This window comes from Serratia ficaria (genome assembly GCF_900187015.1).
Classification (GTDB): domain Bacteria; phylum Pseudomonadota; class Gammaproteobacteria; order Enterobacterales; family Enterobacteriaceae; genus Serratia; species Serratia ficaria.
This window is the reverse complement of record NZ_LT906479.1, coordinates 2,779,388-2,835,991: the sequence shown is the minus strand read 5'-3', so window position 1 is coordinate 2,835,991 and position 56,604 is coordinate 2,779,388. Positions and strand designations below refer to the sequence as shown.

Annotated in this window: 51 protein-coding genes (2 of these 51 only partly in view); 26 read left to right on the top strand and 25 right to left on the bottom strand. The window is 61.9% G+C overall.

Features of this window, described 5'->3' with window-relative positions; genetic code table 11:
- Both CKW09_RS13390 and CKW09_RS13385 read left to right on the top strand, forming a co-directional pair.
- On the top strand, positions 1-1,034 hold the 3' portion of the coding sequence (locus CKW09_RS13390; protein ID WP_061795119.1) for a M20 aminoacylase family protein. It extends 130 nt beyond the left edge of the window; only the last 1,034 of its 1,164 coding nucleotides appear in the window; its start codon lies off the left edge, out of view; the stop codon is at positions 1,032-1,034.
- A 28-nt stretch (positions 1,035-1,062) separates the two neighbouring features.
- A complete protein-coding gene (locus CKW09_RS13385; RefSeq protein WP_061795120.1) occupies positions 1,063-2,376 on the top strand; it encodes an MFS transporter in 1,314 nt (437 codons plus the stop codon).
- Positions 2,377-2,452: 76 nt separating this feature from the next.
- Here CKW09_RS13385 and CKW09_RS13380 read toward each other — a convergent pair whose 3' ends face one another.
- The gene (locus CKW09_RS13380) at positions 2,453-4,387 is read right to left on the bottom strand and encodes an exoribonuclease II (protein WP_061795121.1); all 1,935 of its coding nucleotides are present in this window, start codon (positions 4,385-4,387) and stop codon (positions 2,453-2,455) included.
- A 185-nt stretch (positions 4,388-4,572) separates the two neighbouring features.
- A complete protein-coding gene (gene gloA, locus CKW09_RS13375) occupies positions 4,573-5,100 on the bottom strand; it encodes a lactoylglutathione lyase (protein ID WP_095097754.1) in 528 nt (175 codons plus the stop codon).
- Positions 5,101-5,200: 100 nt separating this feature from the next.
- Between gloA and CKW09_RS13370 the strand changes: the two genes are divergently transcribed.
- Complete coding sequence (locus tag CKW09_RS13370) at positions 5,201-6,055, top strand: LysR family transcriptional regulator (RefSeq protein ID WP_095097751.1); 855 nt, start codon at positions 5,201-5,203, stop codon at positions 6,053-6,055.
- A 15-nt stretch (positions 6,056-6,070) separates the two neighbouring features.
- Here the strand turns inward: CKW09_RS13370 and CKW09_RS13365 are convergent, their stop codons facing one another.
- The gene (locus CKW09_RS13365; RefSeq protein ID WP_095097748.1) at positions 6,071-8,377 is read right to left on the bottom strand and encodes an FdhF/YdeP family oxidoreductase; all 2,307 of its coding nucleotides are present in this window, start codon (positions 8,375-8,377) and stop codon (positions 6,071-6,073) included.
- Positions 8,378-8,662: 285 nt separating this feature from the next.
- Between CKW09_RS13365 and dacD the strand changes: the two genes are divergently transcribed.
- Both dacD and CKW09_RS13355 read left to right on the top strand, forming a co-directional pair.
- Positions 8,663-9,832: a serine-type D-Ala-D-Ala carboxypeptidase DacD gene (gene dacD, locus CKW09_RS13360; protein WP_061795125.1), complete on the top strand. Its 1,170-nt coding sequence runs from the start codon at positions 8,663-8,665 to the stop codon at positions 9,830-9,832.
- 64 nt (positions 9,833-9,896) lie between these two features.
- Entirely contained in the window at positions 9,897-10,814 is a 918-nt protein-coding gene (locus CKW09_RS13355; protein WP_061795126.1) for a LysR family transcriptional regulator, read from the top strand.
- 52 nt (positions 10,815-10,866) lie between these two features.
- On the opposite strand, the gene CKW09_RS13350 is transcribed toward CKW09_RS13355, so the two are convergent.
- The 6 genes from CKW09_RS13350 to sapA form a co-directional block, all read right to left on the bottom strand.
- Positions 10,867-12,051 carry a CMD domain-containing protein gene (locus tag CKW09_RS13350; RefSeq protein WP_061795127.1) on the bottom strand — a complete coding sequence of 395 codons (1,185 nt, stop codon included), beginning with the start codon at positions 12,049-12,051 and terminating at the stop codon, positions 10,867-10,869.
- A 421-nt stretch (positions 12,052-12,472) separates the two neighbouring features.
- The gene (sapF, locus tag CKW09_RS13340) at positions 12,473-13,285 is read right to left on the bottom strand and encodes a putrescine export ABC transporter ATP-binding protein SapF (RefSeq protein ID WP_061795128.1); all 813 of its coding nucleotides are present in this window, start codon (positions 13,283-13,285) and stop codon (positions 12,473-12,475) included.
- A 1-nt stretch (position 13,286) separates the two neighbouring features.
- Positions 13,287-14,279, bottom strand: coding sequence for a putrescine export ABC transporter ATP-binding protein SapD (sapD, locus tag CKW09_RS13335; protein WP_061795129.1), 993 nt, complete (start codon positions 14,277-14,279; stop codon positions 13,287-13,289).
- Positions 14,279-15,169, bottom strand: a complete 891-nt coding sequence (gene sapC, locus CKW09_RS13330) for a putrescine export ABC transporter permease SapC (protein ID WP_061795130.1) — start codon at positions 15,167-15,169, stop codon at positions 14,279-14,281. Before sapC ends, sapD begins: the two co-directional genes overlap by 1 nt.
- Positions 15,156-16,121 carry a putrescine export ABC transporter permease SapB gene (sapB, locus tag CKW09_RS13325; protein WP_061795131.1) on the bottom strand — a complete coding sequence of 322 codons (966 nt, stop codon included), beginning with the start codon at positions 16,119-16,121 and terminating at the stop codon, positions 15,156-15,158. The genes sapC and sapB overlap by 14 nt, the downstream gene beginning before the upstream one ends.
- Positions 16,118-17,767: an ABC transporter substrate-binding protein SapA gene (gene sapA, locus CKW09_RS13320; protein ID WP_061795132.1), complete on the bottom strand. Its 1,650-nt coding sequence runs from the start codon at positions 17,765-17,767 to the stop codon at positions 16,118-16,120. The genes sapB and sapA overlap by 4 nt, the downstream gene beginning before the upstream one ends.
- A 206-nt stretch (positions 17,768-17,973) precedes the next feature.
- Here sapA and folE2 point away from each other — a divergent pair, with 206 nt between their 5' ends.
- The 3 genes from folE2 to zigA are packed head-to-tail and all read left to right on the top strand — an operon-like array spanning position 17,974 to position 20,650.
- Complete coding sequence (gene folE2 / locus CKW09_RS13315) at positions 17,974-18,900, top strand: GTP cyclohydrolase FolE2 (RefSeq protein ID WP_061795133.1); 927 nt, start codon at positions 17,974-17,976, stop codon at positions 18,898-18,900.
- A complete protein-coding gene (locus tag CKW09_RS13310) occupies positions 18,890-19,450 on the top strand; it encodes an LbetaH domain-containing protein (protein WP_061795134.1) in 561 nt (186 codons plus the stop codon). Before folE2 ends, CKW09_RS13310 begins: the two co-directional genes overlap by 11 nt.
- A 12-nt stretch (positions 19,451-19,462) precedes the next feature.
- Positions 19,463-20,650, top strand: coding sequence for a zinc metallochaperone GTPase ZigA (gene zigA, locus CKW09_RS13305; protein WP_061795135.1), 1,188 nt, complete (start codon positions 19,463-19,465; stop codon positions 20,648-20,650).
- Between the two features lie 193 nt (positions 20,651-20,843).
- On the opposite strand, the gene pspF is transcribed toward zigA, so the two are convergent.
- Positions 20,844-21,848 (bottom strand): phage shock protein operon transcriptional activator, encoded by a 1,005-nt coding sequence (gene pspF, locus CKW09_RS13295; protein WP_061795136.1) that lies wholly within the window; start codon positions 21,846-21,848, stop codon positions 20,844-20,846.
- 184 nt (positions 21,849-22,032) lie between these two features.
- Between pspF and pspA the strand changes: the two genes are divergently transcribed.
- The 7 genes from pspA (at position 22,033) to tyrR (ending at position 28,037) form a co-directional block, all read left to right on the top strand.
- Positions 22,033-22,698, top strand: a complete 666-nt coding sequence (gene pspA / locus CKW09_RS13290) for a phage shock protein PspA (protein ID WP_061795137.1) — start codon at positions 22,033-22,035, stop codon at positions 22,696-22,698.
- Positions 22,699-22,758: 60 nt separating this feature from the next.
- A complete protein-coding gene (gene pspB, locus CKW09_RS13285) occupies positions 22,759-22,986 on the top strand; it encodes an envelope stress response membrane protein PspB (protein WP_061795138.1) in 228 nt (75 codons plus the stop codon).
- A complete protein-coding gene (pspC, locus tag CKW09_RS13280) occupies positions 22,986-23,345 on the top strand; it encodes an envelope stress response membrane protein PspC (RefSeq protein ID WP_061795139.1) in 360 nt (119 codons plus the stop codon). The genes pspB and pspC overlap by 1 nt, the downstream gene beginning before the upstream one ends.
- A 102-nt stretch (positions 23,346-23,447) precedes the next feature.
- On the top strand, positions 23,448-23,714 hold the full coding sequence (pspD, locus tag CKW09_RS13275) for a phage shock protein PspD (protein ID WP_073970230.1): 267 nt from the start codon (positions 23,448-23,450) through the stop codon (positions 23,712-23,714).
- The gene (locus CKW09_RS13270) at positions 23,695-25,092 is read left to right on the top strand and encodes a YcjX family GTP-binding protein (protein ID WP_061795141.1); all 1,398 of its coding nucleotides are present in this window, start codon (positions 23,695-23,697) and stop codon (positions 25,090-25,092) included. The genes pspD and CKW09_RS13270 overlap by 20 nt, the downstream gene beginning before the upstream one ends.
- Positions 25,089-26,150 carry a YcjF family protein gene (locus tag CKW09_RS13265; RefSeq protein ID WP_061795142.1) on the top strand — a complete coding sequence of 354 codons (1,062 nt, stop codon included), beginning with the start codon at positions 25,089-25,091 and terminating at the stop codon, positions 26,148-26,150. The genes CKW09_RS13270 and CKW09_RS13265 overlap by 4 nt, the downstream gene beginning before the upstream one ends.
- Positions 26,151-26,465: 315 nt before the next feature.
- The gene (tyrR, locus tag CKW09_RS13260; protein WP_061795143.1) at positions 26,466-28,037 is read left to right on the top strand and encodes a transcriptional regulator TyrR; all 1,572 of its coding nucleotides are present in this window, start codon (positions 26,466-26,468) and stop codon (positions 28,035-28,037) included.
- Between the two features lie 59 nt (positions 28,038-28,096).
- Here tyrR and tpx read toward each other — a convergent pair whose 3' ends face one another.
- Positions 28,097-28,600, bottom strand: a complete 504-nt coding sequence (tpx, locus tag CKW09_RS13255) for a thiol peroxidase (RefSeq protein ID WP_095097744.1) — start codon at positions 28,598-28,600, stop codon at positions 28,097-28,099.
- A 223-nt stretch (positions 28,601-28,823) separates the two neighbouring features.
- On the opposite strand from tpx, the gene ycjG reads away from it, so the two are divergent.
- Complete coding sequence (gene ycjG / locus CKW09_RS13250; RefSeq protein WP_095097741.1) at positions 28,824-29,804, top strand: L-Ala-D/L-Glu epimerase; 981 nt, start codon at positions 28,824-28,826, stop codon at positions 29,802-29,804.
- On the opposite strand, the gene mpaA is transcribed toward ycjG, so the two are convergent.
- Positions 29,801-30,508, bottom strand: coding sequence for a murein tripeptide amidase MpaA (mpaA, locus tag CKW09_RS13245; protein WP_061795146.1), 708 nt, complete (start codon positions 30,506-30,508; stop codon positions 29,801-29,803). The two genes, ycjG and mpaA, sit on opposite strands and share 4 nt — an antisense overlap.
- Before the next feature lie 208 nt (positions 30,509-30,716).
- Between mpaA and CKW09_RS13240 the strand changes: the two genes are divergently transcribed.
- Both CKW09_RS13240 and CKW09_RS13235 read left to right on the top strand, forming a co-directional pair.
- Positions 30,717-31,067, top strand: coding sequence for a hypothetical protein (locus CKW09_RS13240; RefSeq protein ID WP_061795147.1), 351 nt, complete (start codon positions 30,717-30,719; stop codon positions 31,065-31,067).
- 158 nt (positions 31,068-31,225) lie between these two features.
- Positions 31,226-32,860, top strand: a complete 1,635-nt coding sequence (locus CKW09_RS13235) for a peptide ABC transporter substrate-binding protein (RefSeq protein ID WP_061795148.1) — start codon at positions 31,226-31,228, stop codon at positions 32,858-32,860.
- A gap of 156 nt (positions 32,861-33,016) precedes the next feature.
- On the opposite strand, the gene CKW09_RS13230 is transcribed toward CKW09_RS13235, so the two are convergent.
- Positions 33,017-33,265: a hypothetical protein gene (locus CKW09_RS13230; protein ID WP_061795149.1), complete on the bottom strand. Its 249-nt coding sequence runs from the start codon at positions 33,263-33,265 to the stop codon at positions 33,017-33,019.
- Positions 33,266-33,459: 194 nt separating this feature from the next.
- Positions 33,460-34,527 carry a hypothetical protein gene (locus CKW09_RS13225; RefSeq protein ID WP_095097738.1) on the bottom strand — a complete coding sequence of 356 codons (1,068 nt, stop codon included), beginning with the start codon at positions 34,525-34,527 and terminating at the stop codon, positions 33,460-33,462.
- Positions 34,528-34,664: 137 nt separating this feature from the next.
- Here CKW09_RS13225 and zntB point away from each other — a divergent pair, with 137 nt between their 5' ends.
- Positions 34,665-35,648 (top strand): zinc transporter ZntB, encoded by a 984-nt coding sequence (gene zntB / locus CKW09_RS13220; protein WP_095097735.1) that lies wholly within the window; start codon positions 34,665-34,667, stop codon positions 35,646-35,648.
- A 211-nt stretch (positions 35,649-35,859) separates the two neighbouring features.
- Here the strand turns inward: zntB and CKW09_RS13215 are convergent, their stop codons facing one another.
- From CKW09_RS13215 to nifJ, 3 genes are all read right to left on the bottom strand, one after another.
- On the bottom strand, positions 35,860-36,258 hold the full coding sequence (locus tag CKW09_RS13215; RefSeq protein ID WP_061795152.1) for a VOC family protein: 399 nt from the start codon (positions 36,256-36,258) through the stop codon (positions 35,860-35,862).
- 141 nt (positions 36,259-36,399) lie between these two features.
- Positions 36,400-37,338 carry a tRNA 2-thiocytidine(32) synthetase TtcA gene (gene ttcA / locus CKW09_RS13210; RefSeq protein WP_095097731.1) on the bottom strand — a complete coding sequence of 313 codons (939 nt, stop codon included), beginning with the start codon at positions 37,336-37,338 and terminating at the stop codon, positions 36,400-36,402.
- 264 nt (positions 37,339-37,602) lie between these two features.
- Entirely contained in the window at positions 37,603-41,136 is a 3,534-nt protein-coding gene (nifJ, locus tag CKW09_RS13205) for a pyruvate:ferredoxin (flavodoxin) oxidoreductase (RefSeq protein ID WP_095097728.1), read from the bottom strand.
- Between the two features lie 249 nt (positions 41,137-41,385).
- Here nifJ and ssmE point away from each other — a divergent pair, with 249 nt between their 5' ends.
- Positions 41,386-41,718 carry a multidrug efflux SMR transporter SsmE gene (gene ssmE / locus CKW09_RS13200; protein WP_061795155.1) on the top strand — a complete coding sequence of 111 codons (333 nt, stop codon included), beginning with the start codon at positions 41,386-41,388 and terminating at the stop codon, positions 41,716-41,718.
- A gap of 160 nt (positions 41,719-41,878) precedes the next feature.
- On the opposite strand, the gene CKW09_RS13195 is transcribed toward ssmE, so the two are convergent.
- Entirely contained in the window at positions 41,879-42,535 is a 657-nt protein-coding gene (locus tag CKW09_RS13195; RefSeq protein WP_095097725.1) for an MgtC/SapB family protein, read from the bottom strand.
- Positions 42,536-42,740: 205 nt separating this feature from the next.
- Here CKW09_RS13195 and CKW09_RS13190 point away from each other — a divergent pair, with 205 nt between their 5' ends.
- Complete coding sequence (locus tag CKW09_RS13190; protein ID WP_061795157.1) at positions 42,741-43,001, top strand: putative hemolysin; 261 nt, start codon at positions 42,741-42,743, stop codon at positions 42,999-43,001.
- Between the two features lie 39 nt (positions 43,002-43,040).
- On the opposite strand, the gene hslJ is transcribed toward CKW09_RS13190, so the two are convergent.
- The gene (hslJ, locus tag CKW09_RS13185; protein ID WP_061795158.1) at positions 43,041-43,469 is read right to left on the bottom strand and encodes a heat shock protein HslJ; all 429 of its coding nucleotides are present in this window, start codon (positions 43,467-43,469) and stop codon (positions 43,041-43,043) included.
- A gap of 48 nt (positions 43,470-43,517) precedes the next feature.
- The gene (locus CKW09_RS13180; protein WP_061795159.1) at positions 43,518-44,510 is read right to left on the bottom strand and encodes a 2-hydroxyacid dehydrogenase; all 993 of its coding nucleotides are present in this window, start codon (positions 44,508-44,510) and stop codon (positions 43,518-43,520) included.
- A gap of 466 nt (positions 44,511-44,976) precedes the next feature.
- Between CKW09_RS13180 and CKW09_RS13175 the strand changes: the two genes are divergently transcribed.
- The 3 genes from CKW09_RS13175 to CKW09_RS13165 are packed head-to-tail and all read left to right on the top strand — an operon-like array spanning position 44,977 to position 48,115.
- Complete coding sequence (locus tag CKW09_RS13175) at positions 44,977-47,589, top strand: YdbH family protein (RefSeq protein WP_061795160.1); 2,613 nt, start codon at positions 44,977-44,979, stop codon at positions 47,587-47,589.
- Positions 47,586-47,783 (top strand): YnbE family lipoprotein, encoded by a 198-nt coding sequence (locus CKW09_RS13170; protein WP_061795161.1) that lies wholly within the window; start codon positions 47,586-47,588, stop codon positions 47,781-47,783. Before CKW09_RS13175 ends, CKW09_RS13170 begins: the two co-directional genes overlap by 4 nt.
- A gap of 8 nt (positions 47,784-47,791) precedes the next feature.
- Positions 47,792-48,115, top strand: a complete 324-nt coding sequence (locus tag CKW09_RS13165; RefSeq protein ID WP_061795162.1) for a YdbL family protein — start codon at positions 47,792-47,794, stop codon at positions 48,113-48,115.
- 118 nt (positions 48,116-48,233) lie between these two features.
- Here CKW09_RS13165 and azoR read toward each other — a convergent pair whose 3' ends face one another.
- Entirely contained in the window at positions 48,234-48,839 is a 606-nt protein-coding gene (gene azoR / locus CKW09_RS13160; RefSeq protein ID WP_061795163.1) for an FMN-dependent NADH-azoreductase, read from the bottom strand.
- Positions 48,840-49,153: 314 nt separating this feature from the next.
- Here azoR and hrpA point away from each other — a divergent pair, with 314 nt between their 5' ends.
- A complete protein-coding gene (gene hrpA, locus CKW09_RS13155) occupies positions 49,154-52,996 on the top strand; it encodes an ATP-dependent RNA helicase HrpA (RefSeq protein WP_408640539.1) in 3,843 nt (1,280 codons plus the stop codon).
- Between the two features lie 66 nt (positions 52,997-53,062).
- On the opposite strand, the gene CKW09_RS13150 is transcribed toward hrpA, so the two are convergent.
- The 3 genes from CKW09_RS13150 to asr all read right to left on the bottom strand — a co-directional run bounded on the left by CKW09_RS13150 (position 53,063) and on the right by asr (position 54,481).
- Positions 53,063-53,893, bottom strand: a complete 831-nt coding sequence (locus CKW09_RS13150; protein ID WP_095097719.1) for a trypsin-like serine peptidase — start codon at positions 53,891-53,893, stop codon at positions 53,063-53,065.
- A 128-nt stretch (positions 53,894-54,021) separates the two neighbouring features.
- Positions 54,022-54,129, bottom strand: coding sequence for a small membrane protein YdgU (gene ydgU, locus CKW09_RS25030; RefSeq protein WP_455431124.1), 108 nt, complete (start codon positions 54,127-54,129; stop codon positions 54,022-54,024).
- Positions 54,130-54,196: 67 nt separating this feature from the next.
- Positions 54,197-54,481: an acid resistance repetitive basic protein Asr gene (gene asr, locus CKW09_RS13145; RefSeq protein WP_095097716.1), complete on the bottom strand. Its 285-nt coding sequence runs from the start codon at positions 54,479-54,481 to the stop codon at positions 54,197-54,199.
- A 185-nt stretch (positions 54,482-54,666) separates the two neighbouring features.
- Here asr and CKW09_RS13140 point away from each other — a divergent pair, with 185 nt between their 5' ends.
- Positions 54,667-55,596 (top strand): alpha/beta fold hydrolase, encoded by a 930-nt coding sequence (locus tag CKW09_RS13140; protein WP_061795166.1) that lies wholly within the window; start codon positions 54,667-54,669, stop codon positions 55,594-55,596.
- A 170-nt stretch (positions 55,597-55,766) separates the two neighbouring features.
- Here the strand turns inward: CKW09_RS13140 and CKW09_RS13135 are convergent, their stop codons facing one another.
- Positions 55,767-56,604 carry the 3' portion of a carboxypeptidase M32 gene (locus CKW09_RS13135; protein ID WP_061795167.1) on the bottom strand. 662 nt of this gene lie beyond the right edge of the window, so 838 of the gene's 1,500 nt are visible here — the last part of the coding sequence; its start codon lies beyond the right edge, outside the window; it ends in the stop codon at positions 55,767-55,769.

Genomic DNA, 56,604 nt, shown 5'->3' with positions numbered 1-56,604 from the left:
GGGGTTATGAGGTGCACCGCGGTCTGGCGGGCACCGGCGTGGTCGGCACGCTGCGGGTGGGCGACGGCGCGAAGCGCCTCGGGCTGCGCGCCGACATGGACGCGCTGCCGATGGCGGAGAACAACGGCAAGGCCTGGAGCAGCAGCGTGGCTAACCGCATGCACGGCTGCGGCCATGACGGCCACACCACCATGCTGCTCGGCGCCGCGCGTTACCTGGCGCAGACGCGCAATTTCAACGGCACGTTGCACCTGATTTTCCAACCGGCGGAGGAGACGCTGGAAGGCGGCGCGCGCATGGTGCAGGAAGGGTTGTTCGAGCGCTTCCCCTGCGACGCCATTTTCGCCATGCACAACATGCCGGGGCTACCGGTCGGCGAATTCTTCTTCCAGCACGGCCCCTTCATGGCGTCGTCGGATCAACTCGTCGTCACCGTGCAGGGGCGCGGCGGCCACGGCGCCATGCCGCACCTGGCCGTCGATCCGGTGCTGGTGGCCTCGCACATTACCCTGGCGCTGCAGAGCATCGTATCGCGCAATACGGATCCGCTGGCGGCCGCGGTGATCACCGTCGGCAGCATCAAGGCCGGCGAAGCGGCCAATGTGATACCGGACAGCGCGGAAATGAAGCTCAGCGTGCGCTCGTTGGGGCGTGAAGGGCGCACCGCGCTGCTGGCGCGCATTCCGGCGCTGATCGAGACCCTGGCGGCAAGCTTCGGCGCCAGCGCCCGGGTGGAGCACGTTAACGGCGCGCCGGCGCTGATCAATGACGAGGCGATGACGCGCTTCGCCCATCGGGTGGCGGAACAGCAGTTTGGCGCCGCCCGCGCGCACTACGGCGCCAGGCCGCTGATGGGCAGCGAAGATTTCACCTTTATGCTCGAGGTGAATCCGCAGGGTTGCTATCTGTTGATCGGCAACGGAGACGGCGAGGGCAGCTGCATGGTGCATAACCCGGGCTACGATTTCAACGATCAATGCCTGGCGGCCGGCAGTCATTATTGGGGAGCATTGGCTGAAGCCTATTTAAAATAACTCCAGATTATCATTCCAGGGAAATAAGATGAGTGAAACTACGCTTTCCAACGAGCGGGAAATAATAAAGGGGCGGAAGGTCAGCGGCAAACGGGTTATTTTCGCCGCGTCCTTCGGCAATGCGCTGGAGTTTTTTGATTTCGGCATTTACAACTTCTTCGTTATTTATATCAGCGTGCTGTTCTTCCCGCCTTCCAGCGATCCGAACCTGGCGCTGCTGCTGGCGTTCGCCACCTTTGGCGTCAGCTTCATCATGCGGCCGCTCGGCGGCGTGCTGATCGGCGCCTATGCCGATCGCTGCGGGCGGAAATCGGCGATGGTGTTGACCATTTCGCTGATGAGCCTGGGCACGGCGATGATCGGTTTCGCGCCGACCTACGCCAGCGCCGGCTACTGGGGAACGATTACGCTGGTCGCCGCGCGGCTGATCCAGGGCGTGGCGGCGGGCGGCGAAGTGGGCGCCTCGATGTCATTGCTGGTGGAGTCGGCGCCGCCGAACCGCCGCGGCTTTTATTCCAGCTGGACGCTGGCGACGCAGGGCATTGCCAGCGTGGTGGGCGGCCTGACGGCGCTGGGGTTGAGCGCGGCGCTGCCGGCCATCTCGGGCGATCCCGAAGCCATGGCCGACTGGGGCTGGCGCATTCCGTTCTTTATCGGCGTGGCCCTGGCGCCGATTGGCTGCTGGCTGCGGCTCAGCCTGGAGAACGATCGGCCGCCCGCGGAGAAGCAGCGGCAGACGCCGGCGCCGCATTTGCGCCGGCACGCGCGGGCGATCGGGCTCGGCGTGATGTTGACCATCGGCGCGACCGTCGCAACCTATATCTCGATGTATTATCTCGGCACCTATGCGGTGAAATACCTCGGTATGGCGCAGTCGTACGGCTATGCCGCGATGCTGCTGGCGGGCGTGGTCACCTTCGGCGGCAGCCTGCTGGTGGGCCACTGGTGCGACCGCTACGGCCGGTTGCCGCTGATCTTGTGGGCGCGCATCGCCATCCTGCTGCTGGCGCTGCCGGTTTTCTGGCTGTTGAGCGCCGTGCCGCACCCGGCGGTGTTGCTGAGCGCGGTCGCGCTGATGGTCGGCCTGACCACGCTGGGCTCGGTACCGACCCTGCTGATGATTTCAGAGCTGTTCCCTCAGCGCATCCGCGCCTTGGGATTTGCGCTGGTGTATAGCCTGGGGGTGGCGATCTTCGGCGGTTTTGCCCAGTACATCGCCTCGCAGTCGATCGCCCTGAGCGGCTCGCTGCTGGCGCCCGCCGGTTATTTGATGCTGGCTACGGTGATCTCATTGCTGGCGCTGCCGCTGCTGCGGGAAACCGGCGGCGATAAGCTGCGTTAGCGGAAGAGGGGCATAAAAAAACACCGGCGATTTTCATCGCCGGTGTCGAAGGTGACTGCGGGGCGCCGTTTCGGCGTCAGACCGCCGGGCGGGCAATCACGCTGCGGGTTTCCATGCGCACTTCGGCGATGGTGACCTGCAGAGCGTCGCTTTGACGGTAGGCCACTTCGCCCTTGATCAGCACGGTGCCGGTTTCCTGGCTGCACTGCATTTCGTCGCGCACCGCGTGGATGAACGGAGCCGGGATGAAGGCGACGGCGCCGTTGTCCAGCAGGCGCACGCGCAGGCCGCCGCGGGTCACGTCGATGATCTCCGCGTTAAAGCGCCGATCGGTGCCGGCCTTGTCCTGCAGATAGCGGGCGTACAGCCAGTCGCCGACGTCGCGTTCCGCCATGCGGTTCAGGCGACGGCGTTCCGCCAGCTGCACCGTAATCTCGTCCTGCGGTTTTTCCGCCGGCTGCTGGCCGATGATGGCTTTCAGCAGGCGGTGGTTGACCATATCGCCGTATTTGCGGATCGGCGAAGTCCAGGTGGCATACGCCTCCAGGCCCAGGCCGAAGTGCGGCCCCGGCGTGGTGCTGATTTCCGCGAAGGTCTGGAAGCGGCGGATGCGGCTGTCGAGGAACTGGGTCGGCTGCGAATCCAGGTGGCGGCGCAGCTCGCAGAAGCCGTCGAGGGTCAGCAGCTTCCCGGCGTCGGCCTCCACGCCGTTGGCCTGCAGCACGGTGACCGCCTGCTCGACCAGCGCCGGATCGAAACCGGTGTGCACGTTATACACGCCGAAGCCCAGGCGATCGCGCAGCACGATGGCGGCGCAGACGTTGGCGGCGATCATGCACTCTTCGACGATGCGGTTGGCGCTGCGGCGCTGCTCGGTGACGATGTCCAGCACGTCGCCTTTTTCGCCCAGCACGAAGCGGTAGTCGGGGCGATCCTTGAACACCAGCGCATGCTGATGGCGCCAGGCGTTGCGCGCATCGCACACGCGTTTCAGCAGGGTGATCTGCTGCGCGATCGATTCGCTTGGCGGCTGCCAGCCGGCGATGCCTTCCAGCCAGTTGGAGACGTCGTCATAAACCAGCTTGGCTTTCGATTCGATTTCGGCGGCGAAGAACTGGATATCGTTGCCCAGCGCGCCGTCGGCGCCGATGGTCACGCGGCAGGCCAGCACCTGGCGGCGCTCATTCGGGCGCAGCGAGCACAGGTTGTCGGACAGATCGCGCGGCAGCATCGGGATGTTGAAGCCCGGCAGATAGTTGGTGAAAGCGCGCACGCGGGCGATATCGTCCAGCTTGCTGCCCTGCTCAACGTAGGCGGTCGGGTCGGCGATGGCGATGGTCAGCTGCAGCGAGCCGTCGCCGTTGTCGACCACGAACAGCGCATCGTCCATGTCTTCGGTGCTGGCGCTGTCGATGGTGACAAAATCCAGCGCGGTCAGATCTTCACGCGCCAGCGCGGCGTCAGGTTCGCCGATGGCGACCATTTCCGGCGCTTCTTTTTCCAGATTGTGGCGTGCCAGCGTCACCCACCAGGGCGCGAAGTGGTCTTCGGCGTCGGTGATGAAGTGGGTCAGATCGGCGTTGAAGCCGCGATCGCCTTTCAGCGGGTGGCGGCGCATTTCGGCGACCGCCCAGTCGCCGGCCTGGAAGTTGTGGGTCAGCTCACGCACCGGGCGGCACTGAATCGCATCTTTCAGCAACGGATGATCGGGCACGATGGACAGGCGGTCATCGCGCTTCTGCACGCGGCCGACAAAGCGCGACAGGAACGGCTCGACCAGGGTTTCCGGCTCGGCGATTTCGCGTTCTTTCTCGGTATGCAGAGTGGCGACCACGCGGTCCCCGTGCATGACTTTCTTCATGTACGGCGGTGGGATGAAATAGCTCTTTTGACCGTCGACCTCAAGAAAGCCAAAGCCTTTCTCAGTCCCTTTTACTACGCCTTCAACGCGCGGGGTCTGAGAGTGAAGTTGCTGTTTAAGCTGCGCCAGCAGCGGGTTATCTTGAAACATATCGTCCAGTGAATGGGTTGTGAGTGGCAAGATTTGCGGCAGACAGTTTTACGCGAATCACCCGCTGCGGGCAAGCCTAACGTCACGGTTTTCCTGCGCTGGCGCGCGATTTTGCGCAATATCGGCCCAGCAAAAGACCATCGGTAAAACCCCGGCGCTGATGACCGGGGCGAGGGGCGGGCGGATCAGTCCTGCAGCGGGGTCGGCTGCAGGATCTCAATCCAGTAGTCGTCCGGATCGCGGATAAACGCCACGTAGTTCATGCGGCCTTCATGCAGGCGTTTCTGGAAGGTCACGCCAAGGCGTTCAAAACGCTCGCAGGCGGCGCGCACGTCCGGCACGGTAACGCACAGGTGGCCAAAGCCGCGCGGCTCGCCGTTGCCGTTGTGATAGCTGAAATCGGCCTGTTGTTCGGTGCCGTGGTTATAGGTCAGCTCCAGGATGCCTGGCTGACTCAAGGCCCAGCGTTTGCGCGCCACGTCATCCTGCGGGATCTGTTCGCGCGGGCTGCGGGTCAGGTAGCAGATGGTGAAGGCGGCTTCCTTGAACTCCTCCAGGTAAACCGGAGTGAAGCCCAGCACGCGGGTATAGAAATCCAGCGCCTTGGTCAGGTCTTTCACGCGGATCATGGTGTGATTGAAGACGTAGCCGTCGGTTACCGCCTCTGGTTGGGCGGTGACGCCCGGCAGCGTCAATAGGTCATTCAATGGCATCGGGGTTCCTCCTCAGGTTGCCGGTAAGACTGTAGGTCAAATTAATGCTAATCTAAAGTGATTGTTTTTAATTAAAACGCTAACAAAAAGTGAATGTTTGATGAAGCTGAGCCAGCTTAGATTTTTTTGCGCTTTGGTAGAGTATAAGACCATCGCCGCCGCCGCGCGGGAGCTGCACTGCGTGCCCTCCAACGTCACCTTGCGCATCCGGGAGCTGGAGGCGTCGCTGGGCGGCGAGCTGTTTTTCCGCGACAAAAACCGATTGTACGTGAACCCCAAGGGGCGACTGTTCTACCAGCAGGCGCGCGATATCGTCGAGCAGGCCGATCGCAGCCGCCAACTGTTCGCCGGCGAGCAACACCAGGGGTTGCTCAATCTTGGCGCGCTCGATTTTTCGCTGGTCAGCCACCTGCCGGCGCGCATCGCTCAGCTGCGCCGCCGGCAGCCGCAGTTGCAGATCAACGTGCTGAGCCGCGATTCGCTGGTGCTGGAACGGATGCTGATCGACAGCGAGCTGGATTTGGCGATCACCGACGGGCCGATCGAACACCCGCTGCTGGCCAGCAGCAAGGCGTTTGATGAACGGCTGGTGCTGTTGCTGCCGGCCGATGTCACCCGGCTCGACGCCGCCTCGCTGGCCGGGCTGGAATTTTACACCTTTAGCCGCGAGTGTTCATTCCGCCTGAAAATCGATCACTGGCTGGCCTCGCGGAAGCTGAAACCGCGCATGACGCTGGAAATGGAGTCTTACGCCGCGATGGCGGCCTGCGTGCAGGCCGGCTGCGGGGTGGCCTGCATTCCCGGCTCGCTGCTGCCGACGGTCCTGCCGGCGCCTGCGCTCAAGGTAATGGAAATGGGGGAGGAAGGGGTCAGCGATTTGTATTTCGTCTGGCGGCGCCATCAGCTGTCGACCGAATTGCAAACCGCGCTGGAAATATTGGCGCGCCCGGCCTGAACCGGGCGCGGCCCGTCAGGCGATGCGCAGCGAAGGCGGCGCCGCGCAGCGGCGAACCGCCACCGGGATCGACTTGGAGGTCGGGGTGCCGGTGCCGTCGCCAAAGCTGGCCAGCGGCACCAGCGGATTGGTTTCCGGGTAGTAGGCCGCCAGATTGCCGCGCGGGATATCGTAGCTCACCAGCTTAAAGCCGCTCACCTTGCGCACCACGCCGTCGTTCCACAGGGTTTCAATTTCCACCCGTTCCCCGTCCCGCATGCCCAGCGCCGCCAGATCTTCCGGATGAATGAACAGCACCTCGCGCTGGCCGTACACGCCGCGATAGCGGTCGTCCAGCCCGTAAATGGTGGTGTTGTACTGATCGTGCGAGCGCAGGGTTTGCAGCGTGAAAGGCGCCTTCTGGCCGTTCAACTGCGGGAACAGACTGACCGGCAGCTCCGCCGCGCTGAACTCTGCCTTGCCGCTGGGGGTGGCGAACCGCAGTTCGGCGGCGGCGTTGCCCAGATAAAATCCGCCCGGCTGGTCACAGCGGCGGTTGAAGTCTGCAAAACCGGCGACGGTGGCGGCGATATGATCGCGGATCAGCGAATAGTCGTCCGCCAGCGCCAGCCAGTCGAGCGGCTGGTTGCCCAGCACCGCGTCGGCGATGCCGCAGACGATCGCCGTTTCAGAGCGTTGAGTGTCGGCCAGCGGTCTGCCGACGCCTTCCGAGGCGTGCACCATGCTGAAGGAATCCTCCACCGTGATGTACTGCGGGCCGCTGGCCTGCAGATCCTGTTCGGTACGCCCCAGCGTCGGCAGGATCAACGCGTCCTTGCCGGTCACCAGATGGCTGCGGTTGAGCTTGGTACTGATATGCACAGTCAGGTCGCAGCAGCGCAGGGCGCGGGCGGTGCGTTCGGTATCCGGCGCGGCGGCGGCCAAATTGCCGCCCAGCGCGATCAGCACTTTGACCTCGCCGCGCAGCATCGCCTCCAGCGCCTCGACGGTGTTATGCCCGTGCGCCCGGTTGGCGGTGAAGCCAAAATGGCGTTCCAGGCTGTCTAGCAGCGCCTTGGGCGATTTCTCGTCGATGCCCATGGTGCGGTTGCCCTGAACGTTGCTGTGGCCGCGCACCGGGCACAGACCGGCGCCCGGCTTGCCCAATTGACCGAACAGCAGCTGCAGGTTGGTGATTTCACGCACCGTCGCCACCGAGTGCTTATGCTGGGTTACGCCCATCGCCCAGGTGCAGATCACCCGCTCCGCCCCCTGGTAAATGGCCGCCGCCTGCCGCAGCTGGGCTTCGCTCAAGCCCGATTGTTCGGTGATCTGCGCCCACGAAGTGGCGTCGACGCGCGCCAGATAAGCTTCCACCCCGACGCTGTGTCGTTCGATAAACGCCAGGTCGAACAGGCCCGCTTCGCCGGCCGCCAGGCGCTGGCGGTGGCTTTCCTGCAGCGCCTTCACGATGCCGCGCACCGCCGCCATATCGCCGCCGAGGTTCGGCTGGAAGTAAGACGAGCTGATCGGCGAGGATTTCGGCGTCAGCATCTGCAGCGGATCCTGCGGATCGGCGAAGCGTTCCAGCCCGCGTTCGCGCAGGGTATTGAAGCTGACGATGCGCGCGCCGCGCTTGGCGGCGTTTTTCAGGCTGTGCAGCATGCGCGGGTGGTTGGTGCCGGGGTTCTGGCCGAAGACGAAGATGGCGTCGGCTTTCTCGAAGTCATCCATACGGATGGTGCCCTTGCCGACGCCGATGCTTTGCTTCAGCCCGACGCCGCTGGCCTCGTGGCACATGTTGGAACAGTCGGGGAAGTTGCTGGTGCCGAGCATGCGGCCGAACAGCTGATACAGATAAGAGGCTTCGTTGCTGGCACGGCCGGAGGTGTACAGCTCGATCTGGTTCGGGTTATCCATCGCCTTGATATGTTTGGCGATCAGCGCCAGCGCGTCCGGCCAGTCGATCGGCTCGTAATGGTCGGTTTCGGCGTTGTAACGCATGGGATGGGTGAGGCGGCCCTGATATTCCAGGAAATAATCGCTTTGCTGCTGCAGGGTGCCGACGCTGTGCGCGGCGAAGAATTCGGGCTCCACCGCATTGCGGGTGGCCTCCCAGCTGACCGCTTTGGCGCCGTTTTCACAGAAGCTGAAGGTACTGTGGTTATCGTCGCCCCAGGCGCAGCCGGGGCAGTCGAAGCCGCGCGCCTTGTTGACGCGCATCAGATTGCGCAGGTTTTTCAGCGTTTGCTTGCTGTCGAGGACAAAGCGGGTGGTGGCTTCGAGCGAACCCCAGCCGCCTGCCGGGCCGGTATAGGGTTTGATTGCGGGTTTGAATTTCATGGTGGTTTTTGTTTGCCGGTGTTGTAGCTAAAAAGTAAACGTTTTTTTAAGCTTTATGGGTGTTTATGTCACAAGTCTAGGAGCCTGCAGGGGGCGGCGTCTAATAGAATAGGATTATGACGGGATAGAGCGTATCTATCGCGCGGCGACCTTCAGCAAACAAATGGTTGCATAATGACATCCGCTGCAAAAGAGTAATGATTCCGCCGAGCGCCGAATTGATGCAGGCTATGCCACGGATTGTATTGGTATTTTATTTCGCCCGCAGGGCCTGAGGAACCTCCCTTGAAACGTACGGTATTGGCCGCGATCGGCGCAGCGTTGCTGCCGCTGGCGGCGCAGGCGGCGGATGCGCCGTTCAACTTTCCCGCGAGTACGCCCCCGGCGATAGACGCCGCCTCCTATGTATTGATGGATTACACCACCGGGCAGGTGCTGGCCGCCGGCAACCCGGACGAGCGGCGCAACCCCGCCAGCCTGACCAAGCTGATGACCGGGCTGGTGATCGATCACGCGCTCGACCAGCATAAAATCGGCCTGGACGACGTGGTGACGGTGGGGAAAGACGCCTGGGCGCAGGGCAACCCGGTATTCAAAGGGTCTTCGTTGATGTTCCTGAAGCCTGGTGACAGGGTCAGGGTGCGCGACCTCAGCCGCGGCATCATCATCGACTCCGGCAACGACGCCTGCGTGGCGATGGCGGATTACGTGGCCGGCAGCCAGGCCAACTTCGTCAAGCTGATGAATGAGAAAAGCGCCCAGCTGGGCCTGCAGAATACCCATTTTGAAACCGTGCACGGCCTCGATGCGCCAGGGCAGTTCACCACCGCCGGCGATCTGGCGGTGATTTCTCGCGCCATCATCATGAGCGAACCGGCCGAATATCACATGTACAGCGAGAAATCGCTGACCTGGAACGGCATCACCCAACAGAATCGCAACGGCCTGCTGTGGGATAAAACCCTGCACGTCGACGGCCTGAAGACCGGCCATACCGCATCGGCCGGCTTTAACATCATCGCCTCCGCCACCGAGGGCGACCGGCGCCTGATCGCCGTGGTCATGGGCGGGAAAAGCCCCAAAGGCCGTGAGGAACAGGCGCGCAAGCTGCTGACCTGGGGGCTGCGCGATTTCGCCACCGTGCACCTGTTCAGCGCCGGGCAGAGCCTGGGGCAAGAGCCGGTGTGGTATGGCGATCGCCACCAGGTGCAGGTGGGCAGCGCGCAGGATCAGTTCCTGAGCCTGCCGAAGGCCGAGGCGGACAAGCTGAAGGCGCAGTACGTACTGAACGTCAAACGGCTGGACGCGCCGCTGACCCAGGGGCAGACGGTGGGCGAGATCCGCATCAGCGATAACGGACAGCTGCTGAAAACCTTGCCGCTGGTGGTGTTGCAGCCGGTGAAACAGGGCGGGATGTTCTCGCGCCTGATGGACTACGTGAAACTGAAGGTGTGATGGCCGGGCGCAAGCCGTCACGCGATGGTATAATTAGCGCGTATGCCTATTGATGAGCCGCGTTATGGATATTAAACAACTGATCTACCTGTGTAATCTTGAGCGTGAACGCCACTTTGGCCGCGCGGCCGAGGCCAGCTTCGTCAGCCAGCCGACCTTGTCCATGCGCTTGAAAAATCTTGAGAAAGAGCTGGGCGTCTCACTGATTAACCGCGGCAACAATTTCGGCGGTTTTACCGCCGAGGGCGAACGGGTGCTGGCCTGGGCACGAGAAATCGTGTCGGTCTACCAGGGGCTGAAGCTGGAGGTGGAGTCGCTGAAGCACGGCCTCAACGGCACGCTGCGCCTCGGCGTGGTACCGCAGTGCAGCATCTCGCTGGCGGAAATGCTCAAGGCGGTCAGCGAGCGTTACCCGCATCTGGACTACCGGGTGGCGGTGCTGAGCGCCGATCAGCTGCTGGAGGCGCTGACGGCGCATACCGTGGATATCGGCATCGGCTTCTTCGAACTGACGACGCTGAAAGAGCTGCATTTCCAGTCGCAGCCGCTGACGGAAACCGGCGTGGAGCTGGTGTTCCACCCGCAGCATTTTCCCAAGCTGGTCGGCGACACGCCGCTGCCGCTGGAAGCGGTGGCCGCGCTGCCGTTATGCCTGGCGGAACCGACGCGTTATTTCCGCCGCTATCTCGATCAGTACTTCCGCGAAGCCGGGCTGACCCTGCATCCGCGCCTGGAAACCACCTCGATATTCCAGCTGCTGGAAGGGATTTTTGTCGGTCTCGGCTGCGGCCTGTTCCCGCACGGCAACCTGCTGCCGGAAATGACGCCGGCGCTGCATCGTCGGCCTATCGCCATCGCTGCCATGTCGCGTCATGCGGCGGTGGTGGTCGATGTGCCGGAACGCGCGACGCCGTTGGCGCAGAAGTTTTTCGACGCCGCCAGCGAGTGGCTGCGTAAACAGAACGCGCACCCAGGGGCGTGACCGCCGCGGCAATCCCTGCGTTCTCCTCGATGGCCCCGCACGGGGCCATTATTTATGCTTCGTCGCCGTAGCGCACCGTTTCTCCCAGCGTCTGCCGCAGTCGGTTCTCCCAGGCATAGAGCGCCCCGGTGAGGATCACATCCAGCGCCTGCGCCTGATTCAGTCCGCTGTTGAACAGCGGCCGCACGCTCTGCGGGGTGAACTTCTCCGGCGCCCGCGTCAGGTCCGCGGCCACGCGGATCACCGCCTGGCTGACCGGGTTATCCGCTTTTTCCGCACCCTCGGCGACGTTGACAAACAGCGCGTTCACCAGCGCCGGCTGCTGAATGTCCTGCGCCACCGTGGCGGCGCAATACCGGCTGCCGTTAATGCGCGATACCGCCAGGGTGGCCAGCGCCTTCAGCCTGGCGGAAAGCCCGTAGCCGTCGGCGTTGATGCTGTTGAATACGCCATTGCGCTCGCGCAGCGCGGGCGCGTCGTGCGCCAGCAGCAGGTAGTAAGACTCGGTGCGGGCCTGCGGGTGACTTTGGTCCAGTACGTCGAGCTGCTCGGCGCTGGCGTCTTCCTCGTTGATCCCCGGCAGTCGCGATTGCCACGCCAGCTCCCGGTCGCTGAAAGCGATGCCTTCCGCGTCGTCGATATGCGGAAAGCCGGGCACCACCACGGTGGGGCGGCCGGCCAGCGCGGCGACGCCGGCGACCACCCGCGCCTGGTAGCTGACAAAGCCGATAATCTGCGAGAAGGTCACGATATCCGCCGGGCTCAGCCCGACATCGGCGAGCTGTTGCAACGCTTTGGGGCAGATTAACGTCGGTTGGCTGGCGAGTTGGCGGGCGTATTGGGTGATCTGGGCGAGGCGGATATTGCTTTCTCGGGAGGCGTCTGGGCTGTGCAGCGGGGCGAGGCGGGCGGCGTAGTGGCTACAAAGCGATTGCACGCCGGTCACCTGCGCGACGGTCAGCGCGGTGCTGAGGCGATCGTAGGGTGACAATGTCACGAATCGCGACAGCGCCACCTGATCCGGGAACAACGCGTGATAGCCGGCGAGCGAGGCGCTGAAAACGCCGGCGCGCGCGGTCAGCGCGGTGTTCAGCGCTTCGTCGGCAAAGGCGCCCAGCCCGAGCAGGAAGCGGTCGCGGATGGTGGCCGCCTGCGGCTCCAGCGGAGTTTCACCGCGCACGCTGCTCTGAGTTTCGTGATACCACTGGGCGTTGTGTTGTCGACGGAGTAGTTCCATAGGGTCAATCCTTAATCATGAGCAACGGCCGCCGCTGCAAGCAGCAGAGGCGACCCGATGGCAAGGCAAGCGCCCGCGGACGGGCAAGCAATGTGGCAGGATCAATAGGGTTCATCGCCGCACAGGGCGTGACCATAAACAGAGAAACCTGCGGCTAAAGCGAGCAGAAACTGCGCGAGTCGGCGATTGCGGGGGCTGTTCATCAGTGCGATATCCTGTCGTTCAATAAGCTCAACGTAGGGGATATCCTCACCGATCGCATTGGCGAGATAAAATAATGTTACGTGCTAATCAATAACTGAAAGGAATAAAATATAATGTTATATAGCAAAAATGTAATTTGTATCTGCGCTTTTTGGCTAAGCCGCGGCGATAAAAAACCCGCCTGAGCGGGTTCCGTCATCCGATGGCGGCGGCGCGGTCAGAACCGCCCGCCGTCGCGGCGCCAGGCGTCGGCGGTCAGCGCTTCGCCAAAGTGGCTGGCGATCAGCCGTTTGGTCAGCTCATGCAGCGGCGCCGCCAGCACCTCCGCGGTACTGCCGCGCTCGACGATTTCCCCTTCGTGCATCACCATCACCTGGTCGCTGATATGCTTCATCATGCCGAGGTGCTGGGTTACATAGATATATGAAATACCATGCTTTTCCTGCAGTTCCAGCATCAGGTTGATGATCTGCGAACGCATCGACATATCCAGCGACGCCAGCGCTTCATCGGCGACGATCACCTTGGGCTGCAGGATCAGCGCCCGCGCCAGGGCCACGCGCTGCTTCTGGCCGGAAGCCAGCATATGCGGATAGTAATAAGCGTGATCCGGCAGCATGCCGACCTGGCGTAGCGTCTGGTTGATGCGCTGTTCGCGCTCCGTCGGCTCGAGATCGGTATTCAAGCGCAGCGGGGCGTCCAGCAGTTGGCCAATGCGTTGACGCGGATTGAGCGAGGTGCTCGGATCCTGGAAAATCATGCGGATGCGCTGGCTGCGATAGCGGTAATCGCCGTATTCCAGCGGGCGATCGTCGATCAGGAGTTCGCCGCCCGACGGCTCCACCATGCCGGACAACATTTTGGCCAGCGTCGATTTGCCGGAGCCGTTTTCACCGATGATCGCCAGCGTTTGCCGTTCGCGCAGGGTAAAGCTGACCGACTTCACCGCCTCCACGTGTTGGCGACGAAACAGCCCGGTGCGGTAGCGGTAGGTTTTACTCAGGTTGCGCACTTCCAGCAGCGTTTCCATATTATTGCTCCTCCATGTTGAGCGGGAAGTGGCAGGCGAAGAAGTGGTTTTTCACCGGGCGCAGGCGCGGCGTCTCGATGCATTTCTTTTGCGCATACGGGCAGCGCGGCCCCAGCCGGCAGCCGATCGGCAAATGCTCGAGCGAAGGAATGGCGCCCGGCAGGGTGTTCAGCCGGCTCTTGTGCGGCAACGAGCGGCCAAAATCCGGCATGGCGCGGATCAGCGCCTGGGTGTAAGGGTGGTGCGGCGCCGCCAGCAGATCTTCGCACTGCGCGCTTTCCACCGTCTGGCCGCAGTACAGCACGTTCACCCGGTCGGCCCATTTGCTCATCATCTGCAAATCATGACTGATCAGCAAAATGGTGGTGCTGTTGTTTTGATTGAGCCGCGCCAGCAGGCGGAAGATCTGCGCCTGGGTGGTCGGCTCCATGGCGTTGGTCGGCTCATCGGCGATCAGCAACCGCGGCTGATTGGCCAGCGCGATGGCGATCATCACCTTCTGGCATTCGCCTTCGGTCAGCTCATAGGGGAAGCTGCCCATGATGTCGTCGTGATCCTTGATGCCGACGCGGTGCAGCAGCTCGATGGCGCGGCGTTTGCGCCAGTTGAAGCGCTGCCACCAGCGGCCTTTGTAGGTCCAGCCCGGGATCGCCTGCGCCAGCTGGCGGCCGATGCTTTCGGAGGGATCGAGACACGACTGCGGCTCCTGGAAAATCATCGACACGTTGTGCCCGACCAGCCTGCGGCGTTCGCGCGGCGTCAGCTGCAGCAGGTCGATATCGTCGAAGCGGAAACGGTCGGCGGTGACGCGCCAGTTATCTTTGGTCACGCCGCAGATGGCCTTGGCGATCAGGCTCTTGCCGGAGCCCGATTCGCCCACCAGGCCGCGCACTTCGCCTTCGCTCAGCGTCATGCTGACGCGGTCAACCGCCTTGACCGGCCCGTCGGCGGTCATAAATTCAATCGTCAGATTGCGGATATCAAGTAACGGCATTATTCCACTCCGGCATTGATTGCGCGGCGCATACCGTCGCCCAACAGGTTAACCAGCAGCACGCTGACAAGGATCGCCGCGCCGGGCAGCATCACCGTCCAGGGCGCCACGTAGACCAGTTCCAGCGAGTCGCCGAGCATGGCGCCCCATTCCGGCGAAGGGAGCTGCGCGCCGAGATCGAGAAAACCGAGCGCGGCGATGTCCAGGATCGCCATCGACAGCGCGCGGGTAAACTCGGTCACCAGCACCGCGGCGATGTTCGGCATCACCGCATACCACAGGATCTGCAGCGTGGACGCGCCGTCCAGCCGCACCGCCACCACATACTCCTTTTCCAGCTCGTCGTGCACCGCGCTGTAGATGGTGCGCACCATGCGCGGCAACAGCGCCAGCCACACCGCCAGCATCGCGTGCTCGAGTTTGGGGCCGATGAACGCCACCACCACAATCGCCAGCAGCAGCGAAGGGATCGACAGCAGGGTATCGAGAATATGGTTGAGCACCGCCGAGCGCAGCCCGTGGGTGACGCCGGCGAACACCCCGAGGATCACCCCGAAGAAGGCGGCGGCGAGCGTTACCAGCAGCGCCGAGCCGAAGGTGGCGGCGGCGCCGGTCAGCAGGCGGCTGAGGATATCGCGCCCGAGGTCGTCGGTTCCCAGGAAGAACGAAACGTTGCCGTAGCGCGACCAGGACGGCGGCAGCAGCTGATAGCCCAGGAACTGCTGATCCAGCGCATAGGGCGCCAGCAGGCTGCCGAACAGCGACAGCAGCAGCAGGGCGATCACGCCGTAAAAGCCAATCATCGCCAGCGCGTCGCCGTAAAAAATCCGCCAGGTGTAGCGCAGCGGGCTCGGCATTTTCTTTTCGCGGTATACGTTATCTAAGGGCATACCATTCCTTATGTTTCAGCGGGTTGGTGGCGGCGCCCAAAATGTCGGCCAGCACGTTGATGGTGATCACCAGCGTGCCGACCACCATCACCCCGGCGGAGATCGCCGCATAGTCCTGCTGGCGAATGGCGTTGATCAGCCAGCGGCCGAGGCCCGGCCAGCTGAAGACCATTTCGGTGATCATCGCCAGCGTCAGCATGGTGGAGAACTGCAGCCCCAGCTTGGGCACGATCGGCGGCAGCGCGTTGTGCAACACGTGGCGGCGGATGATGGTCAGGCGCGACAGCCCGCGAGTGGCGGCGGCTTTGATGTAGTTCTGGCTCAGCACGTCGTCGGTGCTGATGCGCATCAGGCGCACCACCTCGGTGGTCGGCGCCACCGCCAGCGCGGCGATCGGCAGGATCATGTGGCGCAGCGCGCTGCCGATCATTTCCGAACGGTATGGCGAATCCGACAGCCAGGCGTCAATCAAGGCAAAGCCGGTGATCGGCTTCACCTGGTATAACAGATCGAAGCGGCCGGAAACCGGCAGCCAGCCGAGGTGCAGCGAGAAGAACAGCATCAGCAGCAGCGCCAGCCAGAATACCGGCATGGAAAAGCCCAGCAGCGCAAAGGTGCTGATGGCGGTGTCCTGCCATTTGCCGCGCATCACGCCGGCGATAATGCCCAGCGGAATGCCGATGAACAGCGCCAGGGTAAAGGCCAGCAGGCACAGTTCCATGGTGGCGGGAAACACTTCGCGCAGCTGCTGGCTGATCGCCTGGCCGTTGATGCTGGAGACGCCGAAGTCCCAGTGCAGCAGGCTGACAAAGTAGAACTGGTAGGCATCCAGCAGCGCGGCGCCGTTGAGCGGCGCGCGCGGCGTGAAGTAGCTCAGGCTGAAGCTGACCAGCGTCAGGAAAAACAGCGTAATCAGCAGCAGCAGGATGCGGCGCAAGGTAAAGATAATCACTTTTTCGCCTCCTCCGCGGACTCACGGTATACCCCGGCAAACGAGGCGTTGCCGAACGGGCTCAGCACCAGCCCCTTGATGTCATAGCGGTAGGCCTGCAAACGCAGCGACGACGCCAGCGGCAACACCGGCAACTGCCGCTCGAGAATCTTTTGCGCCTTGCGATAGCTGTCGATGCGTTGCGACAGCTGCTGCGACAGCAGCGCGTCCTGCAGCACCTCATCGAAGCCCGGGTCACACCAGTGAGCATAGTTGGTTTGCGAACGTATTGCCGCACAGCTCAGCAGCGGCCGGAAGAAGCTGTCCGGATCGTTGCTGTCGGTGGCCCAGCCGGTGAGGGTCAGATCGTGGTTCATCTCCATCAGTCTGGCCTCCTGGAAACGGCCTTCCACCGGCACGATGGTGACCTTGACGCCCACCTGGCCCAGATCGGCCTGGATCAGCTCGGCGGTTTTCAGCGGGCTGGGGTTGTAAGACTGGGAGGCGGTCGGCACCCACAGCTTCAGGTTCAGCTGGCCGACGCCGGCCTGCTTCAGCATGTCGCGCGCCTTGGCCGGATCGTATTCGGTGACGTGCGCGTCGTTGTCGTAGGCCCAGGAAGCGCGCGGCAGGATCGAGGCGGCGGTTTCCGCCGTGCCGTAATAAATCGACTGCATCAGGCGCTGGTTGTTGATCGCCAGCGAAATCGCCTGGCGCACCTTCAGGTCGTTGAACGGCGGTTTGCGGGTGTTGAACGCCAGGTAGGCAATGTTCATCCCCGGCCGCAGCGTCAGGCGCAGGCGCGGATCGTCGCGCAAGATCGAAAGCTGGCTGGCGGCCGGGTAGGCCAGCACGTCGCACTCGCCGGTCAGCAGCTTGGACAACCGCCCGGTGCCGCCGGCGCCCATATCGATCACCACCTGCGGCATGCGCGGCCGCCCCTTCCAATAGGCGTCGTTGCGCGCCAGGCGGATATATTGCCCGGAGCGGTATTCGTTGAGCAGGAATGGGCCGCTGCCGACAGGTTCGCGGTCGATCATTTCCTGGCGGCCTTCGTGCGTCAGCCGATCGGCGTATTCGGCCGACAGCACCGGCGCATAATGGGTCGCCAAATGCCACAGGAAAGAGGCGTCCGGCGCCTGCAGGCGGATTTCGACGGTGTAGTCGTCCAGTTTTCTGACGCTCTGCACCGAATCGCCGAACTGCAGGCTGTCGAAATAGGGGTACTCGCCGCCGTTGACGTCGTGATACGGATGCTTCTGGTCGAAGACCCGCGCGAAGCTGAACACCACGTCGTCGGCGTTCATCTTGCGGGTGGGTTTGAACCAGGCGGTGGTCTGGAACGGCACGTCCTTGCGCAGATGGAAGCGGTAGGTCGCGCCGTTGTCCAGCACTTCCCAACTCTGCGCCAGCTCGGGGATCAGCCGGTAGGTATAGGGATCGACATCCAGCAGCCGATCATACAGCTGGGCGGCCAGGGTATCGACCGTCAGGCCGCTGCTGGCCATCTGCGGATTAAAGGTATTCAGTATGCCGCTGACGCAGTAGACAAAGCCGCTCTGGCGAATGTCCGGCAGCGGTGGCGCCGCGGCGGGCGCGGGCGGTGTCGCGGCCAGGGCAGAGCCCGTAAGGCACAACGACAGTATCCAAAGGGGTAAACCACGCATAGAGGATTCATGGGTTAATAAGCGATAGCGTTAGTGTATCGCACTCTGGCAGTCTGCCCAATCCATTGCGCAAAATGGCTGTGTTTTCTGCTACTTGATTGAGCAGGCGTCAACGGGCGGATAAAAAAATTCAATATAGTATGTTATAACATAACAATATCATGTTACCGTTCCCCGGCAAAGGTCACAATAACGCAAGGGGATGTATGAACCAAATTGCACTTCCACCGCGCCAGCCGCTGCCGGACGCTCAGGCATGGCGGGGTGAAATGAGCGAGGTCGGGCTCGACTGGGTCGGGATGCAAGGGATAGCGCTGCCGCTGGAGCTGGCCGGCAAGCCGCTGCAGGCGAAAGTGGACGCCGGCATCAATTTGCGGCCCAGCGCCGCAGGTGCCCGCGGCATTCATATGTCGCGGCTGTATCTGGCGCTGGACGAGCTGACGCAGGGCGAACTGACGCCGCGGCGCATCGAAAACACGCTGCGCGCCTTCCTGGCTTCGCAACCGGAGCACAGCGACAGCGCCAGCCTGCGGATCGGCGGCGAACTGTTGCTGTCGCGTTCGGCGATGCTGTCGCCGCAGCGCGGCTGGAAAGCCTACCCGCTGCGCATCGATGCCGCCTTGACCCACCGGCTGGCGCTGTCGCTGCAGATCGGGGTGCCGTATTCCTCCACCTGCCCCAGTTCGGCGGCGCTCAGTCGCCAGCTGGCGCAGCAGCAGTTTCAGTTTGATTTCGAACAGGCGGCGAGCGTCAGCCCGCAACAGGTGCTCGACTGGCTGGCGGAGCACGGCATGCCGGCGACGCCCCATAGCCAGCGAAGCTGGGCCTGGGTGACGGTGTGGCAGACGGACGGCGGATCGGCGTTCAACCCGGTGAACCTGATCGACCGCATCGAACATACTTTGGGCACGCCGCTGCAAACGCTGGTGAAACGCCGCGACGAGCAGGCCTTCGCCCTGGCCAATGGCCAGAATCTGATGTTCTGCGAAGACGCCGCGCGTCGCCTGTACCAGATGCTGCGCAGCCAATGCGACGTCGGCGCCTTCTCGGTGCGCGTTGAACATCAGGAAAGCCTGCACGCCCACAACGCGGTGGCGGAGCTGAGCTGGCGGGAGGGCGGCGATGCTGCGTAAAAACCCCAGCGGCCATCTGCCGCAGGTCTCGCCGTTGGCCTATATCGATCCCACCGCCATTATTTGCGGCCGGGTGATCGTCGAAGACTTTGTTTACGTCGGCCCCTATGCGGTGATCCGCGCCGATGAATTAAACGCCGCCGGCGAGATGGAGCCGATCGTGATCGGCTCGCACTCCAACATCCAGGACGGCGTGGTGATCCACTCCAAAAGCGGCGCGGCGGTGACCATCGGCCGCTTCAGTTCCATCGCTCACCGCGCCATCGTGCACGGCCCGTGCCGCATCGACGATCGGGTGTTTATCGGCTTCAACAGCGTGCTGTTCAACTGCCATATCCGCTCCGGCTGCGTAGTGCGTTACAACGCGGTGGTCGACGGCGTGACGCTGCCGGAGAATCGGTATATCCCATCGACCGAGCGCGTCGGCGCCGACAGCGATCTGTCGCTTTATGCGCAGGTGGACCGCGGCGCGCTGCAATTTTCCGAAGAGGTGGCCGCCACCAACGTCGAACTGGTGCGCGGCTACCAGGCATTGCGCAATGAGTTTTAAGTGAGGGAACCCATGAGTCCATTACCCGTAACCGTGCTTTCCGGCTTTCTCGGCGCCGGCAAGACCACGGTGCTGAACCATATTTTGAATAACCGTCAGGGCATGCGCGTGGCGGTGATCGTCAATGACATGAGCGAAGTGAACATCGACGCCGCGCTGGTGGAAAACGAAGTGCGGCTCGATCGCCAGGAAGAAAAGCTGGTGGAGATGAGCAACGGCTGCATCTGCTGCACGCTGCGCGAGGACCTGCTGGTGTCAGTGCGCGAGCTGGCGCAGGCCGGGCGTTTTGACTATCTGCTGATCGAATCCAGCGGCATCTCCGAGCCGCTGCCGGTGGCGGAAACCTTTACCTTTGCAGACGAACGCGGCGAAAGCCTGTCGCAGTTCGCCCGGCTGGATACGTTGGTGACGGTGGTCGACGGCGTGAACTTTATACGGCAGTACCGGCAGGCGCAAACGCTGCAGGAGGCCGGGCAAAGCCTGGGCGAGGACGATCTGCGCAGCGTGGCGGATCTGCTGATCGAGCAAATCGAGTTTTGCGACGTGATGCTGGTCAGCAAAACCGATCTGTTGAGCGAGCGGCAGCAGGGTGAGGTGATGGCGCTGCTCGCCAGCCTGAACCCCGACGCGCGCATTCTGCCGATCTCTCCCGGCCAGCTGCCGCTGGAGGCGGTGCTGAATACCGGCAGCTTCAGCTTTGAAAAGGCGCAGCGGGCGCCCGGCTGGCTGAAAGAGCTGCGCGGCGAGCATGTGCCGGAAACGGAAAACTACGGCATCAGCAGCTTTGTCTACCAGGCCCGGCGGCCGTTCGCCCCGGATAAGTTTTACCGGGTGATCAACGGCGACTGGGGCGGCGGCACGTTGCTGCGCTCGAAGGGCTTCTTCTGGCTGGCGACGCGGCCGCGCCAGGCCGGGCAGTGGAGCCAGGCCGGCGGCATCGCCCATTACGGGCTGGCGGGCACCTTCTGGCGCGCTATTCCGCAGGATAACTGGCCGCCGGACGAAGAAACCCGTGCGCATATTCAGGAGAAGTGGGTAGAGCCGTTCGGCGACATGCGTCAGGAGTTGGTGTTTATCGGCCAGCATCTGCGCCAGGCGGAGATCGCCCGCATGCTGGACGCCTGCCTGCTCGACGACGACCAAATGGCCGCCGGCCTGGACTATTGGCTGGAGATGGCGGACCCGTTTCCTGCATGGTAATCGCACAACGTCGGTGTGGTAATGAGAAAAATTCTCAACAAAGTGCTTTACAGGTGATACTGATAACCATTATCATCGCCTGGCAGTTCACGGAAGGCCACAGTTTGCGGCTCTGATGTGGAAGGCACGACATTGCTCACATTGCTTCCAGTGTTTTTTAAGCCAGCTCGGGTGCTGGCTTTTTTTTTGCCCGCTATTCCTCGTCCGCCTCACCGTTTTGCAACAGCGCATGCTTTTTCAACATGCCGCGCAGCTGATGGTAAGTCAGCCCCAGCAGTTGCGCCGCCTTGCGCTGATTAAATCTTCCCTGCCGCAGCGCCGCTTCGATCAAGGTTTTTTCCTGTTCCAGCTGCCAGGACTTCAGATCCAGCGGCAGGGCCGGCAGGCCGTCGCGCGCGTCGTCCAGGGGCGGCGGGGCGCTCTCACGCGGGGCGAAGGGATTGATGATGATCTCATCCAGCGCCCGGCCGCTGGTGCCGTGGCGATAGACCGAGCGCTCCACCACGTTTTTCAATTCGCGCACGTTGCCCGGCCAGGCGTAGCCGAGCAGGCTGTCCCTGGCGCGTTCGGTAAAGCCGGGGAACAGCGGCAGCGACAGCTCGCGGCACATCTGGATGGCGAAGTGCTCGGCCAACAGCATGATGTCTTGCTGGCGCTGGCGCAGCGGCGGCAGCTGCACCACGTCGAACGCCAGCCGGTCCAGCAGATCGGCGCGGAACTTGCCCGCCGCCGCCAGCGCCGGCAGATCGTCGTTGGTGGCGCAGACCAGCCGCACATCCACCTGCAGCGGCTGGCTGCCGCCGACGCGCTCCAGATGGCCGTATTCGATCACCCGCAGCAGTTTTTCCTGCACCAGCATCGGCGCGGTGGCCAGCTCGTCGAGGAACAGCGTGCCGCCGTCGGCGCGTTCGAAGCGGCCCAGATGGCGCTTTTGCGCGCCGGTAAAGGCGCCGGCCTCGTGGCCGAACAGCTCCGAGTCGAGCAGGTTTTCGTTCAGAGCCGCGCAGTTGAGCGAGATAAACGGCCCCTGCCAGCGGTGGGAGAGATAGTGCAGGCGGTGAGCGATCAGCTCCTTGCCGGTGCCGCGCTCGCCGATCACCAGCACCGGCTTGTTCAGCTTGGCCACCCGGGAGACCTGTTCCAGCACGTCGACGAAGGCATTCGCTTCGCCGAGCAGATTCTCTAACTGTTCGCTCATGATGAAATTCGCCAATGTTTGGTTAAAATAATCACTCTACAGCAAGCGCTTTCAGAGTCAAAAATAAATAATCGTTTAAATTCAATAAAATAAAACTTGGCACGGGTTTTGATTATATCTTTAGGCAAGCTGTACGACTTAACGCGGCGCTTCAGACGCCATCAGAACCAAGAGGAAGTGAATTATGGGTATTTTTTCTCGTTTTGCCGACATCGTGAACGCCAACATCAACACCCTGCTGGATAAAGCGGAAGATCCGCAAAAGCTGGTGCGCTTGATGATTCAGGAGATGGAAGACACGCTGGTTGAAGTGCGTTCCACCTCGGCGCGCGCGCTGGCGGAGAAAAAGCAGCTGCTGCGGCGCATCGAGCAGGGTGAAAACCAGCTCAACGATTGGCAGGATAAAGCCGAACTGGCGCTGCGCAAAGATAAGGAAGATCTGGCCCGTGCGGCGCTGATCGAAAAGCAGAAGGTGGCCGACCTGATCGCCACCCTGACGCAGGAAGTGTCCACGGTGGAAGAAACCCTGGCGCGCATGAAAAGCGAAATCGGCGAGCTGGAAAACAAGCTGACCGAAACCCGCGCGCGCCAGCAGGCGCTGACGTTGCGTCACCAGGCGGCGTCTTCTTCCCGCGACGTGCGCCGCCAGCTCGACAGCGGCAAGCTGGACGAGGCGATGGCGCGTTTCGAGCAGTTCGAACGCCGCATCGACCATATGGAAGCCGAAGCTGAAAGCGTCAGCATCGGTAAAAAGAAGTCTCTGGATCAAGAGTTTGCCGAGCTGAAAGCCGACGACGCCATCAGCGAGCAGCTGGCGGCGCTGAAGGCTAAAATGAATCGAGCCGAGTAAGGCAACGGCGGCCAGGGCCATGCTGGCCGCCCACCAAAGACCCGATAAAAAGGAACAGAAATGAGCGCTCTATTACTTGCCATTCCGTTGACAATCTTTGTGTTGTTTGTCGCACCGATTTGGCTTTGGCTGCATTACAGCAACCGGCAACAAAGCGGCATCCAACTGAGCCACCAGGAGATGCAGCGTCTGGCGCAGCTGGCGGAAGACGCCAGGCGCATGCGCGAACGCATTCAGGCGCTGGAAGAGATCCTCGATGCGGAACACCCGAACTGGAGACAGTCTTGATGAGCAATATTCTGGGCAGTAAAAAGCTGTATCGCGTCCCTGAAGAGGGCATGGTGAAAGGCGTCTGCGCCGGTCTGGCCCATTATTTCGACGTGCCGGTGCGGTTGATCCGCGTGATTGCCGTGCTGTCGCTGTTCTTCGGCCTGTTTTTCTTCACGCTGGTGGCCTATATCGCGCTGGTGTTCGTACTGGACGAAGCGCCGGCCAGCCGTTTTGACGGCGAACATCGGAAAACGCCGCGCCAGCTGCTCGATCAGCTGGAGTATGAACTGGGCAGCGGCGAACAGCAGCTGCGTCAGGTTGAGCGCTACGTAACGTCCGACACCTTCGGCGTGCAGAGCCGCTTCCGCAAGCTGTAACCCTTCTTGCGCTGCGTTGGCCTGCGCATGACGCAGGCCGGGCATTGCGCCTGCCGCATCATCCTGTTGAACTCAATCTTATTGTGCCGGAGGGCATCGCTAATGAATAAAATCTCTACGGTGAACGCCGCCAAAACGGCTGGTTTTAAACAAGGAGCGGGTGCAATGTTGAAGACATTGTCTAAAGTCATCATCATAGCGTTACTGAATTATGGCCCGGCGGGCGCCGCCGGCTGGTTGCTGAAGGCCGTCGGCCGCAAACCGATTCGCTTTGTGCTGGCGCTGGTGCTGGAACCGCTGTTCCGCAAAGGCCTGAACAAGGTATTTGGGCGTTATGCCAAGGAGAAGAATGAAACGACTGCAAAATGAGTTAACCTCGCTGGTCAACCGCGGAATGGATCGCCACCTGCGGCTGGCGGTCACCGGCCTGAGCCGCAGCGGCAAGACCGCCTTTATCACCGCCTTCGTCAATCAACTGCTGCACGTGCACAGCGGGGCGCGCATGCCGCTGTTTTCCCCGGTGCGCGAAGACCGCCTGCTGGGCGTGAAACGCATTCCGCAGCGCGACCTCGGCATCCAGCGTTTCACCTATGACGAAGGGCTGGCGCAGCTGTACGGCACCCCGCCGAGCTGGCCGACCCCGACGCGCGGCGTCAGCGAGATCCGCCTGGCGTTGCGCTATCGCTCCAACGACTCTTTGCTGCGGCATTTCAAGGACACCTCGACGCTGTATCTGGAAATCGTCGATTATCCCGGCGAATGGCTGCTGGACTTGCCGATGCTCGAGCAGGATTACCTGGCCTGGTCGCGCCAGATGGCCGGGCTGTTGCAGGGCGAACGCGCCGAATGGGCCAAACCCTGGCTGGCGCTGTGTAAAAGCTGCGATCCGCTGGCCCCGGCCGACGAAAATAAGCTGGCGGCGATCGCCCAGGCCTATACCGATTACCTGCTGCGCTGCAAAAGCGAAGGGCTGCATTTCATCCAGCCGGGGCGCTTCGTGCTGCCGGGCGATCTGGCCGGCGCGCCGGCGCTGCAGTTCTTCCCCTGGCCGAACGTCGACGCCCTCGGCGAGTCGAAGCTGGCGCAGGCCGACAAGCACAGCAACTTCGGCATGCTGCGTGCGCGCTTCAACTATTATTGCCAGTCGATCGTTAAAAACTTCTATAAAGAGCACTTCGTCCGTTTTGACCGGCAGATTGTGCTGGTCGACTGCCTGCAGCCGCTCAACAGCGGGCCGCAGGCGTTCAACGATATGCGCCTGGCGCTGACTCAGCTGATGCAGAGCTTCCATTACGGCAAGCGCACGCTGTTCCGCCGGCTATTTTCGCCGACCATCGACAAACTGATGTTCGCCGCCACCAAGGCGGACCACATCACCGCCGATCAGCACGCCAACCTGGTGTCGCTGCTGCAGCAGCTGGTGCAGGAAGCGTGGCAGAACGCCGCGTTTGAAGGCATCAGCATGGACTGCGTCGGCCTGGCCTCGGTGCAGGCCACCGAGAGCGGCATCGTCGACCATCAGGGCCAGCGCATTCCCGCGCTGAAGGGCAACCGGCTGAGCGACGGCGCGCCGCTGACGGTATTTCCCGGCGAAGTGCCCGCTCGCCTGCCGGGAACGGCGTTCTGGCAAAATCAGGGATTCCATTTTGACGAGTTCCGTCCGCGAGCGATGAGCGTGGACAGTCCGTTGCCGCACATCCGTCTGGATGCGGTGATGGAGTTTTTACTGGGAGATAAGTTGCGATGAGCGAGCCGATCAAACCGCGTATCGATTTTGAAGAACCGCTGCAGCCGCCGCAGGAGCCGGTGCTGCGCGCCGGGGTGGCCTTCGATCCCGAGCAGGCCGAAAGCTTTTATCCGGCGGCGCCCGAGCTGCAGCAGGAAGAGGAAGAAGGGCGCGCCGAAGGCATCATCAACGCGGCGCTGAAGCCGAAGCGCAGCCTGTGGCGTAAAATGGTCACCGCCGGTCTGGCGCTGTTCGGCGCCAGCGTGGTGGCGCAGGGCGTGCAATGGGTGCATGGCGCCTGGGTGCAGCAGGACTGGATCGCCATGGGCGGCGGCGTCGCCGGCGGGCTGATAGTGTTTGCCGGCGTCGGATCGGTGGTGAGCGAATGGCGCCGCTTGTACCGCCTGCGCCAACGGGCCGAGGAGCGCGACGTGGCGCGCGAACTGCTGCACAGCCACGGTTTGGGCAAGGGGCGCGAGTTTTGCGAGAAGCTGGCGCGGCAGGCCGGCCTGGATCAGGGGCATCCGGCGCTGCAGCGCTGGCAGGCCTCGCTGCATGAAACCCAGAACGATCGGGAAGTGGTGGAGCTGTACGCCAAGCTGGTGCAACCGGTGCTGGACAACCAGGCGCGCCGCGAAATCAGCCGTTCCGCCGCCGAGTCGACGCTAATGATCGCCGTCAGCCCGCTGGCGCTGGTGGACATGGCGTTTATCGCCTGGCGCAACATTCGGCTGATCAACCGCATTGCGGCGCTGTACGGCATCGAACTGGGCTACTTCAGCCGTATTCGGCTGTTCCGGCTGGTGCTGCTGAACATCGCCTTCGCCGGCGCCTCAGAGCTGGTGCGCGAGGTGGGCATGGACTGGATGTCGCAGGATCTGGCGGCGCGGCTTTCGGCGCGCGCGGCGCAGGGCATCGGCGCCGGCCTGCTGACCGCCCGGCTCGGCATCAAGGCGATGGAGCTGTGCCGGCCGCTGCCGTGGCTGGAGGGGGAAAAACCGAAGCTCGGCGATTTCCGCAGCCAGCTGGTCGGCCAACTGAAAGACACGCTGAAAAAAAGCGGCGGCAAGCCGCAATGATCGGCAGGCGACGCCCGACCGCGGCGTCGCCTCTCCCGAGCGCTGACTCTCCTGACGTAACCCTTGCTTGACGACAGTCGATCCCCCTGCGAAGGCATTATAATTCTCTGCAAAATTAATTCTGTTTATAATAACTATCTGTAAATAGACTAAAATGACGCCGATGGTGTTATCTGCTTGCGTTTAAAATCGACAACGGCGCTAATAAATCAGAGTTCTGTCAACTTTTGCTGACAGATTGCTTCTACCGCTCGGGGTGAGGGAGTATCATCATCGCCAGTCATCCCCGCACTTGCAGAGATAAGGCCAATACTGATGCGTTTGGAAGTATTTTGCGAAGACCGGCTCGGTCTCACTCGAGAATTACTCGATCTTTTGGTATCGCGCAGCATTGATTTACGGGGCATCGAAATCGATCCCATCGGCCGCATTTACCTCAATTTCTCCCAGCTGGATTTTGACACTTTCCGCGCGCTGATGGCGGAGATCCGTCGCATCGCCGGCGTTACCGACGTGCGCACCGTCAACTTCATGCCGTCCGAACGCGAGCACCGCGCCCTGCGCGCGCTGCTGGAATCGATGCCGGAACCGGTGTTCTCGATCGACATGAAAGGCAAGGTCGAGCTGGCCAACCCGGCGGCCCAGGCGCTGTTCAGCCTGAGCGAGGACAAGATCCGCAATCAGACCGCCGGCGCCTTGATCGGCGGCTATAACTTCAGCCGCTGGCTGGAAAGCGAGCGCACCGCTCCGCACTCCGAACGGGTGGTGATCCGCAGTCAGGACTTCCTGATGGACATCACGCCGATTTATCTGGAAGACGAGAATCAGCAGCACGCCGCGGTGGGCGCGGTGGTGATGCTGAAGTCTACCGCGCGCATGGGGCGGCAGCTGCAGAACCTGTCGGTCAACGACGATACCGAGTTCGACCATATCGTCGCCGCCAGCGCCAAGATGCGCCACGTGCTGGAGCAGGCGCGCAAGCTGGCGATGCTCGACGCGCCGCTGTTGATCGTCGGCGACACCGGTACCGGCAAGGATATTCTGGCGCGCGCCTGCCACCTGCGCAGCCCGCGCGGCAAGCAGCCGTTCCTGGCGCTGAACTGCGCCGCGCTGCCGGACGACGTGGTGGAAAGCGAACTGTTCGGCCATGCGCCGGGCGCTTACCCCAACGCGCTGGAAGGCAAGAAGGGGTTCTTCGAACAGGCCAACGGCGGTTCGGTGCTGCTGGACGAGATTGGCGAAATGTCGCCGCGCATGCAGACCAAGCTGTTGCGCTTCCTCAACGACGGCACTTTCCGCCGGGTAGGCGAGGAGCACGAGGTGCACGTCGACGTGCGGGTGATCTGCGCCACGCAGAAAAACCTGACCGAACTGGTGCAGCGCGGCGAGTTCCGCGAAGATCTCTATTATCGCCTCAACGTGCTGACCATCACCATTCCGCCGCTGCGCGAGCGCCCGCAGGACATTATGCCGCTGACCGAGCTGTTCGTGGCGCGCTTCGCCGACGAGCAGGGCGTGGCGCGGCCCAAGCTGGCCAACGATCTGGGCGGCTTCCTCGGCAAATACGGCTGGCCGGGCAACGTGCGCCAGCTGAAAAACGCCATCTACCGCGCGCTGACCCAGACCGAAGGCTACGAACTGCGTCCGCAGGATATCGTGCTGCCGGAGTTCGAAGTGGAGATGTCGTTGGGCGACGAGGTGCTGGACGGCTCGCTGGACGACATCAGCAAGCGCTTCGAGCGTTCGGTGCTGACGCGCCTGTATCGCACCTACCCGAGTACCCGCAAGCTGGCGAAGCGGCTGGGCGTTTCTCATACCGCCATCGCCAACAAACTGCGTGAGTATGGGCTCAGCAGCCGCAAGGCCGCCGGCGAGGGCGAAGAATAAAAAAGGCGCCTTGCGGCGCCCTTGGTGGTATCGGGGTTCGGCTTGCGCCGGGCCCTTTTTTATTTCAGCGCGGCCAGCGCCGCGTCGTAGTTCGGCTCGGTGGTGATTTCATTCACCAGCTCGCTGTACAGCACGTTGTCCTGGCCGTCCAGCACCACCACGGCGCGCGCGGTCAGACCCGCCAACGGGCCTTCGGCGATCTCAACGCCGTAGGCCTGCTTGAAGTCCGCGCCGCGCAGAGTGGAGAGGGTCACCACGTTGCTCAGGCCTTCCGCGCCGCAGAAGCGGGCCTGGGCGAACGGCAGGTCGGCGGAGATGCACAGCACCACGGTGTTATCCAGGCCGCCGGCCAACTGGTTGAAGGTGCGTACTGAGGTGGCGCAAACGCCGGTGTCGATGCTTGGGAAAATGTTCAGGACTTTGCGTTTGCCCGCGAAGCTGCTCAGGGCTACGTCTGACAGGTCTTTGGCCACCAGCGAGAAGGCGTTGGCTCGTTCGCCCGGCTGCGGCAGTTTGCCCGCTACGCTGACCGGATTGCCTTGAAAATGTACTGTCTGAGTCATTGCTGGATTCCTTTTACAGGTGTTTATACAAAGGGCATGAGCCTAATAAAGTGGCCGCTTTGGCCGCGGTTAACATTAGGTTCACACCCTCGCGCCAGTTTATGTCAACAATTGCGGGTTGGATATACAAAGTTTGCTAAATAGTTGTATATATTAGGCTGTTTATAAAAACATCGCCCGCGCATCCGCCTGGCCGATGCGCCATTTTCGCTCAGGAGCCGTTATGAGAAGCATGCGTTTTTATCCCGAAGCCTGGCCGCTGCATACCGCCTTCGTCATCGCCCGCGGCAGCCGCACCGAAGCCCGAGTGGTGGTGGTCGAAATCGAGCAACGGGGCGTGCGCGGCGTCGGGGAATGCACGCCGTATCCCCGCTACGGCGAAAGCGAAGCTTCGGTGATGGCGCAGCTGGCGGAGGCGGCGTCGGCCGTCGAACGCGGCGCCGGCCGTGAGCAACTGCTGGCGCTGATGCCGGCGGGCGCCGCCCGCAACGCGCTGGATTCAGCGCTGTGGGATCTGGAGTGCCGTTTGCACGGCCAAAGCCTGTGGCAGCGCTGCGGCGTCGACGCGCCGCGGCAGATCCGCATGGCGCAAACCGTCAGCATCGGCACGCCGGAGGCGATGGCCTTCGCCGCCTGCGAGCTGGCGCGGCAGGGCGCGACGCTGCTGAAGATCAAGCTCGACGACCGGTTGATCAGCGAACGGCTGGTGGCGATCCGCGCCGCTGTGCCGCAGGCGACGTTGATCGTCGACGCCAACGAGTCCTGGCGGGCCGAAGGGTTGGCGGCGCGCTGCCAGCTGCTGGCCGATCTCGGCGTGGCGATGCTGGAACAGCCGCTGCCGGCCGGCGAAGACGACGCGCTGGACAATTTCATTCACCCGCTGCCGATCTGCGCCGACGAGAGCTGCCACACCCGCGCGGACCTGCCGCGCCTGGCCGGGCGTTATCAGATGGTCAACATCAAGCTGGACAAAACCGGCGGTTTGACCGAAGCGCTGGCGCTGGCCGCCCAGGCGCGTGAGCAGGGGTTCGCCATCATGCTCGGCTGCATGCTGTGCACCTCGCGCGCCATCGCCGCGGCGTTGCCGCTGGCGCCGGGGGCGCGCTTTGTCGATCTGGATGGCCCAACCTGGCTGGCCGACGACGTCGAGCCGGGGCTGGCGTTTGCGTGCGGGGCGATCCTGAATCTCGCCCCGGAGCATTAATCGGGGTAGGTCAGCAGCTCCACCATGGCGTCGAGATAGCTTTCGCTGGCGGCGTCGGCGGAGATCGGCGGAAATTCGGCGGTAATGCACGGCAGCGACAGATCGGCGCACCAGCTGCCGAAGGAGCCGGGGGTCTCGTAACCGACGCTGGTCACCAGCGGCAGGGCAAACTTATGCGACAGCCAAACGCCGAGCCGCGAGCTGGCGGGATCTTCGATGCAGGCCAGCGGTTCATGGAAAGAGACCACCCATTGGGGCTTCAGCCGATGGATCAGGTGACACAGGGCCTGGGTTTCCGGCTCTGATCCGGGGCGGCCGCCGGTCGACAATTTGACATCGCGCACCGGCGCCGCGCTGTTCCAGCGGTACACCGTATCGCCGGAGCGCCAGTTGGCGGCCGGGAAATTGCGGTTCAGATCGACGCCGTTGGCGTTGGCGCGCAGGCCCAGCTGGCAGCCGTCGGGGTTCACCGCCAGCACCACGTGGTGGCGCAGCTGGCTTGGGGCGATGCTGCGCAGCGCGCAGGACAAAGTCACGATGGCGGCGCTCTCGTCGCCGTGGGTGCCGGCGATGATCAGCCCGGTACCCGGCCCGCTGGCCGCCGCCGGGAAGTACAACAGCGGCGCCCCCAGCAGCGAACTGCCGTAATTCTCTCCTGCAACTGCCAATTGGCCACGTTCACTGCGCGGTCGATGTTGAGTCATGCTGTGGTCCCTGGTTCAAAGGTCGAGAGTCATTGTCATTTTATTCAGTGTATTACGCTTTTCCCGATCTTTCCCAGCGCAATTGTTCGGCCGTTGAGCAATCTGTGAGCCGCCCGGCGGTGAAAGCGCGAATAAAACCCCGCCGGGCATTTCGCTGTTGTTATACTAACGGCAGAAGCTAACCCAATAACCAGCAAGGGGATTTAACATGCCAGTAGCCAGAATAGTTGCCAGCTATAGCGAAAATGAGAAAGACACCATCACGCTGCTGTGCGGCGTGGACGCAGAGAACCAGATCCGTCAGGGGGAGTGGTTCGGCGTGGTGAAAAATGACGACGGGCGTGGTGATGAGTCGAACTATCCGTTTTCCCTGCACGTCGATTACCAGAACAACGCCTTCTATCTCGATTACGGCTATGACGACGCCGATTCGCGTCAGCTGCAACAGACCGATATCCACGCCAAACCTTTGGCGGAGAAAGGCTTCTTCACCATTTTCGATGAGGAAGAGGGCGAAGAGTTCAGTTACCGCATCGACAGCATTCATCTGTACGACTGATCGCCGCCGAGCAGGAATACCCCCGTGCCGACCCGGTCGCACGGGTTTTTTATTGTCTGGCGCGCAGTTTTCGCATCTTGTTGACCGCGGGCTATAGGTGAGCGGGATCTTGTGCTATATGATAAAAAATTCAGACGGTTAACGGGGGATAATTCAGAATGACGGGAAGAAAAATTCAACGAGGTTTTCGTTTGGCGCTCTGCGCCGCGGCGATCGGCGCGTGCCTGAGCAGCGCGATGGCGGCGCAGGTTCCCCCGGGCACCGCGCTGGCGGACCAGCAGGAGATCGTGCGTCACATCAAGGACGAGCCTGCCTCGCTCGATCCGATCAAGGCGGTCGGCCTGCCGGAGGCCCAACTGGCGCGCGACCTGTTTGAAGGGCTGGTCAATCAGGACGCCAATGGCAAAGTGATCCCCGGCGTCGCCACCCGCTGGCAGACCAACGATAACCAAACCTACATTTTCCACCTGCGCAAAGATGCGCGCTGGTCAAACGGCGATCCGCTCACCGCCAAGGATTTCGTCTACAGCTGGCAGCGGCTGGTGGAGCCCAAGAACCTGTCGCCGTTCGCCTGGTTCGCTCAGCTGGCGGGCATCAAGAACGCCGAACAGATCATCAGCGGCAAGCTGCCGGCCGACAAACTGGGCGTGACGGCGCCGGACGACTATACATTGCAGGTGCAGCTGGACAAGCCGGTGCCGTACTTCGTCAGCCTGACCGCCAACTTCAGCCTGTTCCCGGTCAACCGGGCGGTGGTGGAGAAATTCGGCAACGACTGGACCAAGGTCGGCAATATCGTCGGCAACGGCGCGTTCAAACTGCAAGACCGGGTGGTGAACGAGAAGCTGGTGCTGACGCCTAACGAACACTATTGGGACCATGCGCACACGGTGCTGACCAAGGTCACCTTCGTGCCGATCAACCAGGAATCCAACGCCACCAAGCGTTATCTGGCGGGGGATATCGACATCACCGAATCCTTCCCGAAAAACATGTACCGAAAGCTGCTGAAAGACATTCCGGGCCAGGTGTATACCCCGGATCAACTCGGTACCTATTATTACGCCTTCAACACCCAGCGCGCGCCGACCAATGACGTGCGGGTGCGCCAGGCGCTGTCTTACGCCATCGATCGCAAGATCATCGCCGAAAAGGTGCTGGGCACCGGCGAAAAACCGGCCTATCACTTTACGCCGGACGTGACCGCCGGGTTCAAGCCGGAGCAGAGCCTGTTGCAGCAGCAATCGCAGGCCGAGCTGGATGCGCAGGCCAAGGCGTTGCTGCAGGCGGCCGGCTATGGCCCGAACAAGCCGCTGAAACTGACCCTGCTGTACAACACCTCGGAAAGCCACCAGAAGATAGCCATCGCCGTGGCCTCGATGTGGAAGAAAAAGCTGGGCGTCGACGTCAAACTGCAAAATCAGGAGTGGAAGACCTACATCGACAGCCGCAATACCGGCAACTTCGACGTGGTGCGCGCCTCCTGGGTCGGCGACTACAACGAAGCCTCGACCTTCCTGTCGCTGCTGACCTCGACCCACAGCGGCAACATCGCCAAGTTCAAGGATGCGAATTACGATAAGCTGCTGGAGCAGGCCGGCCACGAGACTCATCCCGCCGCGCTGACCGCCGACTACAACAGGCTGGAGCAGATTATCGCGGCGCAGGCGCCGATCGCGCCAATCTACCAATATACCAACGGGCGATTAATCAAGCCGTGGGTGAAAGGCTACCCGATCACTAACCCGGAAGACGTCGCTTACAGCCAGACGATGTATATTATCAAACACTAGCATCAGGCCGTAAATTCGGCCCCGCCTGCGTGGGGCCTTTATTTTTATTGAGCCGGCGTCGGCATCAGGTTTATTTAATTAACGCGAAAAACCCCGTTAATTAAAAACAGGGTTGCCATCATCAATTATATTTTTCGGTTGGGGATTAATTCTGCGTTATAAGCTATCCCGCATGGCGTCGACCACCACGCGGCCCGCCATATCGGTCTGGGTGATGCGGTAGCTGGTCGGGTAGGAGCGGCGGGTGCTCAGGTGATCGTGCACCGAGACTTTGCCGACCTGCGCGCCGGCGGCGTTTTTCACCACAAATTCGCTGATTTCTTCCTGGCCCTGATTTTGCAAATGAATGCTGCCGATTTTCTCCAGCGTATCGCTGTCGTTTAATTTTAAATGGTCGCGTAACATAACTACCTCCTCGTAGTGAGGAAAGTATATGCCCATGAAATTTGAGCTGAAACAGCTTTGTGTTACTTTATTATCATCATTTTGAATTAAAATTGCTGGCAATATGTTAAGTCATAATAATAAAACCATTGCCAGCGGTTTATTTCCGTTATCGCTGCATTTATCGGCGGCGGTTTATTGCATCGCCGTTATTATTAGTCTGCGCTGATAGAAAATAACGTTCGGCGCGCCACCGCGGAAGGAAATACGCAGGACACGCTGTGCGCGCAGCCGGGTACCCTCTGCAACCGGCGGTTTTTGTCCGGCGCAATAAAGCGGCGGTCATAGTCGGCGTAGGCCAGGCCGCGTTGCAGGCGGTAGGGGCCTTGCAGCCGCGCGGTGCAGGATTTGTCGAGTATCGGGTAGAAGCTGCCCGGCGCGTTGCCGCGGTCCCGTTCCGCTTCCAGGTAACTCACGTCGGCGGCGGCATAGCGTTGGCGTACGGCGTCGCCATTCAGCGTGCGGGGCAGCGCCTCAAGGCCATATTTCCAACGGTTGGCCTGCGGACATTGGCCCACGTCTGCGGCCCGCCAGCGGAAACGGCAATCTCCTTCGCGGCGACAGCGGTCCCAGCCGACGGGGCGCCCGTGCCGCAACGGCTGCGGCCGCAGGCGATCGAAATACAGCCAGCTGCCCGGATCGGCCACCACGTAACGCAGCCGCAATCCGTTCGGCGGATTGGCGAAGCCGATGTAGTGCTGCACGAACTGGGCGCCGGCGGAGAATCCCGCCACGGTCACGGTTTGCAGCGACGGCCAGCGTTGCTTCAGCTCGGCAATCAGGCGATCGAGCGCGGCGAAGGAGCCGGTTTTCCCGCCGTTATCCAAACCGCCCGCGATCCAGGAGCCGCAGCGCCACAGGGCATCGCCGCTTTGCGGCGGCGGTACGCCGGCCGAACGGCAATGGGCGGATTGCGCCTCGGGCACCTGAAACAGCGGGGCGACCAGCAGGGTGGTCGAGGCCCGGTCGGCGAGCCGTGCGGCGCGGATCGCCGCGGCCAGCGTTTTTCCCGCGTCCCGCGGGTGGCCGTGCAGCACCACCAGAGCCGAGCGCGGGCCGGACGGCGGCGATTTTGCAACGAAATAAGACAGGCTGCCCGCCGCGTTATCCAGCGGAATTCGGTAGGCGTCGGCGATCGCGGCCAGGGAATTATCGGCGGCCTGCGCAGCGCGCAGCGGCAACAGGCAAAGCGCCAGCACATAACAGAACGCCAGAAATTTCATATCGAACGGCCAGGCGAAGGGAAGATGCCTCCATCTTAGCGCATAACCGGCGCTTGAATGTTGAAACGGCTGTCATCTTTGATTCGCAAAGCATTAACGCTAGACTCAGGAGTACAGAAAGACGAAGGGGATAATGAATGGAAGTCATCGAGGGGCGCGAGTTACAGGTTCCTGACGCGGTATATGCTTATCAATTGGACGGCAAGGGCGGGGTCACCGCGATTGATTATGATGATAAGGTCACCTGCGATGAGCCGTGTTGGCTGCATTTGGACTATGCCCATCCCGGCAGCGCCGCCTGGCTGAACAGCACGCCGCTGTTGCCGGATGCGGTGCGCGAGGCGTTGTCCGGCGAAAGCTCGCGGCCGCGCGTTAGCCGGCTGGGCGAAGGCACCATGATCACGCTGCGCAGCATTAACTTCAACGCCGATTCCCGCCCGGATCAGCTGGTGACCATCCGCGTGTACATCACCGACAAGCTGATCGTCTCCACCCGCCACCGCAAGGTGTACTCCATCGATCAGGTGGTGAACGATTTGCAAAGCGGCAGCGGCCCGACCAACAGCGGCAACTGGCTGGTGGAAATTTCCGATGCGCTGACCGATCACACCAGCGAGTTTATCGAAGATTTGCACGACAAGATTATCGATCTTGAAGATGCGCTGCTCGAGCAGCAAATTCCCGAGCGCGGCCAGCTGGCGCTGATCCGCAAACAGCTGATCGTGCTGCGCCGCTACATGGCGCCCCAGCGCGACGTTTTCTCGCGCCTGGCCAGCGATCGCCTGCCGTGGATGAGCGACGACGACCGCCGCCGCATGCAGGACATCGCCGATCGATTAGGCCGCGGCCTGGACGATTTGGACGGCAGCATCGCGCGCACGGCGATCTTGTCGGATGAAATCACCACGGTGATGGCCGACGCCATGAACCGCCGTACTTACACCATGTCGCTGCTGGCGATGGTGTTCCTGCCCACCACCTTTTTGACCGGGCTGTTTGGGGTCAACCTCGGCGGCATCCCCGGCGGCGGCAACCCCTTCGGCTTTGCCGCATTTTGCCTGATGCTGACCGGGCTGGTGCTCGGCGTGGCCTGGTGGCTGAGACGCAGCCGCTGGCTGTAGCCAAAAATACGGAAAACCCGGCTAACATTGAGCGATATCAACATTTAGCCGGCTGAAATGGGGCATGATCTCTCTCGCAGGTGAATGCAACGTCAAGCGATGGGCGTTGCGCTCCATAATTGTCTTACTTTCTTATTTTTGAATTACTGCATAGCACATTTGATTCGTACAATGCCGGTTTAATCACCGGCATTTTTTTGTCTGCCGTTTCTCAGGCCGCGCTTTCATCCCAGAAGCTGGCTTCGATCTTGTGCCCATCCAAATCCCGTACGAAACAGCCGTAGTAGGCTTCGCCATAGTGCGGCCGCGAACCCGGCGCGCCTTCGTCGACCGCGCCGGCCAGCAGCGCCTGGCGATGGAACTCGTCAACCTGCTGTTTGCTGGTGGCGAAAAAGCCGACGTGCACGCCGTTGCCGACCGAAGCGGGTTGAGCGTCGTTCGGCAGCTGCAGCCAAAACTCCGGGTAATCGCGGCCATAGCCGATGGCGCCGGGGTGTTCGAGCACCCGGCGGCAGCCCAGGGCGGCCAGCGTGCGGTCATAAAATACCGCGGCGGCGTCAAAATTATTGGTTCCTAGCGAAACGTGGGACAGGCAAGGGGTAATGTTCATGGGCAATCTCCGCGTAACTGTACAAATAAACAGTATATCGGGAAAATGGCATCATCCATGGAATTTTGCGCAGATTGTGAGCGGGATCGACCTTGGCGACAAGGAAAAGCAACCGCCCGCAGGGTTGCGGGCGGCAGGGGATTATTTGATTTCGAGCACGTTCAAACGTTCCAGCGCCGGTGCGGCGTCGTCCGTCTCTTCCGGCTCCCAGCCCACCGGCTGCAGCGGGAGCTCTTCGCGATCAAACGCCAGGTCGCCGCCGTCTACCACCTCGCTGCCGTGGTGAATGCCTTTGAAATCAAACAGGTTGATATCGCTAAGGTGTGAAGGAACCACGTTCTGCATCGCGCTGAACATGGTCTCCAGGCGCCCTGGATAGCGCTTGTCCCAATCGCGCAGCATGTCGCCGATCACCTGGCGCTGCAGGTTGGGCTGCGAGCCGCACAGGTTGCACGGAATGATCGGGAAGGCTTTAGCGGTCGAGAAACGTTCGATATCTTTCTCGCGGCAATAGGCCAGCGGGCGGATCACCACGTGTTTGCCGTCGTCGCTCATCAGCTTCGGCGGCATGCCCTTCAGTTTGCCGCCGTAGAACATATTGAGGAACAGCGTCTGCAGGATGTCGTCGCGGTGATGGCCCAGGGCTATCTTGGTGGCGCCCAGTTCGGTGGCGGTGCGGTAGAGAATGCCGCGGCGCAGGCGTGAACACAGGGAGCAGGTGGTTTTGCCTTCCGGGATCTTGTCCTTGACGATGCTGTAGGTGTTTTCCTCGACGATTTTGTATTCCACCCCGAGTTTTTCCAAATAGGCGGGCAGGATATGCTCCGGGAAACCGGGCTGTTTCTGATCGAGGTTCACCGCCACCAGCGAGAAGTTCACCGGCGCGCTCTGCTGCAGATTGCGCAGAATTTCCAGCATGGTGTAGCTGTCTTTGCCGCCGGACAGGCAGACCATGATGCGGTCGCCTTCCTCAATCATATTGAAATCGGCGATCGCTTCGCCCACGTTGCGGCGCAGGCGTTTCTGCAGCTTGTTGAGGTTGTACTGCTCTTTTTGGCTAACGGTTTGCTTTTCTGACATTTAAATCGTGCTCATTCTCAATTGGGGGCACTATGGGGGCATGGCATTTTAGATAGCGAGTTTAACATTCAACAGGCTGATTTGATCATTATTCATCATCGTGCCTCCACGCGCCCTAAGCGAGGCCTGTATGGTACGGATTGTGCGGCCGAATGCCAGTCGTTTTATCGCCGATTTGCCGACGTCTGCGGCTGAAAAGCCAAATAGCCCAAGATTGCGCCGGCAAATATGACAGCGGGGCGCGAATCGCTCGCGCCCCCGAGGTTACTCGGCGGAGGAGTTATCCGCCTTGCCGGCCAGCAGGCTGAGGAAATCGTACTTCTCCTTCAGCTCCCGCTCGGCGGCCCGATACAGCGCGCTGGCCACCTCCGGCTGCTGCGAGTTCAGCCGGCGGAAGCGCTGTTCCTTGAGCAGGGTTTCGGTCAGGTCGCTGTTCGGCGGCCGTGAATCCAGCGCCAGCGCCACCTTGCCTTCGGCGCTGCGGCGCGGATCGAAGCGGTACAGCGGCCAGAAGCCGGTGGCGGTCAACTGTTTCATCTGATCGTGGCTGAGCGCCAGATCGTAACCGTGCTCCTCGCAGGGGCTGTAGGCGATGATCAGCGACGGCCCCGGATAGGCTTCCGCCTCCTGAATCGCCTTCACCGTCTGGTTGAGCTGCGCGCCCAGTGAAATTTGGGCGACGTAGATGTGGCCGTACATCATCATGCTGACCCCCAAGTCCTTGCGCGCCTTGCGCTTGCCGTGCTCGCCGAACTTGGTGACCGCACCGAGCGGGGTGGCCTTCGACTGCTGGCCGCCGGTATTGGAGTAGCACTGGGTATCGAGCACCAGCACGTTGACGTTTTCGGTCAGGCTGAGCACATGGTCCAGCCCGCCGAAGCCGATGTCATAGGCCCAGCCGTCTCCGCCGATCAGCCAAATGGATTTATCCACCAGATAATCGGCGTCGGTCGCCAGCTGGCGCGCGTCGTCGCCGTCCAGCAGCGCCAGCCGCGTGCGCAGTTCGGCTATCTGTTGGCGGCGCGGCTCCGGCGCGATGTCGGTCATCTGCAGCGCATTGACCAGCTGTTCTGGCAGCTGCGGCGCCAGGGTGTTCAGCAGGCGCAGCACCCGGATGCGGTGCTGGTCGACCGTCAGGCGGAAGCCCAGCCCGAATTCGGCGTTATCTTCGAACAGCGAGTTGGCCCAGGCCGGCCCGCGGCCTTCGGCATTGGTGGTGTACGGGGTGGTCGGCAGGTTGCCGCCGTAGATCGACGAACAGCCGGTGGCGTTGGCGATCAGCAGCCGATCGCCGTACAGCTGGGTCAGCAGTTTGATATACGGCGTTTCGCCGCAGCCGGAGCAGGCGCCGGAGTATTCGAACAGCGGGGTGATCAGCTGCGAGGTGCGGATGTCGATGCGCTCCATCTGCGCCGGGTCGATCTCCGGCAGCTGCAGGAAGAAGTCGTAATGCGCTTTTTCCGCGTCCAGATTATCGAGGCGCGAGGCCATATTGATCGCCTTGATTTCCGGGTTCTGACGATCTTTCGCCGGGCAGACCTCTACGCACAGGTTACAGCCGGTGCAGTCTTCCGGCGCCACCTGCAGCACATATTTCTGGCCGCGCATGTCGCGCGCCTTCACGTCCAGCGACTGCAGCGAAGCCGGCGCCTGTTCCATCGCCCCGGGCGGCACCACCTTGGCGCGAATGGCGGAGTGCGGGCAGGCGGCGACGCAGTGGTTGCATTGGGTGCACAGATCCGGCCGCCAGATGGGGATCTGTTCGGCGATATTGCGTTTTTCCCACTGGGTGGTGCCGACCGGCCAGGTGCCGTCCGGCGGGAAGGCGGAAACCGGCAGGGCATCGCCCAGCCCGGCCAGCATCGCGGCGGTGACGGTCTTGACGAAGTCCGGCGCGGCGTCGGAAACCACCGGCGGGCGCATCGGGCTGGCGGCGTCGACCGGCCGCCGCGGGATCTCGACCAATGCGCTGCGGGTGGCGCCCAGCGCCTGCCAGTTGCGCTCGACGATCTCCTGGCCTTTGCTGCTGTAACTGCGGGAAATGGCGTCCTGCAGCTGCTGCAGCGCCACCTCGCTCGGCAGGATCTGCGTCAGGTGGAAGAACGCCATCTGCATGACGGTGTTGATGCGCGCGCCGAGCTGGCATTCGCGCGCCAGCCTGGCGGCGTTGATGATATAGAAGCGCGCCTGGCGCTGGTTCAGCAGGGCCTGCACCTCCTGCGGCAGCCGCGACCACGCCTCTTCGGCGCCGTAAGGGGTATTGAGCAGGAAGATGCCGCCGGGCTTCAGGCGCTCAACCATCTGGTATTTATCGATAAACTGCAGCTGGTGGCAGCCAACGAAGTCGGCGTGGCTGACCAGGTAGGCCGAGTTGATCGGCTGCTCGCTTACGCGCAGGTGTGAAACCGTCAGGCCGCCGGCCTTTTTCGAGTCGTAGACGAAATACCCCTGGGCATACAGCGGGGTACCGTTGCCGATGATTTTGATATTGTTTTTGGTGGCGGACACCGAGCCGTCGCTGCCCAGCCCATAGAACAGCGCCTCCAGCGAGGCGCGCGGCGGCAGGGTTTCGTCGCTCAGCGGCAGCGACAGGCCGCTGACATCGTCGAAGATGCCGACGGTGAAGCGCGGCCGCGGCTGGGGCTGCGCCAGCTCGCGGAACACCGCCAGCGCGCAGTCCGGCCCGAACTCTTTCGACGACAGCCCGTAGCGGCCGCCAATCACCCTCGGCAGGCTGGCGCGCTCGCCGCGGCTGAAGGCTTCCGCCAGCGCGGTCATCACGTCGAGATACAGCGGCTCGGCCAGCGCGCCCGGCTCCTTGGTGCGATCCAGCACCGCGACGTTGCGCACGCTTTCCGGCAGCACGCCGAGCAGATGCCGGGCGGAGAACGGCCGGAACAGACGCACCTTCAGCACGCCGACCTTTTCGCCGCGGCTCAGCAGGACATCGACCGCTTCTTCGCAGGTGCCGATGGCGGATCCCATCAGGATCGCCACGCGATCGGCCTGCGGATGGCCGTAATACTCAAAGGGCCGGTAGGCGCGCCCGGTGATTCGGGCGAATTTGTCCATCGCGTCGACGACGTGCCGCTCGCCGTCGTCGTACCACGGGTTAGTGGCTTCACGCGACTGGAAATAGGTGTCCGGATTGGCGGAGGTGCCGCGCACCACCGGATGATCCGGCGACAGCGCCCGGCTGCGGTGCGCATCGATCGCCGCCTGCGGCAGCATCTGGCGCAGCGAATCGTCGCTCAGCGGCACTATCTTGTTGATTTCATGCGAGGTGCGGAAACCGTCGAAGAAGTGAATAAACGGCAGGCGGCTGTTGAGGCTGGCGGTTTGGGCAATCAGCGCGAAATCCTGCGCTTCCTGCACGTTGCTGGCGCACAGCATGGCGCAGCCGGTCTGGCGCACCGCCATCACGTCCGAATGGTCGCCGAAGATCGACAGCGCGTGGGTGGCCACGGTGCGCGCGGCGACGTGCAGCACGAAGGGTGTCAACTCGCCGGCCAGTTTGTACAGCGTCGGGATCATCAACAGCAGACCCTGCGACGAGGTGAACGAGGTGGAAAGCGCGCCGGTTTGCAAGGCGCCGTGCACGGTGGCGATGGCGCCGCCCTCCGACTGCATTTCGACCACGCGCGGTACGTCGCCCCAAATATTCTGCCGGCCGTCGCCCGACCAGGAATCCGCCTGTTCCGCCATGGTGGAGCTGGGGGTGATAGGGTAGATGGCAATCACTTCGTTGGTGCGGTAGGCCACGGAAGCGACTGCATTATTACCATCTGTAGTAATCATCGACTTTACCTTTCATTGCTCGAAAAGCTGCGGAAGTCGCCCCCCGCAGTAATTAATAAAGTCTAGCAGAGCGCGATAACCGCTCTTTATCGCGATTGTGTGGCGGCGGATAAATCGGCACTCGGCGGAGTAAGGGAATATTTCCTGCAGCAACATTGCGATAAAACAGGGAATTGTCATGATTGTTTAACGACAATTTATTTCCTGCACGCCATACTGGCGAACCGATGAAGATAGAGAAGAAGAAGCATGAGCGCATTTATGTATTTGACGATGGCGATCGTCGCGGAAGTGATCGCCACCACCATGCTGAAAGCCTCGGAAGGCTTTACCCGCCTGTGGCCGTCGTTACTGGTGGTAGCCGGCTACGGCGTGGCTTTCTGGGGGTTGTCGATGGTGGTCAAGACCCTGCCGCTGGGCATCGTTTACGCCATCTGGTCAGGGATGGGCATCGTGTTGGTTTCGATCGCCGCCGTATTCGTTTACCAACAGAAACTGGATTGGCCGGCGGTGATTGGCATGGGTTTAATTATCGCCGGGGTGCTGGTGATTAATTTGCTGTCGAAAGCCTCGGTGCATTGAGCGTTATTTATTGGTGAAAAAATCCGGCGTGACATAATGCCGCGCCGGTTGAAGAATTCAGTCATCATTCACTGAAAATAGTGGAATGCTAATAAGTTAGCGACAGCAGCATAGCCGTAAATAACGCGCTGGCCGGTAGCAAAAAATGCGCAGCGGCGGGCTAGCGCACGTCAAGTGAATTAACCCCCGGCACCGCCATCACCCGCTGATAAATATCGGCGATTTGTCGCTTGGGTGACAGCGTCACCTCCAGCGACAGCTCACAAAGCTCGGCGTCGCCTTCGCGCTGGGTTACCGCCAGGTGCGCCGGGCGGATGCGCAGCTTTTGCAGCTCCAGCAGCACCGCCGGCACGCTGTGCGGCGTCAGGCGCATCAGCAAATAATGGTGATGGCCGATCAGCCGATTGCTGAGCTGACGGAACACCTCCAGCACCACCAGGGTCATCAGCGTGCCGTAGATGCCGATCTGATACAGCCCACTGCCGATCACCAAGCCGATCGCCGCCGTCACCCACAGCCCGGCGGCGGTGGTCAGCCCTTTCACCACCTGCTTTTGTATCATGATGGTGCCCGCGCCGAGGAACCCCATGCCGCTGACCACCTGGGCGGCGACGCGGCTCGGGTCCAGTTCCACGTGCGACAGGCTGAGCAGGTCGTCAAAGCCGTACTTCGACACGATCATAAACATTGCGCTGCCGATGCCCACCAGAATATGGGTGCGCAAACCGGCCTCTTTGGCGCGCAGCTGGCGCTCCAGGCCAATCAGGCCGCCCAGCGCGCCGGCGAGGGCGATACGTAACAAAAGGTCTGTAATCATGGTACAAATATCCTTTAACGAAAATAAATGTCCGTGGCGTTCAAAAAAACGGCAAATAATTGCTGGAATATATTTTCATTATTTATATATCAAGCTAGATTAAACGAGTTTGCATCAAAGATAACAAAACGTGTCCGCATTAGTGACGCGCGTTATCGGCAATGGCGATTTTACACAGCGCAGTTTCGGGTTCAGGAGTGGAATAATGACAACATCAAAATGGTTGCTGGCCAGCGCCGTGCTGTTCTTGGCCGCCTGCAGCAGTAATAATGACGAACCGGTACAACAGGGCAACAGCGCCAGGATCAATACCCTGCAAACCAGCGCCAACTGCGCGGGCGTGGGGGGCGTCACCACCATTGCGCACAATCTGAACGGCGAAGCGCTGCGCATGTGCCAGATGCCGAACGGCATGCAGTGCGAAGAGCGGACGCTGGGCCAGGGGGCCTGCGCCAACGCCGGATAACGGCAGTCACCGGACCTTGCGCGGTCTGGTGAACAAGGATCACTGCACCCAGTCTCTCAGGGTATATACCAGGGTATGGTCGCCGTCGCTCAGCGTTAACCGCTGCGCGCTGAGGGTGACTTTTGCGCCGTTTTGCAGCAGCGCGCGGATCGTTCGGTCCCACCGATTGCGCTGCGCATCGGCACACGTCATGCGGGTGGTGGCCAGGTTTTTCACCGTCAGCACCCCGTCCGCCAGCTGGCCCTGGCCGAAGAAGCGGCTGCACATGGCGCCGGAGACATGCATCTTTTCGCCGAATTCCAGGTTGGGCGGGTTGCCCGACCGGGCCGCGACCGCCACGCCGTCGACGCTGGACAGCACAAAATTGTGATGCAGCAGGTCGCTTGCCTGGATGCGCTCCTGCGGCCGGTTCATGCCGCACCCCGCCAATACCGCTGCCGCCAGGGCCACCAACGCCCATTTTTTCATCGTTATCGCTCCTCGAGTGCGGGCGCCGCCGTGCGCCCGGCGGAGTGGTCAGGCATTCAACTGGTTAGGGCAGTTTTCGCCGCGCTCCAGCTGGCCGATGTTCTGCAGCGTGGTCTGCGAGATGCTGGTCAGCGCTTCTTCGGTCAGGAAGGCCTGGTGGCCGGTAAACAGCACGTTGTGGCAGGCCGACAGGCGACGGAACACGTCATCCTGGATCACGTCGTTCGATTTGTCTTCGAAGAACAGATCGCGCTCATTTTCGTAAACGTCCATGCCCAGCGCGCCGATTTTCTGCTGTTTCAGCGCGTCGATGGCGGCGGTGGAGTCGATCAGCGCGCCGCGGCTGGTGTTGATCACCATCACGCCGTCTTTCATCATCGCGAAGGCGTCGGCATTCAGCAGGTGGTGGTTTTCCGGCGTCAGCGGGCAGTGCAGGGTGATGACGTCAGACTGCGCGTACAGCGTTTTCAGATCGACATATTCCGCGCCCAGCGCCAGCGCCTGTTCGCTTGGGAAAGGATCGTAAGCCAGCAGCCGCATGCCGAAGCCTTTCAGGATGCGCATGGTCGCCACGCCGATTTTGCCGGTGCCGATCACCCCGGCGGTGCGGTTGTGCATGTTGAAGCCGATCAGCCCTTCCAGCGAGAAGTTGGCGTCGCGGGTGCGCTGATAGGCGCGGTGAATGCGGCGGTTCAGGCACATCATCATGCCAACCGCGTGTTCGGCCACCGCTTCCGGGGAATAGGCCGGCACGCGCACCACCTTGATGCCCAGACGCCTGGCGGCGTCCAGGTCCACGTTGTTGAAGCCGGCGCAGCGCAGGGCGAGGATCTCCACCCCTAACGCCGCCAGTTCTTCGAGCACTTCACGGCTGCCGTCGTCGTTGACGAAAATACACACCGCCTTGCATCCGGCGGCGGTTTTGGCGGTTTTCTTGCTGAGCATGAAATCGAAAAACTCCAGCTCAAAGCCAAACTGCTGATTCACCAGTTCGAGATATTTACGGTCATACTGTTTAGTACTGTATATCGCCAATTTCATCGTGGTTTCTCCACCGTGATTTTGTGATCAATTTAACAGATTTTAGTAAATTCTACAATTGGTTAGCATTTTGAAATGGGCTGGCATCAAGGCATTTTCTGCGCTTGAGCGGCGGTTATCAAGAGGGGCGCGGCGGCGGGCGATGGCGACAAAAAAATCCCCACGGGGGTGTGGGGAATGGCTTCTCTAATACACAGTTAGCTAACAGCTTACTTTTATTGGAATGGTTGCCAGCCTATTAATCCTCAAGTGCAACAACAATAACAAAAGTCTGAAAGCACCCCCCTTTATGTGACGAATATGTAACTAAAACCTACAGAACCCGTCGCGCAGGGGGGCAAAACCCCCGCGGGCGGCGTTTAGCGCCGCTCCCGGCTTCACCCGGTGTCAAATTCGTGCCATCATTATTGCTAATTCAGGCATAGACTTACCCTGTTGCCTCACTCAGGACTGAAACAATCATTTAATGACTAAGCGATTGAAAATATTCATAGGGATGGTGGCGGGTTGCGTGATCCTGCTGCTGGCGCTGTGGCAAACCCTGCCGCGCTGGCTGCCGAGCCTGTTAGCGCACTGGTTGCCGCAGGGCAGCCAGCTGACGCTGCAGGGCAATCTGCACTGGCGACAGGGCGGGCTGCAGCTGGACGGCGCCCGATTCAAGGCGCAAGACTGCCTGCTGGCCAATCTCGGGCCAACCCGGTTGGCCTACCGCCAGGGGCGCTGGCAGTTGCTCAGCGAACGGGCCAGCGTCGATACCGCCTGTTTATCCAAACTGCCGGCCGCGGCCGCCGACAGCCCGCCGTTGGCGCTCGATCGGTTGCAAAAGCGGCTTCCGCCGCTGGATCTCACCATCAATCAACTCACTGTGATCCCCTGGCAGCGCTACGCCGGCCAACTGCAGCTGAGCGCTGATGCCGAAGGGCAGCGCCTGCATTATCAGGGCCGCCATCTCAGCGCGGAAGCGCTGCTGGATCCGCAGCAGCAGCTGAGGTTAAACCGCCTGACCGTCACGCCGCCGAACGGCGAACGGCCGCTGCGCCTGACCGGCAAGGTCGCCATGCCGTTGGATATGGCCAGCGTACCGGAACAGGGCGCGCTGCAGGGCGAAATGCAGACCGGTTACCTGGAAAAACCGCTGTTGCTGGATATGCGCTGGCACCATCGGCAAGGCGTGTTGACGTTGACCGAAAAGGGCGACGAACGGCCGCTGGCCACGCTGCCGTGGGAAGTCACCCCGCAGCAGGTCAGCATCCGGCAGGGCGAGTGGCGCTGGCCGTACAGCCAGCAACCGCTGACCGGCGGCCTGAGCATCGCGCTGCACGACTGGAGCAAAGGCTTCGATGAAACCCAGGTCAGCGCTCGCCTCAATGTGATCACCGCCGGCCACAACGGCAAGGGCAACGCCGTGTTGACGCTGGGGCCGGGCAAGATCGGGCTGACCGACAGCGATTTGCGTTTTCAACTGACCGGGCAGGCCAACCTGGCCGACTTCTCCCTGACCGCTTCGATCCCCGGCATTCTCGGCGGCAGCATGCTGAACCCAACGCTGGTGCTGCAGCCGGGGGCGTTGTTGCGCCTGTGGGGCAACGCCACGCCGGAGATGAAGCTGGAAGAGGCGCGTTTGCCGCTGGCCGGGGTGAAGGTCACGGCCAACGGCATCACCGGCCGCCTGCAGGCGATCATTAACGCCAGCGACAGCTACTGGGGGCGTTTCAAGCTGCACCTGGACGGCAAGGCGCAGGACTTTTGGCCGGATCACGGCGACTGGCAGTGGCGCTATTGGGGCAATGGCCAGCTGCCGCCGCTGCAGGCCGCCTGGGACGTGGCCGGCAGCGGCCGCTGGCAGGACAGCGCGCTGGAGCTCGACAGGCTTTCCACCGGCTTCGATAAACTGAAATACGGTCTGGTCACCGTCGATGCGCCGCGCCTGACCCTGAGCCGGCCTCTGCGCTGGCAGCGGGGTCAACAGGCCCCGGCGTTCAACGGCGAACTGCAGCTGGCGGCGAGCAAGGTCAGCTTCAACGACGGCGGCCACCTGCCGGCGCCGGTGTTGGCGTTACAGCTCAAAGGCAGCGCTCCGGACAGCTTCCAGCTGCAGGGCAAGCTGCAGGCCGAGCAAATCGGCCCGATCGCGCTGCGCGGCCGCTGGGACGGCGAGCGCCTGCGCGGCGAAGGCTGGTGGCCGAAGCAGTCGCTGAAGGTATTCCAGCCGCTGATTTCACCGGATTTGAACATTACGCTGCGCGACGGCGAGTTTTACGCGCAGTCGGCGTTTTCCGCCGCCCGGGTGCAGGGGTTTGAAGCCGGCGGCCACTGGGTGGTGAAAAACGGCGGCATGTGGCTGAAAGACGGCGAAATGAGCGGCCTGGATTTTGTCATGTCCTACCGGTTGAAGAACCACCGGTGGCAACTGGGCGCCAGGCGGCCGGTCATGCTGCGCATCAAATCCTTCAGCAACCTGTTTGAAATGCAGAACATCACCGCCGATCTGCAGGGCACCTATCCTTACGATGAGGGGGCGCCGCTGACGCTGAGCAACGTTGGGGTGGATGCCCTGAACGGGCATATCAGCCTGTCGGCGCTGCGCTTGCCGCAGCATGACGCCGCGGTGCTCAAACTGGACAAAGTGGATCTCAGCGCGCTGTTTACCGCGCTGAAGCCGAAACAATTCGCCATGTCCGGCCGGGTCGACGGCGAATTGCCGCTGTACCTGAACCACCCGAAATGGCTGGTGCACGACGGTTGGATCGCCAACGCCGGCACCCTGACGCTGCGGCTGGACAAGGACATGGCCGACGCCATCGGCAGCAATAACCTGGCCACCGGCGCGGCCATCGACTGGCTGCGCTATATGGAAATCAACCGTTCGCAGGCCAGGGTCGATCTGGACAACCTGGGCGAACTGACGCTGCGGGCGCGCATCGACGGGGTTAATCCGCAGAAAAACGCCAAGCGCGAGGTAATCCTGAACTACAGCCATCAGGAAAACGTGTTTCAGTTGTGGCGCAGCCTGCGCTTCGGCGACAATTTACAGGAGTGGCTGGAGCAGGCCCTCTCACAACCTGGGGAACAACAATGAAAATCATGAGCGCGCCGGTGCTGGCGACGGTGCTGAGCGCCTCCTTGCTGAGCGGCTGCGTGCCGCGCATCGAGGTGGCGACGCCCAAAGATCCGATCACCATCAATATGAACGTCAAGATCGAGCACGAAATTCATATCAAGGTGGATAAAGACGTGGAAAATCTGCTGAAGAACCAAAGCGGTCTGTTCTAGGAGCCAACATGAAAAAACGTTATTTGTGGCTGATGGGCGCCAGTTGGCTTTTCAGCGGGTTGGCGATGGCGCTGACGCTGGACGAAGCCAAACAGCAGGGGCGAGTGGGCGAAACCCTCAGCGGCTATATCGCGCCGGTGAAGCAGGATGCGGAAACGCTGGATCTGGTAAAGCGCATCAACGCCGGCCGCGCCGAGAAATACCAGGAAGTGGCGGACGGCAATCACATCGCGATCGACGAAGTGGCGCGCATGGCGGGGCAAAAGCTGGTGACGCGGGCGCCAAGCGGCGAATATGTGCGCGGCATCAACGGCCAATGGCTGAAGAAATAAAAAAAGCGCGCCATCAGGCGCGCAACGGTAATACAGACATTGGATTATTATGAGGGTAGTGCAGGTTTGACAGGATGAGGATCCTGCGGAGCAGGGGCGGCGCGCCCCTGCGCGGGCGTCAGGCGGTAACCACCTGAGCCAGCGCCGCTTTGGCGTCTTCCTGAGCCTTGGTCGCCACGTCCGGACCGTAGGCGATGCCTTCCGCGAACACGAATTCGACGTCGGTGATGCCGATAAAGCCCAGGAACAGGCGCAGGTAAGGCTCAACCAGATCGGTCGGCGTGCCTTTATGGATGCCGCCGCGGCTGGTGAGGATGATGGCGCGCTTGCCTTTTACCAGGCCTTCCGGGCCGTTTTCGGTGTAGCGGAAGGTGACGCCGGCGCGGGCGATCAGGTCGAAATAGTTTTTCAGCTGGGTCGGGATGTTGAAGTTGTACATCGGCGCCGCCATCACGATGACGTCATTGGCCTGCAGCTCGGCGATCAGTTCGTCGGACAGCGCCAGCGCTTCTTTCTGGCGCGGCGTCAGCGGCGCATCCGAAGGGCGCAGGGCGCCGACCAGTTCGCCGTCCAGCACCGGAATTGGCTGTGCGGCCAAATCGCGCACGGTAATGGTATCGTTGCCGTGGGTGTTGCCCCATTGTTCAACGAAGAAATCAGCCAGTTGGTTAGACTGAGAATAGGTCGCCAGGATGCTGGATTTAAGAACCAATACTTTGCTCATCGGTAATTCCTTACGTTATGACAGTGACATCAGGACGGAGCGTCCTTTGCATGGAGTACATGCTATTCACATTTTTCCAACAGTGATAGCGCAATATTTCGAGTTCTTCGTTCGATTTTATTGAATGACATGATGCCTCTCAAGCAGAGGGATTATGGGGAAAAAGCCGCGTGTGATAGGCTGTGCGGCTAAAGCTGAAAAATCGCTAAAACACCATTAAACCGTTGCCAAGCCTCGTCACAGCAGCGATGAAACAAGGAATGCCGAACGTGAAATCTCCGCTCGAGACAGTGCCGGCCCAACTGGGCGAGCTGATGCTCCGCGATCAACAACGCCTGCAGCGCCGCCTGCAGGGCGCACGAAAAATCAAAAATCCCGATGCTCTGGCCGCGATGGCCGGCGAGCTGGAAAGTGACATCGCGGCGGCGCGGCAAAAAGTGCAGGCGCGCGCCGCCGCGTGCCCGAAAATCAGCTACCCGGCAAACCTGCCGGTCAGCCAGAAAAAACAGGACATCCTGGACGCCATTCGCGAAAACCAGGTGGTGATCGTCGCCGGTGAAACCGGCTCGGGCAAAACCACCCAGCTGCCGAAGATTTGCCTGGAGCTGGGGCGCGGCGTGAAAGGGCTGATCGGCCACACCCAGCCGCGCCGTCTGGCGGCGCGCACCGTGGCCAACCGCATCGCCGACGAGCTGGAAACCCCGCTCGGCGGCAGCGTCGGCTATAAGGTGCGCTTTAACGACCAGGTAAGCGACAACACCCTGGTCAAGCTGATGACCGACGGCATCCTGCTGGCGGAGATCCAGCAGGACCGCCTGCTGATGCAGTACGACACGCTGATCATCGACGAGGCGCACGAGCGCAGCCTGAACATCGACTTCATCCTCGGTTATCTGCGCGAGCTGCTGCCGAAACGCCCGGACCTGAAGGTGATCATCACCTCGGCCACCATCGATCCGCAGCGCTTCTCGCGCCACTTCAACAACGCGCCGATCATCGAAGTGTCCGGCCGCACCTACCCGGTAGAGGTGCGTTATCGGCCGGTGGTCGACGACGCCGACGATACCGAACGCGATCAGCTGCAGGCGATTTTCGACGCGGTGGATGAGCTCGGGCGCGAAGGGCCCGGCGATATCCTGATCTTTATGAGCGGCGAGCGCGAAATTCGCGATACCGCCGACGCGCTGAACCGCTTAAACCTGCCGCACACCGAGGTGCTGCCGCTGTACGCGCGTTTGTCGAACAGCGAGCAGAACCGGGTATTCCAGTCGCACCACGGCCGGCGTATCGTGCTGGCGACCAACGTGGCGGAAACCTCGCTGACGGTGCCGGGCATCAAATACGTGATTGACCCCGGCACCGCGCGCATCAGCCGCTACAGCTTCCGCACCAAGGTGCAGCGCCTGCCGATCGAGCCGGTGTCTCAGGCCTCGGCCAACCAGCGCAAGGGCCGCTGCGGCCGCGTTTCCGAGGGCGTCTGCATCCGCCTGTATTCGGAGCAGGACTTCCTGTCGCGGCCTGAATTTACCGATCCGGAGATCCTGCGCACCAACCTGGCGTCGGTCATCTTGCAGATGACCTCGCTCGGCCTGGGCGACATCGCCGCCTTCCCGTTCGTGGAGGCGCCGGACAAGCGCAACATTCAGGACGGCGTGCGGCTGCTGGAAGAGCTGGGCGCCATCAGGACCGCCGACAACGGCCATTATCAGCTGACGCCGCAGGGCCGCCAGCTGGCGCAGTTGCCGATCGACCCTCGGCTGGCGCGCATGGTGCTGGAGGCGCAGAAGAGCGGCAGCGTACGCGAGGTGATGATCATCACCGCCGCGCTGTCGATCCAGGATCCGCGCGAACGGCCGATGGACAAGCAGCAGGCGTCGGACGAAAAGCACCGCCGCTTCGCCGACAAGGATTCGGACTTTCTGGCGTACGTCAACCTGTGGGACTACCTGAAAGAGCAGCAGAAAGCGCTGTCCTCCAGCCAGTTCCGCCGGCTGTGCCGCAACGATTTCCTCAACTATCTGCGGGTGCGCGAGTGGCAGGATATCTACACCCAGCTGCGGCAGGTGGTGAAGGAGCTCGGCCTGCCGGTCAACAGCGTGCCTTCCGACTACCGCAGCGTGCACACCGCGTTGCTGACCGGCCTGCTGTCGCATATCGGCCAGAAAGATGCCGACAAGCAGGAGTTTACCGGCGCGCGCAACGCCCGCTTCTCGATTTTCCCCGGCTCCGGGCTGTTCAAGAAGCCGCCAAAATGGACTATGGTGGCCGAGCTGGTGGAAACCAGCCGCCTGTGGGGGCGCATTGCCGCGCGCATCGAGCCCGAGTGGATAGAACCGCTGGCCCAGCACCTGGTGAAGCGCAGCTACAGCGAGCCGCACTGGTCGAAATCGCAGGGCGCGGTGATGGCCAGCGAGAAGGTGACGCTGTTCGGTCTGCCGATCGTCGCCGCCCGCCAGGTGAACTACGGCGCGATCGATCCGCTGCTGTGCCGCGAACTGTTTATCCGCCACGCGCTGGTGGAGGGCGACTGGCAGACGCGCCACGCGTTCTTCCGGGAAAACCTCAAGCTGCGCGCCGAAGTGGAAGAGCTGGAGCATAAGTCGCGCCGTCGCGACATTCTGGTCGACGACGAAACCCTGTTCAGCTTCTACGACCAGCGCATTCCGAACGACGTGGTGTCCGGCCGCCATTTCGACAACTGGTGGAAAAACGCCGGCAGGCAGCAGCCTGACCTGCTCAACTTCGAAAAAGAGATGCTGATTAAGGACGGCGCCAACAAAATCAGCGCGCTGGACTACCCGAATTTCTGGCATCAGGGCAATCTCAAGCTGCGGTTGAGCTACCAGTTTGAACCGGGCGCCGACGCCGATGGCGTGACGGTGCACATCCCGCTGCCGATCCTCAATCAGGTGGAGGAGCAGGGCTTTGAATGGCAAATTCCCGGCATTCGTCGCGAACTGGTGATTGCGCTGATCAAATCGCTGCCGAAGCCGGTGCGCCGCAACTTTGTGCCGGCGCCGAACTACGCCGAGGCGTTCCTCGGCCGGGTTACCGCGCTGGAACTGCCGCTGCTGGATGCGCTGGAGCGCGAGCTGCGCCGCATGACTGGTGTGACCGTGTCACGTGATGACTGGCAGTGGGATCAGGTGCCCGATCACCTGAAAATGACCTTCCGGGTGGTGGGCGAAAAGCACCAGACCCTGCGCGAAGGCAAGGATTTGGCGGCGCTGCGGCTGCAATTGAAGGACAAAGTGCAGGAGACGCTGTCGGCGGTGGCGGACGACGGGCTGGAGCAAAGCAACCTGCATATCTGGAGCTTCGGCGAACTGCCGGCGTTCTACGAGCAGAAACGCGGCGGCTACTCGATGAAGGCCTACCCGGCGCTGGTGGACGAGAAAGACAGCGTGGCGATCCGCCTGTTCGACAGCGAGCGGGAGCAGCAACAGGCGATGTGGCAAGGCACCCGCCGCCTGCTGTTGCTGAACATCCCCTCGCCAATCAAGTACCTGCACGAGAAGCTGCCGAACAAGGCCAAGCTGGGGCTGTATTTCAACCCTTACGGCAAGGTGTTGGATCTGATCGACGACTGCATATCCTGCGGCATCGACAAACTGATTGCCGAACACGGCGGGCCGGTATGGCAGGAAGAACGCTTCGCCCGGCTGCAGGAACAGATACGCGCCGAATTGAACGATACCGTGGTGGAGGTGGCCAGGCAGGTCGAACAGATCCTGACGGCGGTGTTCAACATCAACAAGCGGCTGAAGGGGCGAGTGGACATGTCGCTGGCGCTGGCGCTGTCGGACGTGAAAACCCAGCTCGGCGGGCTGGTCTATCGCGGATTCGTCACCAACAACGGCTGGAAACGCCTGCCGGATACCCTGCGTTACCTGCAGGCGATTGAACGCCGATTGGAGAAACTGGCTATCGATCCGCACCGCGACCGCGCGCAAATGCTGCGGGTGGAGCAGGTGCAGCAGGCTTGGCAGCAGTGGCTGAACAAGCTGCCGCCGAAGCGCCAGCAGGAGGAAGAGGTGAAAGAGGTGCGCTGGATGATTGAAGAGCTGCGCGTCAGCCTGTTCGCCCAGCAGCTGGGCACCCCTTATCCGATTTCGGACAAGCGCATCCTGCAAACCATCGAGCAGCTTTCCGCCTAAGCGCCGGCCGGCAAACGGCTGGCGCAGATCGGGCTGCGCGGCAACCGCGTGGCCGCCGCACCATGATCACCCGCCGGCGGCCAGCGCGTCCAGCGCGTCCAGCGCGTCGCGAATGCCGGTTACCGCCAGCGCGCGGTTGTCGGCGCGGTAACGGTCTTTGGCGGCCGGCGCCGAGCTTTGGATGGCGATCAGGCTCCAGCCGGCGGCGGTTTTCAGCAGCAGCGGCGAACCGCTGTCGCCGGGCAGGGTATCGCACTGGTGCGAAAGAACGCCCTGTTGCGCCCAGCCGGTGACCTTGCAGTTCTGATGGCTGTAGAGGTCATCCAGATGATCCTCCGGATATCCCGCCTGGGTAATCAGCCTTTTCGCCTGTTTCAGCGTCTGGGTCAGCGCCTTGGCGTCGCCTTGCCACAGCGGCAGGGGTTTTATCGGCAACGGGGTTTTATCCTTCAGACGGATCAGCGCGAAGTCATAGGCCGCCGCCGCCGGGGGAACTATCCAGCCGTCGCCGTCCGGCTTCAGCTTTTTGCCCAGCTTGCTGTCGACCAGGGTTTCGATATTGTCGGTTTGGTACTTCCAGCTTTTATTGCCGGCGACAAAACGCAGCGCGATGGCCTTGTCGAGCTGCCCCGGCGGCGCCAGCACGCAGTGGCCGGCGGTTAACGCCAGATGCGGGGAGATCAGCGTGGCGGTGCACAGGTTGCCGCTGGCGGTTTCTACCTGGCCAATCGCCTGCCATGGCCAGCCGGCGGTTTCCGCGACTTTTATTCGTTCATCCTTGCCGAAAAACAGCCGGATCTGTTCGGCCGAGCCGTCATCGGATGGGCTGTCGGCGCGAGCCGAAAGGGAGAGCGCGAACGGGAATGAGCACAGCAAAAGTAAAACGGATATGCGCATAGATCTCTTGCCTGACGAATACGGATCATCCATAAACACACTGAATGCTAACTATAGACTGAATTAATCGGCGTGTGGATGGGCGTCGATTGATTTTTCAATAATTTCCCACCGGAATGCGCGGCGGATTACAGGTAAAAGCAGGCGGCGATCAGTCCGCACAGGATCAGGGCGGCCAGAATGATTTCGAACAGGTAGCGACGCAGCATGGATGGGAACCCCCGATGAAAAAACACCCGGCGAACCGGGTGTGGGACAACTCTGGCCTGAACGGGTGAGGGGGTGCCTCACTGCAGGTTGCGATTAGGCAGCCGGAGTGCTGGTCGCTTTTTTGTGGCTGGCTTTCTTGTGATGCTTTTTAGCCGCCTGGGCTTTCTGCGCCGGGGCTTTCTTGTGGTGCTTTTTAGCCGCCTGAGCTTTTTGCACCGGGGCTTTCTTCGCGTGATGCTTTTTCACGTGAGCGGTTTTAGCCGGAGCGGCGGTCGCGGCGGCGGCCGGCGCGGAGGTGGTGGTGGCGGCATCAGCCGCGAAGGCCACGGAAGACAGACCCATTGCAGCGGCAACAACCAGAGCCAATACTTTTTTCATCGTCGATTCCTCTAATTACTTTCAGGTATCAACCCCACTGCGGGGCCGTTGGAAAGATACTAGGCAAATGACGGCGCGCTTTCCGTGAGTGATTGGTTTCGGCGTGTAACCTAATGTACAGGGCGGCGGCGGCCGGCGGCATTGCTGCTATAATGGCCGCCATGGCATGTGAAAAGGGATTTTAAATGAATGAGATAGAAATTCGCCGCGGGGTCACCGAACAGGGTGACGTGCCCATCGCCTATGAGGACTGGGGCGCCGTTTCGCACCCGCCGTTGCTGCTGATTATGGGGATCGGCGCCCAAATGCTGTTGTGGCCGGACGATTTTTGCCGTGCGCTGGTGGCCAAAGGTTTTCGGGTGATCCGTTTCGACAACCGCGACGTCGGGTTATCCGGCAAGACGCAGGGCCAACGCCGGATGCCGCTGTGGTTGCTGATGCTGCGCGCCCAGTTGGGGTGGCAAACCGCGGTGCCTTACACCCTGGCGGACATGGCGGCGGATGCGGTGCGCCTGCTGGACCACCTGCAAATTCCCCAGGCGCACGTGCTGGGCGCCTCGATGGGCGGCATGATTGCCCAGGTGCTGGCCGCCGAGTATCCGCAGCGGGTGCGCTCGCTGACGATTCTGTTTTCCAGCACCAACCAGCCGCTGTTGCCGCCGCCGGCGCCTTCCTTGTTGCTGCGGCTGCTGCGCCGCCCGCCGGCCGAAGCGACGCAGCAGCAAAGGCAGCAAGCGATGAAGGACTTCCTGCGCGCGCTGGGCACCCGCAGTTACCCGCTGGACGAGGCGGAGTTGGACCTGCTGGTGCGACGGCTGCTGAAGCGGGGCGTAGAGCCGGAAGGCATGCAGCGGCAGCTGTCCGCGCTGTTGGGCAGCGGCGACCTGCGCCGCTACAGCCGCAAGATTAGCGCCCCGACGCTGGTGATCCACGGCGAGGCGGACCGGCTGGTGCGTAAGGCCGGCGGCGTGGCCATCGCCAGGGCGGTGGCCAACGCCAGGCTGCACACCATCCCCGGCATGGGGCATGATCTGCCGCCCCAGCTGCGGCCACGGCTGATTGCGCTGATCGCCGAGCATGCGGCGGAACCGTGCGCCGGGCGCGGCCTGCAATAAAGTCGCCGGCCAGCGCCGGCGGCAGTACTCATTTTAGTTACAACATACTTATAGGGTGCTGAAGACCGCCACTCTGCGGCCAGGGTAACGCCAGAGGGAGACGGGGCCATGACGCATGGCAGGGTCAGGCAGGGAAAAAGGCGCAGGGCAAGCCGCGCCTTTGAAGCGGATTACAGGTAACGGCTTTCCAGGTGTTCGCGGAAATAGCGCGGGTTAAGCGCTTCGCCGGTGGCGTTGGCGATCAGCGTGTCGGTCGGGAAACGGCTGCCGTGGCGCCAGATATTGTGCTGCAGCCAGTGGAACAGCGGCTGCAGATTGCCCGCGGCGATATCTTCGCTCAGCGACGGCAGCGCCTGGCGCACGCTGTGGAACAGCTGCGCGGCGTACATCGCGCCCAGCGTGTAGGTTGGGAAGTAGCCGAAGGCGCCGTCGGTCCAGTGGATATCCTGCATGCAACCGTTGCGGTAGTTGCCGATGGTATCCAGACCCAGGTAGCTCTGCATCTTCTCATTCCACAGCGCCGGAATGTCCTCTACCTCGATGTCGCCCTCGATCAGCGCCTTCTCGATTTCATAACGCAGCATGACGTGCGCCGGGTAGCTCACCTCATCGGCATCTACGCGGATCAGCCCCGGTTTCACCCGCTGGTTGAGGCGGATAAAGTTGCGTTCTTCCAGCGCCGGTTGCTCGCCGAATTGCGCAATGGCCAGCGGACGCAGGATTTTCAGGAAGTCGCCGCCGCGCGCCAGCTGCATTTCGAACAGCAGGCTCTGCGACTCGTGGATCGCGGTCGAACGCGCCAGCGCCACCGGCTGGCCAGGCAGATCGCGCGGCAGGTTCTGCTCGTAGCGCGCATGGCCGGTTTCGTGGACGATGCCGAGCAGCGCGGTGAGAAACTCTTTATCGTTGTAGCGGGTGGTGATGCGCACGTCTTCCGGCACGCCGCCGCAGAATGGATGCGCGCTGACGTCGACCCGGCCGCCGTCAAAGTTGAAGCCCAGCAGCTTC

Excerpts from the sequence above, each read along its gene's own strand:
- CKW09_RS13355 (WP_061795126.1), top strand. The coding sequence starts at position 9,897 with ATGGATATTAAACAACTGATCTACCTGTGTAATCTTGAGCGTGAACGC.
- pspA (WP_061795137.1), top strand. The coding sequence starts at position 22,033 with ATGGGTATTTTTTCTCGTTTTGCCGACATCGTGAACGCCAACATCAAC.
- CKW09_RS13215 (WP_061795152.1), bottom strand. The coding sequence starts at position 36,258 with ATGAACATTACCCCTTGCCTGTCCCACGTTTCGCTAGGAACCAATAAT.
- folE2 (WP_061795133.1), top strand. The coding sequence starts at position 17,974 with ATGAACCAAATTGCACTTCCACCGCGCCAGCCGCTGCCGGACGCTCAG.
- pspD (WP_073970230.1), top strand. The coding sequence starts at position 23,448 with ATGAATAAAATCTCTACGGTGAACGCCGCCAAAACGGCTGGTTTTAAA.
- mpaA (WP_061795146.1), bottom strand. The coding sequence starts at position 30,508 with ATGACTCAACATCGACCGCGCAGTGAACGTGGCCAATTGGCAGTTGCA.
- CKW09_RS13370 (WP_095097751.1), top strand. The coding sequence starts at position 5,201 with ATGAAGCTGAGCCAGCTTAGATTTTTTTGCGCTTTGGTAGAGTATAAG.
- CKW09_RS13190 (WP_061795157.1), top strand. The coding sequence starts at position 42,741 with ATGACAACATCAAAATGGTTGCTGGCCAGCGCCGTGCTGTTCTTGGCC.
- CKW09_RS13310 (WP_061795134.1), top strand. The coding sequence starts at position 18,890 with ATGCTGCGTAAAAACCCCAGCGGCCATCTGCCGCAGGTCTCGCCGTTG.
- hslJ (WP_061795158.1), bottom strand. The coding sequence starts at position 43,469 with ATGAAAAAATGGGCGTTGGTGGCCCTGGCGGCAGCGGTATTGGCGGGG.
- sapF (WP_061795128.1), bottom strand. The coding sequence starts at position 13,285 with ATGGAAACGCTGCTGGAAGTGCGCAACCTGAGTAAAACCTACCGCTAC.
- sapC (WP_061795130.1), bottom strand. The coding sequence starts at position 15,169 with ATGCCCTTAGATAACGTATACCGCGAAAAGAAAATGCCGAGCCCGCTG.
- pspF (WP_061795136.1), bottom strand. The coding sequence starts at position 21,848 with ATGAGCGAACAGTTAGAGAATCTGCTCGGCGAAGCGAATGCCTTCGTC.
- tyrR (WP_061795143.1), top strand. The coding sequence starts at position 26,466 with ATGCGTTTGGAAGTATTTTGCGAAGACCGGCTCGGTCTCACTCGAGAA.
- CKW09_RS13235 (WP_061795148.1), top strand. The coding sequence starts at position 31,226 with ATGACGGGAAGAAAAATTCAACGAGGTTTTCGTTTGGCGCTCTGCGCC.
- sapA (WP_061795132.1), bottom strand. The coding sequence starts at position 17,767 with ATGCGTGGTTTACCCCTTTGGATACTGTCGTTGTGCCTTACGGGCTCT.
- zntB (WP_095097735.1), top strand. The coding sequence starts at position 34,665 with ATGGAAGTCATCGAGGGGCGCGAGTTACAGGTTCCTGACGCGGTATAT.
- ycjG (WP_095097741.1), top strand. The coding sequence starts at position 28,824 with ATGAGAAGCATGCGTTTTTATCCCGAAGCCTGGCCGCTGCATACCGCC.
- CKW09_RS13175 (WP_061795160.1), top strand. The coding sequence starts at position 44,977 with ATGACTAAGCGATTGAAAATATTCATAGGGATGGTGGCGGGTTGCGTG.
- CKW09_RS13150 (WP_095097719.1), bottom strand. The coding sequence starts at position 53,893 with ATGCGCATATCCGTTTTACTTTTGCTGTGCTCATTCCCGTTCGCGCTC.
- CKW09_RS13165 (WP_061795162.1), top strand. The coding sequence starts at position 47,792 with ATGAAAAAACGTTATTTGTGGCTGATGGGCGCCAGTTGGCTTTTCAGC.
- pspC (WP_061795139.1), top strand. The coding sequence starts at position 22,986 with ATGAGCAATATTCTGGGCAGTAAAAAGCTGTATCGCGTCCCTGAAGAG.
- asr (WP_095097716.1), bottom strand. The coding sequence starts at position 54,481 with ATGAAAAAAGTATTGGCTCTGGTTGTTGCCGCTGCAATGGGTCTGTCT.
- nifJ (WP_095097728.1), bottom strand. The coding sequence starts at position 41,136 with ATGATTACTACAGATGGTAATAATGCAGTCGCTTCCGTGGCCTACCGC.
- ttcA (WP_095097731.1), bottom strand. The coding sequence starts at position 37,338 with ATGTCAGAAAAGCAAACCGTTAGCCAAAAAGAGCAGTACAACCTCAAC.
- CKW09_RS13380 (WP_061795121.1), bottom strand. The coding sequence starts at position 4,387 with ATGTTTCAAGATAACCCGCTGCTGGCGCAGCTTAAACAGCAACTTCAC.
- CKW09_RS13265 (WP_061795142.1), top strand. The coding sequence starts at position 25,089 with ATGAGCGAGCCGATCAAACCGCGTATCGATTTTGAAGAACCGCTGCAG.
- CKW09_RS13240 (WP_061795147.1), top strand. The coding sequence starts at position 30,717 with ATGCCAGTAGCCAGAATAGTTGCCAGCTATAGCGAAAATGAGAAAGAC.
- hrpA (WP_408640539.1), top strand. The coding sequence starts at position 49,154 with ATGCTCCGCGATCAACAACGCCTGCAGCGCCGCCTGCAGGGCGCACGA.
- CKW09_RS13225 (WP_095097738.1), bottom strand. The coding sequence starts at position 34,527 with ATGAAATTTCTGGCGTTCTGTTATGTGCTGGCGCTTTGCCTGTTGCCG.
- CKW09_RS13270 (WP_061795141.1), top strand. The coding sequence starts at position 23,695 with ATGAAACGACTGCAAAATGAGTTAACCTCGCTGGTCAACCGCGGAATG.
- pspB (WP_061795138.1), top strand. The coding sequence starts at position 22,759 with ATGAGCGCTCTATTACTTGCCATTCCGTTGACAATCTTTGTGTTGTTT.
- CKW09_RS13230 (WP_061795149.1), bottom strand. The coding sequence starts at position 33,265 with ATGTTACGCGACCATTTAAAATTAAACGACAGCGATACGCTGGAGAAA.
- CKW09_RS13140 (WP_061795166.1), top strand. The coding sequence starts at position 54,667 with ATGAATGAGATAGAAATTCGCCGCGGGGTCACCGAACAGGGTGACGTG.
- CKW09_RS13195 (WP_095097725.1), bottom strand. The coding sequence starts at position 42,535 with ATGATTACAGACCTTTTGTTACGTATCGCCCTCGCCGGCGCGCTGGGC.
- gloA (WP_095097754.1), bottom strand. The coding sequence starts at position 5,100 with ATGCCATTGAATGACCTATTGACGCTGCCGGGCGTCACCGCCCAACCA.
- ssmE (WP_061795155.1), top strand. The coding sequence starts at position 41,386 with ATGAGCGCATTTATGTATTTGACGATGGCGATCGTCGCGGAAGTGATC.
- CKW09_RS13170 (WP_061795161.1), top strand. The coding sequence starts at position 47,586 with ATGAAAATCATGAGCGCGCCGGTGCTGGCGACGGTGCTGAGCGCCTCC.
- zigA (WP_061795135.1), top strand. The coding sequence starts at position 19,463 with ATGAGTCCATTACCCGTAACCGTGCTTTCCGGCTTTCTCGGCGCCGGC.
- sapD (WP_061795129.1), bottom strand. The coding sequence starts at position 14,279 with ATGCCGTTACTTGATATCCGCAATCTGACGATTGAATTTATGACCGCC.
- CKW09_RS13350 (WP_061795127.1), bottom strand. The coding sequence starts at position 12,051 with ATGGAACTACTCCGTCGACAACACAACGCCCAGTGGTATCACGAAACT.
- CKW09_RS13365 (WP_095097748.1), bottom strand. The coding sequence starts at position 8,377 with ATGAAATTCAAACCCGCAATCAAACCCTATACCGGCCCGGCAGGCGGC.
- azoR (WP_061795163.1), bottom strand. The coding sequence starts at position 48,839 with ATGAGCAAAGTATTGGTTCTTAAATCCAGCATCCTGGCGACCTATTCT.
- tpx (WP_095097744.1), bottom strand. The coding sequence starts at position 28,600 with ATGACTCAGACAGTACATTTTCAAGGCAATCCGGTCAGCGTAGCGGGC.
- CKW09_RS13385 (WP_061795120.1), top strand. The coding sequence starts at position 1,063 with ATGAGTGAAACTACGCTTTCCAACGAGCGGGAAATAATAAAGGGGCGG.
- CKW09_RS13180 (WP_061795159.1), bottom strand. The coding sequence starts at position 44,510 with ATGAAATTGGCGATATACAGTACTAAACAGTATGACCGTAAATATCTC.